Origin of the sequence: Micromonospora alfalfae (assembly GCF_022230925.1) — a bacterium.
Lineage (GTDB): Bacteria > Actinomycetota > Actinomycetes > Mycobacteriales > Micromonosporaceae > Micromonospora > Micromonospora alfalfae.
In genome coordinates, this window is sequence record NZ_JAKKFH010000011.1 from 1 (window position 1) to 54,580 (window position 54,580).

Here is a 54,580-nt window from a genome sequence, read left to right on the forward strand (position 1 = left end):
CGCGCCATCCACGCCCGGCGACCCGCCATCCGGTTCCGACGGCACCCGCCGGCATCGCGGCATCCGCCCCAGGCATCCGCCCCCAGCGGGCACCCGACGCCACGGCACCCGCCCCCAGCGGCCACCCGACGCCACGGCACCCGCCCCCAGCGGCCACCCGACGCCACGGCACCCGCCCCCGGCCGGCGACGAGACGTCCGCGACCAGCGACCATGTGCCTGCCGTACAGAAACGGAAATGCCGCTGGCCGGCACCCCGGGTTGGGGTGCCGGCCAGCGGTCGGTGTCGTGCGGTGGTGCTGTTGTGCGGTGGTGCTGTCGTGCGTGGTGTTGCTGCTTGTCCTGCTGTGGTGCGGGTCAGCTGTTCCAGTACTGGCCGACCAGGTCGGTGGCCTGCTGCTCCCACTGGGCGTAGGCGTCCGGGTACGCCGACACCTGCACCGTCTGCGCGGCGTCGGTCAGGGGCATGTCCTGCCACCCGTCGACCTGCTTCAAACCCTTGAGGAACGCCGTCGTGGAGTACTCAGGGTCGGTGATCTGCTCCGGGGTACCCCAACCACTGGACGGGCGCTGCTGGAACAGGCCCAGCGAATCGTGGTCGTTCATGTCGCCGAGGTGGCCCAGGTTCTCCAGCTTCGACTCCTGCAGGCTCGTCGCGATCGAGATCACCGCGGCCCGCTCCGGCAGGCCCGCCTTCTTCGTCGCGGCGATGATCGCCTTCACATTCGCGGTCTGCTCATCGTTCAGGGTGATGTGCGACTGGTCGCCCTGCGGCTTCGACGCCGACTGCACGGCCACGGCGACCGGCTTGGCATCCACGGCCGGGGTGGCGGCGTGGGCGGCGATCGGACCGGCGAAGACACCACCGGCGAACGCGAGACCAGCAACGGACAGCATGCTCTTACGGAAGATCGTGTTCATGAGGGATAGCTCCTTCGGGGGCAGGACACCCAACCACCACAAGGGGGACGGCGGCAGGGTGTGAGCACCTCGTCCGGCGCTGCACAAACAAAGGGGAAAAGTCTTTGGGGGGTGACGCCCATCAGGGCGTCGGGGTCGGCGACCTGCGAGCGGGGGGGGCTCGTGGCGCCGGGACCCTGTGTAACGACCGGGGGGGCCGGGGTCATTCCGGGTTGGCCCACCGTCGGCACCCTCATCGAGGCGGTGCCCGCTGGTCGTCGTGGGGACTGTAACGACCGGGCGTTGGCCGGCATTCCAACCTGCGCGACCTGCCCCGAGGGGGCGGGCGGCGGGCCGGTGGTACTGCGACCGTCAGGGTATGTAACGACCCCGCCCCGGCCACGATTCCGACCCACGAGTGCGCCCGGTCACCACCCAGAAACCCCCGCTCACGGACAAACCACCCACCCAGCGCCGCGTCCAGGGCGTCGAATCGCCCCTCACCGGCGTGATCCACTCGGGTTCACGGAAGTCGGGGCATCCCGGACTCCCGGACACCCCGACATCATGAAACCCGAGTCGATCAAGCCGGCCGGCCCGGTTTTGCGCCCCCCGAAGGGCGCGGCCGGTCGTAGGCCCCGATCAGGTATCGAGGTAGCGCAGGATTGCGAGGATTCGTCGGCTGTAGCCCGTTGTGTGCGCCAGGTCGAGTTTGTCGAAGATGGCGTTCACATGCTTCTCGACCGCGCTCTGCGATACGTGCAGCCGCTGGGCGATGGCGAGGTTCGTGTGCCCCTGCGCCATCTCGTGCAGTACGTCGCGTTCCCGCGGCGTGAGCCGACCGAACGGGTCGGGCCGGTCGGAGCCGGCCACCACCTGACGGACCACTTCCGGGTCGAGGGCGGTGCCTCCGGCGGCGACCCGGTCGAGTGCGTCGAGGAAGTCGTCCACCTGGGCGACCCGGTCCTTGAGCAGGTAGCCGACCCCCTCGGGACGGTCCGCTAGCAGCCGCCCGGCGTAACGCCGCTCCACGTACTGGGAGAGCACGAGGACGCCGGTGTCGGGCCACCGGCGACGGATCTCCAGGGCGGCCCGTAGCCCGTCATCGGTGTGGTTGGGTGGCATCCGGACGTCGGTGACGACCACGTCGGGACGGGACCGTTCGACCGCCTCGACAAGCTGGTCTGCGGTCGCTACCGCCGCGAGCACCTCGTGCTCCTCGTCGGCGAGCAGCCGCGTCAGGCCCTCCCGGAGCAGCGTCGAGTCTTCGGCGAGGACTAGTCGCACGGCAACTCCGCCAGCACGGTCGTCGGACCGCCGGCCGGGCTGGTCACCAGCAGCCGACCGTCCAGCGCGGCGACCCGTCGCGCGAGCCCGGACAAGCCGCGTCCGGTCGGTTCCGCCCCGCCGACGCCGTCGTCGTGTACGCGCATCCGGATCCACCCATCCCGTACTCCGATGTCGACCGTGACCAGGGTAGCGGCGGCGTGTTTGGTGGCGTTGGTGAGCGCCTCGCAGGCCACGAAGTACAACACCGTCTCGACCTGCCGCTCGGGGCGGACGGGCAGCGCGCAGCGGATCCGCACCGGCACCTCGGATCCGCGGGCGACGATGGCCAGGACCTCGCCCAGATCGCTGTCGTCCAGTGCTGACGGGTAGACCCGCCACGCCACCTCGCGTAACTCCTCGATGGCCCGCTGCACGTCCTCGTGTGCCTGGGTGAGCAGCGCGTGGGTGCGGTCGGCGTCGCGGGCGCGTCGGGCCCGGCCGAGCAGCATGCCGAGGGCGACCAGCCGTTGTTGGAGGCCGTCGTGCAAGTCGCGTTCGATGCGCTGCCGTTCGGCGTCGACAGCGGCGATGACCCCGGCCCGACTGGTGGTCAGCTCGTGGACCCGCCGGGTCAGCTCTGCCCGGCTTCCCGCGCCGAGCAGTCGTCGCGCCAGCCGGATGTCCAGCGCGGCGATGCTGGCTACGGCCTGAACGTTGAGCAGTAACAGCACTGCCCCGACGGCGGTCTGGGACAGGGCGTCGAGAACTGTCAGCTCTCCGCGTACCGCCGCGCTCAGCACGATCCCGGCCAGCACCACGCCCACGCCGAGCACTGCGTACGCCAGCAGGCCGAGCGTGCCGGGTAACAGTCGGACGGCCAGGTAGCCGAGCTGACGGCGGGTCGCCGCGGTGTTCGGCGCGGGCAGATCCTCCGCGCCGAGCAGCCCGACGAGGCGGCGATGTTCCATCCGCACCAGCCAACCCCCGTACCTGCTGGTCAGGCCGGCGACCCGACGGCTGGCGGCAGGCGCGAACGCGCACACGCTGAACGCGACGGCCGCGACCGCGAGGAAGGCGAACTCGACGGCGGCCGTCGCGATGCCGACGGCGACGCCGACCGGCGGCCGGAGCCGGACCCACCACCTGCCGATTCGCCGTTCCCCTGCCACCTCGTCCACCTTCCGCACCGAGCCTGCTCCCCCTTGCCCTGCGTCAGGTGACGCGCCCACAGGCGACCTCGGGTGACGCCTGGGGTGAAGCAGAGCAAAGGAAACCAGAGAGGGGTCGGCTAGCGCTCGTCCGAGGCCCACGATCCGCTTCGGTAGAGGGTGCCGCGACCACCCGGGTCGGGCATCGCGTTCAGTGCGCTCTGCTCAGGTTCGGTCGGCTCCGGGTTCCGCGCGGCGCGGCGGGCTTTCAGCACGCGCGACCCGACGAACCAGGCGGCCGCCGCCACGCAGACCACGATCACCACTTTCTGGAGCGTGCCGACGTAGCCCTCGACGAGGTGCCAGTTGTCGCCCAGCAGGTAACCGGCGAGCACGAAGGTGGTGTTCCAGATCAGGCTGCCCAGCGTGGTGTAGAGCAGGAACGTGGTCACCGGCATCCGCTCCACGCCCGCCGGGATGGAGATCAGGCTCCGGAAGATCGGGATCATCCGGCCGAAGAAGACCGCCTTCACGCCGTGCCGCAGGAACCACGCCTCGGTCCGGTCCACGTCGCTGAGCTTGACCAGTGGGAGCCGGGAAACGATGGCACGCATCCGGTCGCGTCCCAGCGCCGCGCCGATCAGGTAGAGCGCCAGCGCGCCCAGCACCGAACCCAGCGTGGTCCAGAAGATCGCACCGACCAGACTCATCCGTCCCTGCGCGGCGACGAACCCGGCCAGCGGCAGGATCACCTCACTGGGGATCGGCGGGAAGAGATTCTCCAACGCCACTGCCAGGCCGGCACCCGGCCCGCCGAGTCGTTCCACCAGGTCAGTGACGTAGCCGACGATCCCGTCCTGTGGTGGCTCCGCTGCGGCGGCGGGGGTTCCGGTGGCGAACACGGCGTGGGACGTTCGAATCATGCGCCCACGTTACGAAGTAATCCTGAGAGCCGACCATGAGGCCGACCGCCCGACCACGCGGGTCGACCACACCGGCGGGGGTGCGGAAACCCGCACCCCGCTTCGGCTCGCCGTGGCGCAGCCGCCGTGCGTACCCCTGGATGTCGCGGAGAACGCGCGGGCGCACGCCGCCGCGGTCCGCGCGGCGCGCGCCCGGGTGGTGGTCTTTCCGGAGCTGTCGCTGACCGGGTACGAGTTGGACGCGCCGGTCGTGTCGGTCGACGACCGGCGGTTGACGCCGCTGGTCGAGGCGTGCGCCGAGACGGACGCGCTGGCCCTGGCCGGTGCGCCGGTCGCGGGTGACCACATCGCGATGCTGGCGGTGACCGGTGGCGGTGCGACGGTGGCGTACCGGAAGATGTGGCTGGGGGACGCGGAGGCCCGCCGGTTCCGGCCGGGCGACGCCCCGGTCGTGCTCGATGTGGACGGTTGGCGGGTGGGGCTGGCGATCTGCAAGGACACCGGCGTGGCCGCGCACGCGGCGCGGACCGCGGCGCTCGGGATCGACGTGTACGCGGCCAGCGTCCTGGAGTCGGCCCGCGACGCCGCGGTGATAGACCAGCGGGCGCACCGGATCTCCACCGCGCACCGGGTCTGGGTGGCGGTGGCGAGCTTCGCCGGGTCGACCGGCGGTGGCTACACCGAGGCGGCGGGGCTCTCGGGCGTCTGGACGCCAAACGGCGAGGTGTACGCCCGTGCGGGCACCGAACCGGACGAGTCGGTCAGCGTCAGCCTCCACTGACCGCGCCTGAACCTGTCGTACGTCTGCGGCAGGATCGGTCCATGAGCACTGTGCCCTCCCGGCTGTCCGTGGTCACCGTGGGAGCCCGCGACGTCGCCGCGCTGCGGTCGTTCTACCGGTCGTTGGGGTGGCCCGAGTTGCCGGCGAGTGACGACGGCTGGTCGGCCTTCCTGCTCGGCGGTGTGCTGTTCGCGCTCTACCCCCTGCCGGAGTTGGCCGCCGAGGCTGCGCCGGGCGTGCCCGCGCCGGCCGCAGGTTGGTCCGGGGTCACCCTGGCCTGCAATGTCGACAGCCGCGACGAGGTCGACACGGCGTTCGCCGCTGCCGTCGCGGCGGGCGCGACGGTGGTGGCGGAGCCGACCGACCGGTCCTGGGGTGGGCGCTCCGGCTACATCGCTGACCCGGAGGGCAACCGCTGGGAGATCGCCTGGGCGGGCACGGCCCGCTTCGACGAGCGTGGCGCTCTCCTCTCCTTCGGCTGAGCATCGTGTTTGCGCGCTGACGATGATCTTTGGAATGCTTCGGGAATGACGTCCTTCCCGGGAACCTTCGCCGATGATGTCGTCGGCCAGTCAGCCCAGACGCAGTTCGAGGCGTTCATCGACGAGCACCGCAGAGCGCTCAACGGCTACCTGGACGGGCTGACCGAGGAGCAGGCGCGCCGGTCGTTGGTGCCGTCCCGGACGACGCTGCTGGGTCTGGTGAAGCACGCCGCGTTCGTGGAGAAGGTCTGGTTCGACGAAGCCGTCACGTGTCGGTCCCGGACCGAGATCGGCATCCCGGCCACGCCGGACGAGTCGTTCATCCTCGACGACGGCGACACGATCGCCACCATCCAGCGCACGCATCGGGAAGCCTGCGAAGCCTCCCGCCGCGCCACGTCCACGCTGGGCCTCGACGACCTGCTCCGCGGCAACCGGCGCGGCCCGCTGCCGCTGCGCTGGGTCTACCTGCACGTGCTGCGCGAGCTTGCCCAGCATTGCGGGCACGCGGAGATCCTGCGCGAGCAGATCCTGGCGGCCGACTAGCGCCGCCGAAGGCCCGAGCCGGTCGGACGTCGCGTGGGCTGGATCAGCCTCTGACCCACCCGCCGGTGTCGGCGAAGCGACGCAGCGTCCAGCGGGCCGGCGGCCAACCGCCGGGGTCGTGGTCGGTGGTCCATTCGGTGATCGAGGCCGGCGGCACGTCCAGGTCGAACGCCCGGAACACCGGCTGCGCGCCGAGCGCGTGGAAGGCGCCCTCGACGGTCTCGCTGTGGCCGACCAGGACCACTGTGGAGCCCCGATGCCGGTGGGCGATCTCCATGATCGCGCGGCTGACGCGGACCACCAGTTCGGCCCAGGTCTCGTTGCCCTCCTCGAACGGTCGGAACACGCCGCCACCGGCCACCGCGTGGTCGGTACGGAAGAGGGCGGTCGGCAGGCCGTCGGCGTACGGGGGTGTGTGCCAGGTGCAGAGACCGCAGTCGGCAACGGGCCGGACGCCGAACGCTGCGCCGATCGGTTGCGCGGTCTCGACGGCCCTGCGCAGCACGGACGAGTAGACCGCCACCGGACCGTCGGGGGCGACCTCGCCGGTGAGCCGGTTGGCCAGGTCGTGTGCCTGCTCGTGGCCGAGGGCAGTGAGGCCCCGACAGCCACGTGGCCCACCGACGATTCCTTCGAGCTGGTGGACCGACTCGCCGTGTCGTACGAAGATCAGACGTGTCCGCATCGGGACATCATGCCAGCGGTATCGACCGGGGTATCAGTCGTCCGTACGGCTGGTGGAGAAGCTGCCGGCCCGGGCGAGGAGAGCGTCCAGTTTCGCGCCCGTCTGCGCTGGTAGACGGTCCCGCCGCACCAGCTCGGCGATGTGCTTCCGTAGGTCGGCGGTGCGCTCGGCGCGGTCCCTGTTGCGGCGGTTGAGGTCGGCGAGGTCGTCACGCAGGTCTTCCGCGGTCTTCGGGTCGACGTCACCGCGGGCGACAGCGGTGGCGAGGACGGCAGCGAACTCGCTGCTCACCTCCCGGAAGCTGACCGGTAGCTGCTGCCCGACGGTCGGGGGCGCGGTGCTGGCGGCGGGGGGTGGTGAGGACGGTGCGGCAGGTGTCGGCGAGTGTGTGGTGGGCGCCGGGGCCGGGGCGGAGGTCGACGGCGCGGCGGCGATCTCGGCAGGGTCGGGTGTGCCCGGGTTGCCCAGCGGATTCTGCGCGAGCAGGACGCCGACGCCGGTCAGCACGGCGAGCACGGCCGCGACGAGCGCGGCGAGCGGCCGACGCGAGCGGCGGCGGGCCGGTGCGGCGGTTGCCGGGGCGGGTCGGGCCACCACCGACCGGTCGATCAGGGTGGGCGGGTGGGCGGCCGGCCGGATGCGCAGCAGCTCGGTGGGTGGCTCGACCGGCTGACCGGCGCCGAAGCGGCGGGCCAGATGCGCGGCGCTCGGCCGGTCGGCCGGGTTGGCGGCCAGGCAGGCGACGGTCAGCTCGGCGATGTCGGCGGGAAGGCCGGGCACCCGCAGCGGCGGCACCGGAGTGCCCCGCCGGTGCACCTCCAGGGCGTCCTCCCAGCTCTGCACGGGCAGTGGCGCCCGCCCGGTGAGGGTGCGGTAGAGCAGCGCGCCGAGGGCGTACACGTCGCTCGCCGGGTCGGGCGGGCCGGCGGTCAGCCGTTCCGGGGCGAAGTAGGCGGGGGTGCCCATCAGCGGTTCGCCGGACTGACTGTCGAGGCCGCCGAGCGCGGCGATGCCGAAGTCGAGCACCTTGGCGCCGGTGTCGGTGAGCATGACGTTCCCGGGCTTGACGTCGCGATGCACGACGCCGATGCGGTGCGCGGCGGCCAGCGCGGCGGCGATCTGCCCGGCCACCCGGACCGCCTCCGGCCAGGGCAGCGGCCCGGTCCGCAGCCGGTCGGCCAGGTTGTGACCGTCGACGAGCTCCATCACCAGGTACGGGACCACGACGCCGCCGGCCAGGCTCGCCTCGGCGTAGTCGTACACCTGGGTCACGTGTGGGTGGGTCAGCCGGGCGGCGGCGCGGGCCTCGCGTTGGATGGTGGCCCGCAGCTGTGGGTCGGTGGCGAACTGCCCGGCGAGCACCTTGATCGCGACCGGCCGCCCGAGCACCTCGTCGTCGCCTCGCCACACCTCGGACATGCCACCGAGACCGATCCGCTCGTGCAGTACGTAGCGGTCGTGGAGGCGGAGAGTGGGCGTGAGCGGCGACATGGCTTCACCAGTCTGCCTGGTAACACCGCCTCCGACCACTCTGCGTGCCCGGCCCCACACTGTTCGTCCCGTCCGTGCCGGAATGGGATTGGTGCGGGTCAGGAGCAGCGCGGGGTGCCGGGCAGCGGTCGTGGTTGGATGCGGTCGGCGAGCCGGCGCAGGGCGAGGGCGGTGGCCTGCCGGGTCGGGGCGAGCAGGGCCCGGCGGGGGTGCTCGACCTGGACCGGAGCGTCCGGTCGGGCCGAGTTGACGTGCCGGCTCATGGCGTCGAGCGCGGTGATGTATCCGGTGGGAAGTTCCATGGTCAACTCCTTGGGACAGGTCCGGTGGAAGCCCGGACGACGAGTGCGGTGGGCAGCAGCACGTGACCGGCCGCGGCGTCCGCGGGCGGGTCGAGCAGCAGTTCGGCGGCGATCCGGCCCTTCTCCTCGGCCGGTTGCCGGACGGTGGTGAGTCCGGCTGCGGCGGCCTCGGGGACGTCGTCGAAGCCGGTCACCGAGACGGCCGGACGATCATGGGCCGGCCGTGCGGCCAGGGCGTCCAGCACACCGAACGCGAGGACGTCGGAGCAGGCCAGGACGGCGGTCGGCGGTGCGGGTCCGTCGAACAGCCCGGCGATGGCCGCGGCTGCCGCCGGGCGGCTGTTGCCGGGGACGTTGACCAGTGTCAGCTCCGCCCAGCCGACGCCGACCTCGGCGAAGGCCTCGGCGAACCCGCTGAGCCGACCTCGGGTGGTCGGATGCGGCACCTGGTCGACCCCGGCCAGCGTGAGCGGGCCGGCCGGCGCGTCGGGCAGCACGGAGTCGGCGAGCAGCGCCACCCGACGGTGCCCGAGCCCCGCGACGTGCGTGGCGACACCGCGGGCGGCGGCCCGCTCGTCGATGCCGACGAACCGTTCGTCGGCGCCGGCGTCGTCGCGGGCGGCCGTGCTGACGAACGGCAGCCCGCGTTGGCGGATGACGTCCAGCGCCCATTCCTCGTCGGCGACGCAGTAGACACAGAACCCGTCGACGGCGGCGTTCTCCACCGCCTGCCGGGCGTCGGTCACCGCCGGAGGTAGCGGCACCAGCAGCATGCTGGTGCCGTGCCGCTCGGCCGCCGCGCCGACACCGGCGAGGAAGCGGACCGCGAACGGGTCGGTGAAGGCGTACGACAGTCGCGAGGTGAACAGCACCCCGATCGACCCGACGAAACCTCGGCGCAGGGAGCGCGCCGTGGGGTTGGGGCCGGGGTACCCGAGTTGCCGGGCGGCGTCCAGGATCCGCTCGCGCAGGGCGGTGGAGAGCTGGTCGGGGCGGCTGTAGGCGTTGGACACCGTGCTGCGGGAGACGCCCACGGCGTCGGCCACGGCTTGCAGTGTTGGCTTCACCGGCACCCCTCTGTATCGATCCAGTCTGTATCGATACAGAGACTAGCCCGACCGGTTGGCGTCGGTCAATACGTGAGCTGAGAGTCCCGTCTGCGGGGGCCTGCGACCGAGGGGTCAGGCGGGGTAGGTGTCGTCCAGCAGGCGGCCGAGGATCTCCGCCGTACGCTCGGGCGGCTCGGCCTCGACGCAGAGCCGCTCCATGGCCACCGCGTAGTAATCCAGATCGTCGCGCTTGTCCAGGTAGATGGCGCTGGTGAGCTGTTCGATGTAGACGATGTCCGGAAGCTCCTGGTCGCCGAAGCGCAGGATGGTGAACGCGCCCCCGGCGGCGGCGTGGCCACCGGCGGCGAACGGAATGACCTGCAACCGGATGTGGGGCGACTTGGTCGCCTCGATGAGCGCGGTGAGCTGACCGCGCATGACCTCTGTGCCACCGATGGGCCGGCGCAGCGCGGCCTCGTCCACCACGGCCCAGAGCTGCGGCGGATTCTCCCGGTGCAGCAGCTGCTGGCGTTGCATCCGCAACGCGACGCGCCTGTCGATCTCACCCGGACCGGCCGTCCCGTGCCCCAGCAGCACTACCGCCCGGGCGTACTCCGGGGTCTGCAACAGGCCGGGCACGAACTGCACCTCGTAGCTGCGGATCAGCGCGGCGGCGGCCTCCAGGCCCAGGTACGACTGGAACCAGGACGGCAACACGTCGCCGTAGCGGTGCCACCAGCCGGGACTGTTCGCGTCCCGCGCGAGTTTGAGCAGCGCGTCACGCTCGTGGTCCTCGGTGACGCCGTAGAGGGTCAACAGGTCGGCGACGTCGCGCTCCTTGAAGCCGACCCGGCCGAGCTCCATTCGACTGATCTTGGATTCGGAGGAGCGGATCTCCCAGCCGGCACCCTCCCGGGTCACCCCGCTGGACTCCCGCAGACGGCGCAGTTGGGCACCGAGCAGCATGCGCAGCACTGTCGGCCCCGTTGTCGGGCCACCCTCGGCGGGAACCATCGTCACGTGCGGACCTCCGGACACCGACCCACGACGGCCGGGCGCCCCGGCCCGGCCGACGTGTAAGCATGCCATGGACCGACAGTGAGGTGAACTCCTCCGCACCGGTGAATCGGTCCCGTCGCCGGGACGACCCACCACCGGCCGGTCAGTTGATCAGATGGTCGAAATCTCCGTCTCGCGCACCGAGAACGAAGGCGGCGATCTCATCCACCGTGTAGATCAGGGCCGGCCCTTCCGGGTGTCGTGAGTTGCGGACCGCGATGCCCGCTCCCTCGGGCAGTTCGGCCAGTTCGACGCAGTTGCCGCTGGGGTTGCTGCGGCGACTCTTCTGCCAGCTCAGCGGAGGCAACTGGTGGATCGGTACGCCATTGGGTGGCTGCTGCATGGGGGCGTCTTTCTGTTACGAGCCCGCCGGTGGCCGTGGGAGGAGCGGTAACGGCGAGGGGGTGCGGTATCGACATTGGACGGTTCTGCACGTGCATCTGCTATTGCATCTGCATCCGACGGCGAGCATGATAACGCACATGATCGGTGCCCATCCGTTCACTTTGTGTTACCCCCGCACGGGCAACGATCAGGCAAAACTGGGCTCGACGCGGCGTGCCGCGTCAACCGAAGGCTGGAGGCGGTCGCGGCGATGGGAGGGTTCGTGCCGGATCCGATGAGTGTCGCCTCCGGCGTCTGCGCGGCGGGCGCGCTGCTCTCCTCCTGGCAACTACGCCGACGGGCTGTGCGCGCCGAGGCCGAGATCGGTCACCTCCAGGCAGAGCTGGCCGCCGAACGGCACGCCGCCAGTCACGACCCGCTCACCGGGCTGCCCAATCGACGCGCCTTCTACCGCCTGGCAGCCGCCCTGCTCACCGACGCCGCCGGCCAGCCGCTGATCGCCGTGGTGCTCGATCTGGACGACTTCAAGCAGATCAACGACCGGTACGGGCACGCCGCCGGCGACCAGGTGCTGATCAGTGTCGCCGAACGACTCGCCGGCTTCGCCGGGGACAACCTCGTGGCGCGCCTCGGCGGCGACGAGTTCGCCGGGCTGCTCTCCAGCCCCACGGTCGACCGGCGCTGGATCGAGCACTCGACCCGCCGGCTCAGCGAGACCGTCGCCGCGCCGATCCGGCTGAGCGGGTGCAGCGTCCGGGTCACCGCGTCCGTCGGGCTCGCCCCGGTGACCGGCCCGGCCCAGCTCACCGACGCGCTCAGCCGCGCCGACGCGGCCATGTACCAGGCGAAGAGCCTCGGCGGCGCCCGATCGCCCCGCCAACTTGTCGACAGCGCGTTCCTCGGCGAGCGCTGACCGTTTCAGCTGACCGGCGCGCCGAACCACCTGGGCAGCTGGCTGAGCAGGTCGCTCTGATCGTCGCCCACCCACGCCACGTGACCGTCGGGCCGTAGCAGCACGGCGGGCACCTCCAACTCCTCACTGACGTCGACGACGTGGTCGACCCGCTCCGCCCAGCCGGCGACCGAGAGCTGGCCGGTCTGATCGAGCAGCAGGCCGCGGCCGCCGTGCATCAGCTCGTAGAGGCGCCCCCGCGCCAGCCGTACGTCACGCAGGTGGCGCCCGAGCAGGTCGTGGCCCGCGCCGAAGTCGTAGCGGACCCCGATCGCGGTGATCTTCTCGATCAGGTACCTGTTGACGTCCTCGAAGTCCAACAGCTCGGACAACAGTTGGCGCACCGACCGCGGCCCCGGCTCGGGTGAGAGCAGCAGCATCTGCGCCCGGGTGTTGTTCAGCACGTCTGCGGCCACCGGATGCCGTTCGCTGTGGTAGCTGTCCAGCAGCCCCTCCGGCGCCCAGCCGTTGAGCTCGGCGGCCAGTTTCCAGCCGAGGTTGAAGGCGTCCTGGATGCCGAGGTTGAGCCCCTGCCCGCCGGTCGGCGGGTGGATGTGCGCCGCGTCGCCGGCCAGCAGCACCCGGCCGACCCGGTAACGCTCGGCCAGTCGGGTGGCGTCACCGAAGCGGGAGAGCCAGCGCGGTGAGTGCACACCGAAGTCGGTGCCCGCGTACACCCGCAGTTGGTGTTTGAAGTCGTCGATGGTCGGCGGGACCGTGCGGTCCTCGACCACCCCCTCGGCCGGGACGACGACGCGGTACACCCCGCCCCCGAGCGGCCCGAGACCGAATCGGAGATGGGTCCTGCGGACCTCGGCCACCACGTCGGCCACCGTCTCCGGCGGCACGCCCACCTCCATCTCGCCCAGCAACGTCTCGACGCTGCTGGGCTCGCCGGGAAAGCCGACACCGAGCAGCCCGCGTACGGTGCTGCGACCGCCGTCGCAGCCGACGAGGTAGCGCGAACGCAACTGTGTCCCATCGGCCAGCCGCACTGTCACCCCGTTGTCGTCGTCCTGGCTCAGCCCGACGAGTTCGCTGCCGCGCCGGATCTCGACGCCGACCTCGTCGGCGTGCTCGCTCAGGAGACGGTCGGTGGTGGTCTGCGGAATGCCGAGGACGTACGCGTGCGCGGTGTCCAGCCCGCCCGGCGACGGCTTGGGAATCGCGGCGAAGAAGCCCCCGACCGGGTGCTGCTGTCCGAGGGCGAGGAACCGCTCCAGCAGACCTCGCTGGTCCAGCACCTCGATGCTGCGTGCGTGCAGGCCGAGCGCGCGGACGTAGCTGGTCGGCTCGGTCTCCTTTTCGAGCACGAGCGCGTGCAGCCCGTGCAGCCGCAACTCGCTGGCCAGCATCAAGCCGGTCGGCCCACCGCCAGCAATGATCACATCGATCATGGAATCCCCCGATTTTCCCAGATTTGGGCGTCGGCTGGAGATTCTGCTGCACCACCCGGGTCTTGCCGCAAGGCCCCGGGTGCGATATATGTTGGAAGTGGCAGGGAGCGGGTTCGCTCTTTGCCTTACTTTTTTGTCAGGTGCAGACGAGCCGCTCGCCGCTCAGAACCGCCGGTCACGCCTCGCGCAACGCCGCGTGGGCCAGAGTGACCAGACCCACCTGTGACACCAGCCCGCGCACGATCCGCGCCGCCCGGTCCCGGTCGGCCGCCTCGGCGTCGAGGTCCAACGCCTGCCGGGTCCAGTCGCTGAGGTCGTCGAGCGCGCGGACCGCGAGGAACCAGGCCAGGCGCGCCCTGTCGACCTCGGCCGTGCCGTAGCCGTCGAGCACGGCCCGCTGCTGGTCGGGAGTGATCGGCGCGAAGGCGAGCACCCCGCCGCGCACGAACATGAGGTCGCACTCGGGCGGGGCGAGCACCGCGTCGTCCCAGTCGATCAGCCAGACCTGTCCGTCCGCGCCGAGCAGCAGGTTGCCCAGGTGCGGGTCACCGTGGCAGACGACGTGCGAGCCGGGCCGGTCGCGCTGCTCGGCCGCGCGGCGCTCGACCTCGCGGGTCAGGAACCGCAGCCGGTCCGCCACCGCTGACCACACCCCCGCCAGCTCCGTGACCAGCGGATCCGCGAGGTCGGCCGGGTCCGGGTCGCGCAGACACTCGGCCACCGCCCGGGTCGCGGTCACGATCGTGGGGTACGCCGCCCCGCCCGCCGGCAGCAACCGGCCGAGCTCCTCGGTCACCGGCACCGCGTGCACGGCGGCCAGCACCTCGCCGTACGCCCGCCAGTGCGCGCCGGTCATCGGGCCGTCGAGTGCCCGCTGGTCGGAGACCCACGGCACCACCGACAGGCGGCGGCCGTCGTGGTCGATCGAGAGCCGTCCGTCGACGGACCGCAGCGGCGCGGCGATGCCCGGCACGCCCTGTCCGGCCAGGTACGCCGACACGACCAGACCGGCCGGGGTGCCGCCACCGCTCAGCTTGACCGCGTACCGCGAGCCGTCGGCGGCCTGAGCGAGCCACAGTCGGGCGTGCTGGTCCGCACCGGAGGTGACAAGCTCCATTGCGGACAGTTGCAGGCTGAAGCCCGTCCGTACCTGTTCGGCCACCTGCCGTGTGACGTCCTGCACCATGCGGACACCATGCCAGCGCTCCGGCCACCGACCCAGCGGTTTTGTCGGTCGCCGGGGTGTTCTGAGACGTCCTATTCGGGTATGGGAACCCAGTACTCGAATCACGACCGCCGAGAGGACCCGACGTGGCGACCATCCGCGCCCTCGTACTCAACTGCACCCTCAAGCCGTCGCCTGGGCCGTCGAGCGCCGAGCAGCTCGGTAGGGAAGTGCTCGCCGAGTTGGCCGCGCAGGGCGTGGAGGGCGAAATGATCCGGGTCGTCGATCACGATGTGCGTTTCGGGGTGTCCACGGACGAGGGCGACGGCGACGGTTGGCCGGCGATCCGCGCCAAGTTGATGGCAGCCCAGGTGCTGATCATCGCCACGCCGATCTGGCTCGGTCAGCCCTCCAGCGTCTGCAAGATGGTCCTCGAACGCCTCGACGCCGAGCTGTCCGAGACCGACGCCGAGGGCAGGCTCCGCACCTACGGCAAGGTGGCCGGCGTCGCCGTGGTCGGCAACGAGGACGGCGCCCACCACACCATCGGCGAGGTGCAGCAGGCACTCAACGAAGTCGGGTTCACCATCGCCGCCGCCGCCGCGACCTACTGGGTCGGCGAGGCGCTGCACACAGTGGACTACCGTGACGCCGGCCCCAAGCCCGACACCACCGGCCGCACCACGAAGGCTTTGGCGCTCAACACCGCACACCTGGCCCGACTCCTCGCCGACCAGCCCTACCCGCCGCCGGACGCGAAGGGTGCCGGGGTCGGCCCGAGCCGCGAATAGACCTCACCCGCAAGGTGCCCCACCGCTGGGGCAGCCCTGCGCGCGGTCCGCTACCGATCCGCGCCAGCCGCACCCGGCGCGGTCAGCGCCAGCCGTAGCCGGCGCGCAACGCCTGCCCGACCCGGTCGAACCGGGGCCGGTCCAACACGGCGCCCTCCCGGCGGATGCTGTCCTCGCGCATGGTGAGCACCCGGTCCAGCCGGACCCAGCTCGGCCGGTTGTCCCGGTCCCACTCCCCCGGCCCGAGCGCGAACCAGTGCCGCTGCCCGTCCCGATCGCTCTGGCTGGACAGCATCAGCCCGAACAGGGTCCGGCTGTGCCGCCCGACGACCAGCACCGGCCGATCCTTGCCCTGGCGGGGGTCGTCCTCGTACGGCACCCACGTCCAGACGATCTCACCCGGGTCGGCCTGACCGTCCCGCTCCGGAGCGTAGGTCAGCTCCCGACGCTGCAACGCGCTCACCTGACGGCGGCGGGCCACCTGCGCGGGCGCCGGCCCGGTACGCCGGGGCGACGGGATCACCGCACCGACCCGGGAGATACGCGCCGCGACATTCCTCAACAGACCAGCCACGGCGGGCAGCCTACCCGCCGCCGCGGCGGGCGGGTGCGACAGACTGGCCCGATGGACGAGCTGCCCCGTGACCTGCCGATCCTGGAGCGACGCGCGGTGCGGGTCGTGGTCATCGACGGCACCGACCGGGTGTTGCTGTTCCACACCCGGGACCCGGACCACCCCCGGCTGGGCACCTGGTGGGAGCTGCCGGGCGGTGGCATGGATCCCGGTGAGACCTACCGCGACACGGCGGTGCGGGAGCTGCGGGAAGAGACCGGCATCGTGATCACCGCCGACCAAGTCGGTGCGCCGAACTGGCGGCGGCGGGCCAGCTTTCTGCACCGCCAGGTGCGGCACGTCCAGGACGAGGTTGTCGTCGCCGTACGGCTGGCCGGCCCCGGCCCCGACGTGGACGAGACGCACCGGCTCGACTACGAGCGGGAGGACTACTTCGGCTTCCGCTGGTGGCCGTTGCCCGAGGTGGTGGCCAGCCGGGAACGCTTCTATCCCGGGCAGCTCCCCCGGCTGATCACCCCCTTTCTCGCCGGCACGCGGATCGACGAGCCGTTCGAACTGTGGTCGTGAGCCGGGTCGGCGGGCAGAGTGTGGGCATGAGGAGCGATCTGCACGGCCCGTTGTCCGCGTACGCCGCGCGACTTCACGCGACGGTCGGCGACGGGCACCACGTCGCCTCCCCGCTCGGCGCCTGGCTGCTGCTCGCGGTCACCGCCACGACGGCCGACCCTGATCCGGCCGTAGCGGACGGAGCCGCCGTGAAGCTGGCGCAGGCGCTGGGCACCGACCTGCCGAGCGCGGCCGAGGTGGCCCGAACACTGTTGGACGCGCCGCACCCGCTGGTCGGGTCCGCCACCGCGCTCTGGCACACAGCGGGGCAGGGCGACGACGGATCGGCGGCATGGCGGGCCGCGCTGCCCCGCGCGACCGAGGTCGGCGCACTGCCCGATCAGGCCGGGTTGAACGCCTGGGCGCGCGAGCACACCCTCGGCCTGATCGAGACGTTTCCCCTGAAGGTCGAATCGGAGGTGGTGTTCATCCTGGCCAGCGCGTTGGCGACCCGGGTGTCCTGGGCGACCCCGTTCGACGTCGCCGATGCACGCGCGCTCGGCGCCGGCAGCCCGTGGGCCGGCCAACTACGGCGGGCGCTGCGCAGCCCGAGCCAGGGCCACCGCTGCGCCATCGTGTCCACCGCGCAAGCCGGTGACGTGATCGTGCACGCCGCACCGGCCCGGACGACCGACGGCGCGGGGCTGGTGGTCCTCTCGGTGGCCGCCGCGCCGCAGGTGCCACCGGCCGAGGTGCTGGCCATCGCGTACGACCTGAGTGCCGACGCGGCCGACGGCGCGCAACCAGCGGGCAGCCGCTCGCTGTTCGACCTGCCGCTCGGCGAGACTCCGCTCTGGACGCTGACCGAGGAGCGGGTACACACCTGGGACCGTGACGGCCGCGAAGAACGGCACAACGCCGTCCTCCCCTGCTGGTCCGCTCGGAACGACCATGACCTGACCGCTTCGGCGCTCGGCTTCCCCGCTGCGGCCACCACGCTCGCGGCGGCGCTGGCGCTACGGATAGACGACTTCACGGCACGGCAGACGGCGGTGGCCCGGTTCGACAGGTACGGCTTCGAGGCGGCGGCGGTGACCGGCATGGCCGGAATTACCAGCATGCCGCCGGAGGGTGTGGCCCGCACCGCCGAGCTGCGCTTCGGCAACCCGTACGCGGTGGTGGCCGTCGCCACCGACAGCCGGGCCGACGGCGTCACCGGCCCGTGGCACGGGGTGCCGGTCTTCTCCGCCTGGGTCGCCGAGCCCGAGGAGGTGCCCGCGGCATGAGTTGACTCGCGGACCAGCCGGCGGCCGGGGTGCTCCGGCAGACACCAGGTCAGCTTAGAAGCCGCCATCGCGCGGCAGTCGCGCCACCATCTCCCGAAACTCCCGCACCGTCATCGCCGTGCGCAACGTCGCGAAGACGGCACCGGTCCCGGCCCGGGCGGTGGCCGGGTCCACCCCGGCACGCTGTTCCACCCGACGAAGGAACTCCGTCGGGCCGGCCTCCATCGGGGTCGCGCCGGCACCGCCGACCCCCAGGCCCACCCCGCTGGTCAACCCATCGGCCCCAGCATCCGGGCCGAGGACCCCTGCCGGATCCGTGGCCGGAAGGGCCGTACCGGCCGGATCCGGGGCCGGACCGGAGGCCCCGGCCGCATCGGGGGCCGGGCCGCTCAGGTAGCCGTCGACCTCGTTCGGAAGGTGCCCGACGAGGTCCCCGGGCGCGTCGCCGGTAACCCGCTCGGCCAACGTCTGGAGCACGGCGCGGGCGAGCACGCCGGCCTCCTCGGCCGGCAGGCCGGACCGTTGGGACACCGCGTCGATGAAGTACGGGAACCCGTCGCCGTCGGTCACGCTCGGCCGGTTACCCCTGGCCGGCCGCGACAAACTGCTGCTAGGTCAGCAGCCCTTCCGCCAGCAGGTGGTCGAAGATGATCTGGTCGACCGGCGAGGTGCGGTGTCGGTCCGCGTACCCGAGCCAGGCCATCTCGGCGATCTCGCTGGCCGGTCGCAGTTGTCCCCGATAGTCGGCCCGGTAGCAGGTCATCCGCACTGTGATGCCGGTCGTGTGGCCGTGCGCCTGTGCGGTGAAGGTGCCCAGGTGCACGGCACCTGGCACGTCGACCTCGACGCTCAACTCCTCGTCGATCTCCCGACGCAGGGTCTCCAGGTCGGTTTCGCCCGGCTCGCGCTTTCCGCCCGGCAGGTACCAGACGTCCTTGCCCACCGACCGGGTGCTCAGCACCCGACCGTCCTCGACGAGGATCCAGGCCACCTTGTCGATCTCGCGCACAATGCTCCTTACGGCCGCCGGGATCGGGGACGCTACCACCCAGCGGCGCGCTCAGTCGGCGAGCAGGTCGAGCAGCAGCGCGGCGGTCCAGCTGAACGCCGGTGAGCCCAGCCCGGCGCCGGTGTCCGGGTGGAAGTACTCGTGGCAGCCGGCCCCGGCGACCAGACCGATCATCGAGCGGCGCAGCCCGGCGGCCAACTCCGGGTGCCCGTGGCCGAGCAGCCCACGCCGGACCAGCCAGCCGATGTTCAGCCAGCTCGGCCCACGCCAGTAACGAAGCGGCTCGAAGTCGGGTGCGGTGCGGTCGTAGGTGGGCAGCGGCCGGTCCATCCGACGGGCCACCCCGAAGCGCGCCGACCGGGCCTCGACGACCAGCGCGTCGACATTCCGGGTCGGCAGGTCGGGCAGGATCAGCGGGGTCAGCCCGAGCACGGTACGGGCGCTCACCAGCCGGTCGGTGCGCAGGTCACGGGGCTGGAACGTGCCGGTGTCAGGGTCGTACAGCCGGCGTACCAGTGCTTCGGTGATGCGGGCCGCGCGGACCCGGTGCGGTCCGGGGTCCCCACCGACGAGCGCGGCGATCTCGGCGAGGGCGTGTTCGGCGGCCCCGAACGCCGCGTTGAACAGCGGGCACTCCACCAGGAACGGGTGCCCGCCGGCCAGGTCCCGGTCGGAGTAATAGTGGTCGCGGTAGGCGGCGACGATCGCCAGGTAGCGCGCGTAGTCCAGGTCCGTGGGGCGGTGCGCGGCGTCGGCGTGCGTGGTGTCGTGCCGACGGTACGCCCGCATCACTGCCGCCTCGGCCGGCACCGCGGCCATCGGCTCGTCCCACGCCGGGCTGTTGTCCAACCCCGACTCCCACGGGTGCACGATGCAGACCAGTCCGTCACCGGCCACGTCCCGCCGGTCGGCCAGGTAGCGCTGTTGGGCGACCAACGCGGGGTAGAGCACGCGCAGCGCGGCCAGGGCGGTCGGGTCGGGCGTCCGCCGGTACGCCAACAACGCGGCGAGCGCGTGCACCGGCGGCTGGACCAGGCCGGAGGTGGCCACCGTCGGCGCTCCCGGCACGTCGGCCGATCGCCACATCTCCGGCCCCGGGAAGTACGCGCCGACCCGCAACGCCGGGTTGAACACGATGTGCGGCACCCGTCCGTCGGCCCACTGCGCCCCGAACAGGCTTGCCAGCTCCCGCCAGGCACGGTCGGGGCGGACCTGGGCCAACCCGATCGCGATGAACGCGGAGTCCCAGCTCCACTGGTGCGGGTAGAGCGTGCGTGAGGGCACCGTGTGGTCGTGCTCCCAGTTGGCGTCGAGCGTGTCGATCGCGAGCCGACGCAGCCCGCCCGCGTCGGCCGGGCCACCCTTACCGGCGGTGTCGGTGCGCGTCGGCCCGGCGTCGGCGGGCAGGCCGACACCGGCGGTCGCGTCGACGCTTGTCGGCCCGGCGTCGGCGCTCACGCGGCGGCCCGCCGAGGCAGCGCGTGTCGCAGCACCGTGGCCGCCTGTTGCAGGGCGCGGACCGGGTCGCCGCGCAGCCGGCACTCCAGGGACAGCCACCCCCGGTAGTCCAGCTCCAGCAGGGTACGCACCAGCGCCGTCCAGTCCAGGTGCCCGGCGCCGGGCTGGTACCGGTTGGAGTCGCTGACCTGGACGTGCCCGAGGTACGGCGCGGCGGCGCGCAGCGCGCGGTGCACGTCGTCCTCCTCGATGTTCATGTGGAAGGTGTCGGCGACCACCCGGACCGACGGCAGCCCGAGCGCGGCGCAGAGCGCCACCGCCTCGTCGAGACGGTTGACCATGTGGTCCTCGTACCGGTTGAGGGGTTCCAGGAAGAGGGTGACGCCCTCGGCCCGGGCGTGTTCGCCCAGCTCGCCGAGGGCGTCGAGGAGCACCTGCCGGTCGCCGTCCGGCGGGCGGGGTGGCTCGAACGGCGGGAGTCGTCGGGAGAACATCCCCCAGGCGGCCGGGGTCATCACCCCGACGCCACCCAGCTCGGCGATCACCGAGAGTTGGGAGCGCAGGTTGTGGACGGCGTCGGCGGACCGCGCGCTGTCGAAGTCGCCGATGAAATGGTCCATCTCGACGCAGACGGTGGGCATCACCACCCCGGCGGCGCGGGCCCGGCGCAGCTCGGGCAGCCGGCGGGCGAACGCCAGGTCGCCACGGCCGCGTAGTTCGATGCCCTGGTAGCCGAGGGCGGCCGCGAGGGCGTACTTCTGGATCAGGTTGGTGCCCGGCAGGAGTTGTTCCTGGCAGGCCAGCGCGATGGTGGTCATGAGAACCTCAGCACGACTTGGAGGACGTCACCGGCGCCGCGGTCGAGCAGCGCGAGGGCGTCGGCGACCGCGCTGGCGTCGACGATGTGGCTGACCAGCGGCAGCGGGTCGACGCTGCGGTCGGCCACCAGGTCCATGAAGGTCTGCGCGACCCGGTCTCCGGTCCACCGGCCGGCCATGCTCGGCGCGGGGGTGGGCCCGGAGACCTGGGCGGCCACCAACTGGATGCGGTTGTGGTGGAACTCCTCGCCGAGGCCGAGCGCGTCGGCCTGGCCCTGGTAGAAGCCGGCGGCCACGACCCGGCCGGCGTGGGCGGTGGAGCGGATCGCCTCGTGCAGCGCCGGGTACGCGCCGGACAACTCCAGGCAGACGTCGGCTCCCCGGCCGGCGGTGGCCTGGCGCAACACGGCGGCGGCGGAGGTGACGGTGGCGTCCACAGTGGATTGTGCGCCGTATCTGGCGGCGTGCTCCAGCCGGTCGGGAACCGGGTCGACGGCCACCACCCGGGCCCCGGAGAGCACGGCGAGCCGGGTGGCGAGCAGCCCGATGACGCCCTGGCCGAAGACGCCGACCCAGTCACCGAGGTGCAGGTCACCGGCGAGCACGGCGGTCAGCGCGATGGCGCCGGGGCGGGCGAAGACAGCGGCGAGCGGATCCAGCCCGGCGGGGAGCGCACGGACCGCGTCGGCGGCGAGCACGGCCTCGGCCCGGTGCCCCCAGATGCCCCAGACGAGCTGCCCCGGGTGTCGGTCGGTGACGTCCGGCGCGACCTCGACGACCTCGCCGACCTCTTCGTAGCCGAAGCCGATCAACGGGTAGGGAACCGGGCTCTGTCGGGGGACGAACATCCGGGCGGCGTCGTCCCAGTCTTTGCTGAGCCGGGGATTGCTGCCCCGGTAGAGGGTCAGCTCGGTGCCGGCGGAGATGCCCGAGTAGCAGGTGCGGACTCGGACCTGGCCGGGGCCGAGCGGATCCGGCGGGCAGGGCTCGAGGCTGATGCGTCGAGGCCCGGCGAGAGAGACCACCCAGTTGCCCATGTGTCACATCCCGGTAGCACTGGGCTCCAGGATAGACACAAAATCGCGATATGTCTTGTTATTGATCAATCGAAGGTGTTGAATCCGGCATGTACCCTTCGAGAGGAGTGCCACCGATGTCAGCACCTCCGAGGCGGATACTCGCCACCACAGTGATCCTGGCACTGACCGCGTCCACCCTGCTGGCCTGCGGCGACGACGAACCCGACAGCAACAGCAAGAAGATCACCGTCTGGAGCCTGGAGGACGTGGCCGACCGGGTCACCGCCACCAAGGCGATCATCGCCGACTTCACCGCCAAGACCGGGATCCAGGTCGATCTCGTGACCGTCAACGAGGACCAGTTCCCCTCCTTGATCGCCGCAAACGCCGCCGCCGGCGACCTGCCCGACGTGGTCGGGTCGGTCTCCCTCGCCGGCATCCGTACGCTCGCCGGCAACGAGCTGCTGCACACCTCGGCGAACGCGGAGGTCGTCGACAAGCTGGGCAAGCAGACGTTCTCCCCCCGAGCGCTGGAGCTCACCTCCGACGACGGCAAACAGCTCTCCGTGCCCAGCGACGGTTGGGGGCAACTGCTCGTCTACCGCAAGGACCTGTTCGCCGCGGCCGGCCTGCCCGCCCCCGACACGTACGAGCGGATCACCGCCGCCGCGGCCCGACTGAACACCGGCGGCGTCGCCGGCATCACCGCGGCGACCGCCCCCAGTGACGTGTTCACCCAGCAGACCTTCGAGCACCTGGCGTTGGCCAACGGCTGCCAGCTCACCGACGACTCGGGGAAGGTGACACTGGATTCGCCCCAGTGCGTCGAGGCGTTCCGCTTCTACGGTGACCTGATCCGCACCAGCTCGGTGAAGGGCGCGCAGGACGTGGACACCACCCGGGCCACCTACTTCGCGGGCAAGGCCGCCATGGTGATCTGGTCACCGTTCATCCTCGACGAGCTGGCCGGGCTGCGCAACGACGCCAAGCCGACCTGCCCCCAGTGCCAGGCGGACCCGGCCTTCCTCGCGAAGAACAGCGGGTTCGTCACCGCGATCAAGGGGCCGAACGGCACCGAACCGGCCCAGTACGGCGAGATCAGCTCGTGGGCGGTTCTCGACGGCGCGGTGACCGATCCGGCGAAGTCCTTCGTGGAGTACATGCTCAGTGACGGCTACCCGCGCTGGTTCGGCATGTCCCCCGAGGGCCGCTTCCCGGTGCGCAAGGGCACCCCGGCCGAGCCGGAGGCGTACCTGACCGCCTGGAACACCAGCCAGGCGGGCGTGGACGCGAAGAAGCCCCTCACCGACGTGTACGGCGACGAGGTGCTGGCCACGCTGCGCCGCAGCCCGGACACCTTCGGGCGCTGGGGGCTCAGCCAGGGGCAGGGCAAACTCGTCGGCGCCATGCTCGGCGAGTTGCCGGTGCCCAAGGCCCTGGGCGACCTCGTCTCCGGCAAGTCCGACGCGGCGGCCACCGCCAACCGCGCCACGAAGGACGTGGACGCCATCAAGGCCGGCGTCAATTGACCACCACCGCGCCCGGCCCCGGCCGCTCCCCCACCAGGGAGCGGTCGGCGCCACCCCGGCGCCGACAGTTGACCCTGCGCCGCCGCGAATCCCGGGCCGGGCTCGCGCTGGTCGCACCGACACTGCTCGTCACCATCGCTGTCATCGGCATTCCGATCGTCTGGACGGTGGTGCTCGCCTTCCAGCGGGTCCGGCTGGCCACTCTGCGCAAGACCGGTCTGTTCGGCGAGTTCACGATGGACAACATCGACCGGGTGCTGCACACCCCCGGCTTCGCCGAGACGCTGTGGGTCACGCTGATCTACAGCATCGGCGGCACCGTCGGGTCGATAGTGCTCGGCCTGGTGGCCGCACTGGTCGTCCGCCGGCCGTTCCGTGGTCGCACCCTGGTCCGGGCGTCCATGCTGCTGCCGTACGTGGCGCCGGTGGTCGCCGTGACGTTCGTCTGGCAGGTGATGCTCGACCCACAGCTCGGCATCGTCAACGCGTGGGGTCAACGCCTGCTCGGCTGGGACGCCCCGGTGCCGTTCCTCACCCAGGAGTCGACAGCGTTGGCCACGGTGATCGCCTTCGAGGCGTGGCGGTACTTCCCGTTCGCGTTCCTGTTCCTGCTGGCCCGGCTCCAGGCGGTGCCCGGCGAGTTGGAGGAGGCCGCCCGGGTCGACGGCGCCACCCCCACCCAGCGGTTCCGACACATCCTGCTGCCGCAACTGCTGCCGGTGATCGCCCTGCTGGGCGTGCTGCGCTTCATCATGACGTTCAACAAGTTCGACGACGTCTACCTGCTCACCGGCGGTGCGGCCGGCACCGAGGTGGTCAGCGTGCGGGTGTACGAGTTCCTCACCGCCCGTACCGACATCGGGGCCGCGGCCGCGCAGGCGGTCGTGCTGGCCGTGGTGCTCATCGTGTTCGTGCTGATCTATCTGCGCTTCTTCGGACGGAGGGTGAGCTGATGGACCGGGACGTGGTCGAGACGGTGAGCCTGCGTTGGCTGCGCCGCCTGGTGATCGCCGTGTTCCTGGTGATCACGGTCTTCCCCTTCTACTACATGCTGGTGCTCTCGGTGCGCCCCATCGAGCGGCTGCTGCTCGACCCCGGGGCGCTGGTGGTCGGCTTCGGTGAGCTGACCGTCGCCACGTACGCCGAGGTGTTGAAGGCCACCGACGACGGTGGCCAGGGTTTCCTGACCTTCATCCGCAACAGCGGAATGGTCGCCGTCGCGGCGACAGTGCTCACTCTCCTGGTCGCGATCCCCGGCGCGTACGCGGTGGCCCGGCTGCGGTTCTTCGGCCGGCGACAGGTGGACTTCCTGTTCCTGGCGGTCTACCTGTTCCCGTCGATCGTCATCGCGATCCCGTTGTTCGTGGTCTTCACCCGGGCCGGGCTGCGCGGCTCGCTGTTCGGTCTGGTGCTCGTCTACATCTCGCAGACGTTGCCGGTGTCGGTCTACATGCTGAAGAACTACTTCGAGACCATTCCGGTCAGCCTGGAGGAGTCCGCCGCCATCGACGGCGCCGGCCGGCTCGGCATCATCCGCCGGGTCAGCCTGCCCCTGGCGATGCCGTCGATCATGGCGGTCGCGCTCTACGACTTCATGATCGCCTGGAACGAGTTCCTCTTCGCCCTGCTGTTCCTGGTCGACAAACCGAACAGGTGGACGGTGTCACTCGGGTTGTCACTGCTCGCCGACGGGGTGGAGGTCCCCAAGACCGTGCTGATGGCCGGGTCGGTAGTGCTCACGCTGCCCATCGTGATCCTCTTCTTCGCCAGCGAGCGGCTGCTCACCGAGGGGCTGACCAGCGGCGCGGAGAAGGGATGATCGTCTCGTCCGGGTCGCCCGCCCGGCCGCCACCGGCCCGGATACGGTGGCCTCATGGCCAACCCGACCCGCTGGGCGACCGACACCGGTCCCGAGCACTCACAGTGGTATATCGACCGGTTCCGGAAGCTCGCGGCCGAGGGCGCTGACCTGGCCGGCGAGGCCCGGCTGGTGGACGCCCTCGTCGCGCCCGGCTCCCGCATTCTCGACGCCGGCAGTGGCACCGGCCGCGTCGGCGCCGCGCTGGCCGAGCGGGGTCACACGGTGGTCGGGGTGGACGCCGACCCCGCGCTGGTGGATGCCGCCCGCGCCGACTATCCCGGCCCGACGTGGCTGGTCGCCGACCTCGCCGAACTGGATCTACCGGCGCTGGGTGAGGCCGAGCCGTTCGACGCGGCGGTGCTGGCCGGCAACGTACTCGCCTTCGTCGCCGTCGGCACCGAACCGGAGGTGCTGCGCCGGGTCGCGATGCACCTGCGGCCCGACGGGGTGCTCACCGTGGGCTTCGGCACCGAGCGTGGTTACCCGCTGACCGCGTTCGACGCCGACGCGGTGGCCGCCGGCCTGCGGGTGGAGCAGCGCTTCGCCACCTGGGACCTGCGCCCGTGGCGTGACGACGCGCCGTTCGCGGTCACCGTCCTGCGCCGCCCGGCCGACTGAGCACCGTCTGCCGCGCGCTGCTCCGCCACGCCGCAGGGCCGGGTCGCCCTCAGTCCCCGGCGGCGACGGCGCGGGCGGCGGCCGGGTCGAGGGTGGCGCCGGCAGGCACCAGGCTGACCAGCCCAGCCGGTAGCCGCACCGGCCGCACGTCGCGGTAGCCGAGCATCGGGAGCACCTCGCGGTCGGCCAGCACGTAGCGTCGGCCCAGGTCGGTGACCACGGAGACCGCGCCGCCGGTCGCGCCGGGCGCTGCGGCGGCCTCGACCACAGCGCCGCGGCCTGGCTCCACCACCACATGGTCGGCCAGCACCGCGCCGCCGGTCGTCGCGGTGCGAGGCACGGCCGTCAGGTCCCGCAGCGGTACGCCCCAGCGCACCTCACCAACGCCGCCATCGTCGCCGATGCGGGTGCAGAGCGCCCCGCCGTCGCCGGCCGCGAGCCGGGGCGGAGCCGGTGGTGGGGCGTTCGGACCGGTTGGGGCGAGATCAGGCACCGTGGGCAGCGCCGCGAACCGACCCAACGTCATCGGCACCGGCTCGACCTGCCCGGTGCGGGCCAGCAACAACCCCGCCTGCAACTCGGTGATGCCGGCCAGACCGGCGTCGAGCGCCACCGCGTACTGCCGGCCGCCACCGGAGTTGCTCACCAGGTAGACCGTGCCGATCGCCGCACCCGGCACCCGGGTGGCGGGCCGACCCAGCGCGGGCAGATCGAGCGGGGCGAGGTCGGTGCCGGCGGGCAGCGAGTTGAGCAGTGCCGGCGCCACCCGGACCGCCTGGGCGCGGGTGGTGGCGAGCGCCGCCAGCACTCGGCTGGGATCACGGACGAGGTAGCGGCGCTGGTGCCAGACCAGGTGCAGCCCACCGTCGGGGTGACGCAGGAGCAGCGCGTCGTCGCCCAACTGCCGACCGCCGTCGGGCTCGGTGCCGATCAGCAACGCCGAGCGGGGCGCCTCGCCGCCCGCACCGGCCGGGACCGTTGAGCAGACCGTCCACGCCGTGGCGGCCAGCCGGCCCGGGGCGGGCAGCGAGTCGGGTGCGTCGGCGATGCCCAACGGCAGCCCGCGCGGCACTCCGTCGATCGTGCGTCGGGACACCAGGACCGTCTTCGAGCGGTCCGCACCGACGATGAGCAGCGCCGAGGCGTAGTTGAGCACCGGGTGCAGCTTCTGCTCGCGGTAGACGAACCGGGCGCCGGACTCCTTCTCCACGATCACCGCGCCCGGGTCGCGCCACCCCTTGCCGCCGCCGGCGAACAGGCCGTAGAGGGCGAAACCACCGAGCCCGATCGCCGCGACCAGGACGCTGGCCAGGCCGGCGCCGGCCAGCCGCCGAAACGGCGACTGCGCGGGGTCGGTCTCCCGCATGACCAGGGCGGCGACCGCCCGCTGGACGCTGAACTGGTAGGAGTGCAGCTGGTCCTGCCGCGACGGCATGAGTCCGTTACCTTTCGGTGCGCTCTAGTGAGCGCGTGATTGGTTGCCCCGCCTTGCGGTGGGGGCGGTCCCGGTCTTGCCGGCGGATGCCGTGCCGGGTTCACGTTTCACAGCCACCTGCCCTTGTGTGTGGGTCTTCTGGTCGGCTCCGCGTGCTGCCACCGAGCCACTCCCGGCGGTGTTGAGCTCGGCCGCGAGGGCGGCCAGGTTGAGTGCGGCGTTGCGGTCACGGTCGATGACCAGACCGCACGCCTCACAGTCGTACTCACGCTCGTGCAGGGCGAGCTTGGCTTTTACCGCGCCGCAACCCGAGCAGGTTTTCGAGGACGGATACCAGCGGTCGGCCACGAGCAACCGGCCGCCGTTCCACCTGGTTTTGTATGCCAGCTGACGGCGGATCTCGGCGAACCCGGCGTCAGCGATGTGCCGGGCCAGCCGCTGGTTGCGCAGCATGCCCGCGACGTTCAGGTCTTCGACAACGATGGTGCCGTGTTCGCGTGTCAGCCTCGTGGTGAGCTTGTGCAGCCCGTCGCGGCGCAGGTTCGCGACTCGCGCATGGGCGCGACCAAGTCGGTCCGAGGCGCGTTGCCAGCGGTTCGAGGGGCGACAGCCGGTGCGCCGGTCGGGGCCGGACTTCCGCGACGACGCCCGACCGAGCGCCCGCAGTCGGGCCTGCGCGGCGACGAGGTGGCGCGGGTTGTCGACCCGCTCGCCGGTGGACAACACCGCAAGATGTTTGATCCCGACATCCACCCCCACCACCGAGCCGCGCCGGGCCGGTTGCCGTTCGGTCCGCTGCACCTCGACGGTGAACGAGACGTGCCACCGTCCGCCGTCGCGGCGCACGGTGGCGGACATGATCCGCGCGGTGCCGCCCTCGATACGGCGGGCGAGCTTGCGGGCGGATTCGTGCAGCTTCAACCGTCCCAGCCTCGGCAGCACCACGTGCCGGCGGTCGGGCTCGACGCGGATCGCGCCGGTGGTGAACCGCACCGACGGTGTGCCACGGCGGCGGGACTTGAAGCGGGGGAAACCGACCGGCCTGCCGGCCCGCCCGCCCTGACGGGAGTCAGCCCAGTTCTTCAAGCCGCGGGCGAGAGCGTCCAGGCCGGTGTTGAACGCCTCTTTCGACACCTCACCCCACCACGGCGCCGCTTTGGCCTTCGCTTCGTTCCACGCCTTGCGCAGCCCGGCGAGCGACCACGGCAGTGACGGCGTCAGGAACTCATCCGGCACCCCATAGGAGCGCTCCGCAGCGCGCTGGTCCATGACCGCCTTGACCCGGGCGAGCGCCCAGTTGTGCGCCACTCGCGCGGCCCCCACATGCGCCCTCACGGCGCGTTCCTGGCCTGGGGTGAGGTCGAGGGCGAACCGGTAAGCCTGGATCGTCTTCACGTCGGATCCTCGATGACCACCTCGGCCGCGCGGCGAGCCGGTACGCGGGAACAGGCAACGTCCCGGACTCGTACCGCCGTCGCGTACGAGACGCCGGTAGCCGCCGCCCACTCCTTCAAGTTCACACCGCCCCTCTAGACGACCACTGAACACTCCTGACCGTCAGAACGCCAGCAGTTACTTCCCCTCCAGTGGATCGGCCGGGCACAGGATATGCGCTGCGTCAATGTCCCGTGGACCCTGCGTGGCCGCCCGTCGCGGGGCAACCGGTACCATCCGTGGACGAATCCGGCGGCGAGAGGGCATCCGTGGGCGCGCGTTTCGAAGAGCTGGCCTGGCGAGAGACCCCGATCGGCGCGATCAGCCTGCGCCGACGCCGGGACCCGGCACTCCAGGTCGAGGTCTACGAGGTCAAGCTCGACGACGAGTACCTGATGTCCAGCCTCTTCCCGGTCGCGGAGATCGAGCTGGCCCGGCTCGGTCTCGCCGAGGTGGCCGGTGAATCGCTCGACGTGGTGGTGGGCGGTCTCGGGCTGGGTTACACCGCCTGCGCGGCGCTGGGCGACCCCCGGGTGCGCTCACTGTTCGTGGTGGAGGCGATCGAGGACGTGATCGACTGGCACCAACGAGGGCTGTTGCCGTTCGCGGCAGGGCTCGCCGAGGACCCGCGGACCCGCTTCGTGCAGGCCGACTTCTTCGCGGCGGTGGCCGGTGACATTGGCTTCGACACAGAGGTGCCCGGCCGGCGGTTCGACGCGGTGCTGCTCGACGTCGACCACTCCCCGCGCAACGTCCTGCACCCGAGCCACGCGGCGTTCTACCCGCCGGCCGGGTTGCGTCGCCTGGCCGCCCTGCTGCGCCCCGAGGGCGTCTTCGCGCTCTGGTCGGACGACCCGCCGGACGCCGAGTTCACCGCCGCGCTCACCGAGGTGTTCGCGAGCGTACGCGCGCATGTCGTGCCGTTCGCCAATCCGCTGACCGGCGGGGAGTCGGCAAACACCGTCTACGTGGCGCGTACCGGCTCCTGATCGACTTCGGTGTGCCGCGCGCGCATGGTGTCGGCCGGACGGGGAACGAGAAGCCGGGGCCGGCCGCACCAGGCGCGGCCGGTTACGGGAGGTCGACATGCGTGCACTGCTCTGGGTTGTCGGCGTGGTCGCCGGCGTGCTGATCCTGCTCGGGTTGGTTCTCGAGGCGGTCCGCTGGCTGATCATCATCGGTGTGATCGCGCTGGTGATCGTGATCGTCTGGGGCTTCGTCAAGGGGCGGCAGGCCATGAGTCACCAGTCCCGCCGACGGTGACCGGCGGCGGGGCCGGTCAGAACCAGTCCGGGCGCATGTCGAGCGTGGTTCGGTCCATGTTCGCCAGCAGGTCGAACTGCGGGCCGGTGCGGGGCAACTCGACTGCGAAGAAGTAGCGGGCGGCCTGCCGCTTGCCGGCGTGGAACGCGTCGCCGGCGCCCTCCGCCGGCAGCGCCAGCACCTGCTCCAACCACATCCACGCGATCACCACGTGCCCGACGGCCTCCAGGTAGGCGCTGGCGTTGGCCAGTGCGAGCACCGGGTCACCGTCGGCCCACAGTCGGCGGGTGACAGCGGTGACCCGGTCCACCGCGGCGGCCAGCCGGTCCGCCAGCTCGGACGCCTCTCCCCCGACCTTCCGGGCCCGCTCGACCGTGTCACCGATCGTCGTGGTCAACAGGGCGAGACCAGCGCCGCCCTGCATGATCATTTTGCGTCCCAGCAGGTCCAGTGCCTGGATGCCGTGGGTGCCCTCGTGGATCGGGTTGAGCCGGTTGTCCCGGTAGTGCTGCTCCACATCGTGGTCGCGGGTGTAGCCGGCACCGCCGAGCACCTGGATCGCGAGGTCGTTGGCGGCGAGGCACCACTGCGACGGCCAACTCTTGGTGATGGGGGTGAGCACGTCCAGCAGCAGGTGCGCGCGCTCGCGGTCGGCCTCGGCCGGTGCGGTCTTCTGCTCGTCGAGCAACCGCGCGCAGTAGAGCACCAGCGCCAGCGCCCCCTCCACGTAGCTCTTCTGGGCCAGCAGCATCCGTCGGACGTCAGGGTGGTCGATGATCGGCACCTGTGCGGCGGCCGGGTCCTTCGCGCCGACCGGCCGGCCCTGCGGCCTTTCCTTCGCGTACGCCAGGCTCTTGAGGTAGCCGGTGTAACCCAGCGCGGTGGCGCCCGCCCCGACCCCGATCCGGGCCTCGTTCATCATATGGAACATCTGCGCCAGACCCTGATGCGGCGCACCGACCAGGTGACCGACGGCTCCGGCGCGGCCGGCCGGGGCGTGCGCGCCGTCACCGAAGCTGAGCAGGGTGTTTGTGGTGCCCCGGAATCCCATCTTGTGGTTGAGCCCGGCCAACGCCACGTCGTTGCGCTCGCCGAGCGACCCGTCCGGTCCGACCAGCACCTTCGGCACGATGAACAGCGAGATGCCCTTGACGCCGGGCGGCGCGCCCGGGATGCGCGCCAGCACCAGGTGGACGATGTTCTCGGCCAACTCGTGGTCACCGCCGGAGATCCACATTTTGGTGCCGAAGAGCCGGTACGTGCCGTCCGCCTGCGGCTCGGCGCGGGTGGTGATGTCGGCCAGCGAACTGCCGGCGTGCGGCTCGGACAGGCACATGGTGCCGAAGAACCGGCCGTCCAGCATGGGCCGGACGTAGGTGTCCACCTGCTCGGGGCTGCCGTGGGCCAGCAGCAGGTTGGCGTTGCCCAGGGTCAGGAACGGGTACGCCGAGGTGGCCACGTTTGCGGCCTGGAACCAGGTGAAGCACGCCGCCGCGACGGCGTGCGGCAGTTGCAGGCCACCGACAGCGGCGTCCAGCCCGGCAGTGAGCAGGCCCGTCTCGGCGAAGCTGTCCAACGCCGCACGGACCTGCGGGATCAGCCGCACCCGCTGCCCGTCGAAGGTGGGCTCGGCCAGGTCGGCGGCACGGTTGTGCGGGGCGAACTGCTCGGTGGCCACCCGCTCGGCGAGATCGAGGGCGTCGTCGAAGGTCTCCCGGGAGTGCTCGGCGTAGCGGGGCCGCTCGACGAGCTCGGACACCCGCAGCCACTCGTGCAGCAGGAAGTCGAGGTCACGGCGGGAGAGCAGGGTGGACGGCACGGCACTCCTCAGCGGGCACGGGGGCGGGTCGGGCCGGGGCGACGGCCCACTGTCGCCCCGCCCATCCTGGCGGATCCACAGGACGCGCACCACCGGCCCGGGCCGGCTTCGACGAGCGGAACTTGTCACACCGACCGCCTAGCGTCGTTGCCCGTGAGCGCACCTGGAGACGTCCCGCCCGAGGTCCTCGACCGGCTGCGGCCGATCTGCCTCGGGCTGCCGGAGACCTACGAGGAGCCCGCCTGGGTCGGCACCCGCTGGCGGATTCGCAAGCGGACCATCGCCCACGTGCTCACCGTCGACCCCGATCGCCAGCCGGTGCACGCACGGGCCGCCGCACTCGACCAGCCCGCCTGCCTGCTGACCTTCCGGTCGCCACTCGACGAGATCGCCGGGCTCCTCGCCACCGGGCACCCCTTCTACAAACCGGACTGGAGTGCGAACGTGATGGGCATGGTCCTGGACGAGAACACCGACTGGGAGGAGGTGGGTGAGTTGCTCACCGAGAGCTACGTCGTCATGGCCCCGAAGCGGCTCGCCGCCCGGATCGGCCCCCCGGCACCGCCGACAGGCTGAGCGCCGTTGGCACCCTCTCGCCGGATCAGCGCCGGCGGTGTCCTGCGGCCGGCGGTTTCGGCCGGCGCGCTCCGGGGATACCGCGCCGGATGGCAGTAGCCGTCGGTCACCGGCCGAAACCGAGGCGCCGCCGGGCGGGTGAGGAGCAGGTCCATGTCGTCGCTGCCCACCGAGGAGGATCACCGGTTGACGCCGGTGTTCCAGGAAGACCGGGTGTGCACGGGCGTGACCACAGTGCGCGGGCGGGTGTTCCTGAGCTACCCGTCGGCGGATCGGCCCGGCGTGCAGGTGGTGGAGGCGCTGCCGGACGGCCGTCGTGTCCCCTACCCCGACGCCGAGTGGAACAGTGCCAACCAATCGCCGAGTGGGGCGTTCGTGCACGTCAACGGGTTGCGCGTCGGCCCGGATGGCCGGTTGTGGATCGTCGACTCGGGTTCGCCGCAGATCGGCGGCGCGCAGGTGCCGGGCGGTGCTCGGCTGATTGCTGTCGACCCGGACGACGACAACGTGGAGCGGGTCTACCACCTCGATGAGGCGGTGCACCCGGGCAGCTACGTCGACGACGTCCGATTCAACGGCCGGATGGCGTACTGCAGCGACGCCGGGGCGGCCGGCCTCATCGTGCTCGACCTCGACTCGGGTCGGTCGAGACGGGTGCTGGACGGGCATCCGAGCACGGCGGGCGGCCCGGTGGTCGCCGACGGTCGCGTGCTGCGCGACCCGGACGGCGCCGAGGTACACCTGCACGTGGACCAGTTGGAGGTGTCGCCGGACGGTCGCTGGCTCTACTACCAGCCGGCCTCGGGCGGAATGTCCCGGATCGCCACCCGCTGGTTGGACGACCCGTCGGTGTCCGCCGACGAGCTGGCCCGGACTGTCGAACGCTGGTGTGACACACCCAGCACCGGTGGCACTGCCATCGACGCCAACGGCACCATCTACCTCAGCGATCTGGAACGGCGGCGCGTCCTCGTCCTCGCACCCGACCGCAGCGTGCGGACGCTCGTCGCCGACCCCCGGCTGGCCTGGGTGGACGCGATGTGGCTCGACGCCGACGCGCGGCTCTGGATGCCGGCGGCCCAGCTGCACCTGACCGCCGGGCTCAACGGCGGGGTCTCGGCCGTCGACTACCCCGTGCAGATCTACCGGATACCGGTCGAGGCCGGGCCACCCGCCCGGGACCACCCCTGAGTGCCCAGTCCGGCAGCCGCCGGTTCGCACCGGGCAACCCCGGCCTGAGTACGAAAATGCCGGTGGAGAGAGTGGGGTCCGACGGGTGAAGATCAGGGTGTGTCCGTTCCCGCGCGTCAGATCCGTGCTCGTTACTCGACAGACACGATCACCGTGTACCAGGCGTACCCACCGGAGATCGCGCTGCCGGCGGTGGCCGCCGGTCGCTTCGTGGCTCCCTTCAAGCGTGACCGGATGACCTGGATCAAGCCGTCCTTCCTGTGGATGATGTACCGCTGCGGTTGGGCCACAAAGCCCGGGCAGGAGCGCGTCCTGTCCATCGACATCACACGGGAGGGCTTCGAGTGGGCGCTGACGCGAGCCTGCCTGAGTCATTACGACCGGAGCCTGCACGGTGACCGGGTCACGTGGTCACGGCACCTCAAGGCCAGCCCGGTACGGGTGCAGTGGGACCCGGAACGGACACTGCACCTGAGCGCGTTGCCCTACCGGTCGTTGCAGGTCGGGCTGTCCGGCGAAGCTGTCGCCCGCTACGTCGACGACTGGACGGTCAGCATCACGGACATCACCCCCACTGTCCACCGTGTACGGGAACTGGTGCGGGCACGGGACGTGCGAGCGGCCACCGACCACCTGCCGGCCGAACGAAGCTATCCGCTGCCGAGGCGGATCGCGGCCCACCTCGATGCCACCGGGTGAGCCAGCGCGGTCGCCGTCGCGCAGGTGCCACGCATCGCGTCGCGCAACACATCGACATTCTCGATATCCTGGCCGGCATGCACCGAAGCCGTGTGTACGCGCTGCTGATCGACGCTCCCGAGGCGGAGGCCGCCCAGGCTGCGGAGTTCTGGTCGGCGGCGCTCGGTGTCGGCACCCGGCCCGTTCCGGCCGAGCCGCAGTTCGTCGGCCTGCACGAGGCGCTGCCGGGGCTGGTCACCGCGGTCCAGGCGGTCGACGACGCGCCGCGCTTCCACCTCGACATCGAGACCGACGATGTGCCGGCCGAGACCGGGCGGTTGATGGCTCTGGGTGCCACCGAGGTGTCGCGGTGGCTGGAGTGCCGGATCCTGCGGGCGCCCGGTGGCCACCTGCTCTGTGTGCTTCCGGTGGCGAGTCCGCCGGAGGTGTTCGCGGCCGAGGCCCGCACCTGGTCGTGACCCGCCGACCTGTCGCAGGTCGGGGTTACGCTCCCGGCCATGGCTGATTTCGTGTTGGTGGCAGGGGCGTGGCTGGGATCCTCGGCATGGGACGAGGTGGTGGCACCACTTCGGGCGGCCGGCCACGGCACCCACGCGTTGACCCTCTCCGGCCTCGCCGAGAAGCAGGGCGTGCCCGCCGGGCAGCAGACCCATGTGCAGGACATCGTCGACGAGATCGAGCGCGGCGACCTGCACGACGTGGTGCTGGTCGGGCACAGCTACTCGGGCATTCCGGTGGGTCAGGCCGCCGAGCGGATCGGCGACCGGTTGAGCCGGGTGGTCTTCGTGGACGCCGAGGTGCCTGTCGACGGTGGGTCGTTCGCCTCCGGCTGGTGGCAGGGCCAGGCGGCCTTCGAGGCGCAGATCGCCTCCAACAACGGCTACTGGGCTCCGCTCGGCGCGGCCGACGCGGACGGTCAGGGTCTCACCGACGAGCAGGTCGCCCGGCTGATCGAGGGCTGCACGCCGCATCCGGGGGCCACCCTGACCGAGCCGGCCGTGCTGGCCCGGCCGTTGGGTGAGCTGCCGGCGACGTACGTCAAGTGCCTGCTCGACGGGCCTGAGCCCAACGACACTGTGGCGAAACTGCTGACCAGCGACCAGTGGCGACTGGTCACCATGGCCACTGGCCACTGGCCGATGTTCTCCCAGCCCACCGAGCTGGCCCGGATTCTGTTGGCGCAGGCCGGCTGACCTTCGCTGGCCTGCGCCCGCGGCCCAGGCCAGGGCGAGCCGAGCCGCTGACGACGGCACCATCGAGCGCCGCCGCAGCCCTCAGACCGGATCCAGGGTCTGGATGTGGCGCACCGGCGACGCGAGCAACCACAGCACGGCGAGCACGCCACCCAGGCCGGCGATGGCCAGGGTGGGCCGCAGCCCGATGGTGGTGCCCAACGCCCCGCCGACCAGCGCGCCGAGTGGTCGGATGCCGTAGTTGACGGCGCTGTAGGCACCGGCCCGCCGTCCCAACGCGTCGTCGGGGGTCACGGCGATGAGGAGGGCGTTGAGGTTCACGTCCATCAGCATCACCCCGACGCTGGAGACCAGCTCGATGGCCGCCAGCATGGCCACCTTCGTCCAGGTGGGTCCGGACACCAGCGCGGTCAGCGCCAGCGGCGCGGGGAAGAACATCGCGCCGATCATTGCGGTACGGCCCAGACCGATGGCGCGTGAGACCCTCGGTGCGAGCGCCGCGCCGGCAAATCCGCCGATCGCTCCGAAGCCGAGGGCGATGCCGATCGCGCCCGCCGACAGGTGGAGTTCGCGGCTGGCGTAGAGCACCAGCAGCGCGCCGGCGATGAAGGTGAAGAAGTTGACGGTGCTGGTGCAGCCGAGGGCGGCCCGTAGCACCGGGTGCCGCAGTACCAGCACGAGCCCTTCGCGGACCATGCCGAGGGTGGAGGTCCGACGCGGTGCCGGCGGTGGCTCGGTCACCGGGATGCGGCTGAGCAGCAGCGCGGAGCCGAGGAAGCTGACCGCGTCGGTGACGATCGCGACCGGCGCGCTGAGCGCCTGGACCAGCCCACCGCCGACGGCCGGACCGGCGATGAAGGAGAGCGACCGGCTCATGCTCATCTTGCTGTTCGCGTCCACGTACGCCGATTTCGGCACCAGGCCGACGAAGAACGCCTGGCGTGCCATGGCGAAGAGCACCGCTCCGAAGCCGGTGAGCAGTGCCACCAGGTAGAGCTGGGTGAGGGTGATCGCGTCGAACAGATAGGCCACCGGCAGGCTGAGCAGCACCGCGGCGCGGAGCAGATCCGCGATGATCAGCAGTCGTCGCTTGTGGGTGCGCTGGTCCACCCAGGTGCCCAGGAACAGGCCCAGCAGGTTGGGCAGCCAGATCAGCGCGGTGAGAACGCTGACCTGCACGGGTGTGGCGGTGAGCAGGGTGACGGCGATCAGCGGTAGGGCCAGTTCGCTGATCCGATCGCCGAAGTTGGAGATCGTCTCGCTGATCCAGAAGGTGCGGAACCGCCGGTCACGGTGCAGGGCCGGCGGGGGCGCGGTGTCAGCGGGGGCGTCGGTGGCGGTCATGACGCGGCCGGGCCGTCGGCGGGCTCGGCCGGGGCTTCGTCTCCCGGCTCGGGCAGCAGGTAGCGCAGCATCCGGACGATCCGCGCGTCGGGCGGGGCCGACTCGTCCTTGCGCCGTACGTACGGGGCGATCAGCTCTTCAATGGACTCCTCCAGTTGCCGCAGTTCGTCGGCGGTGGCCACGAACCGGGTGTCGGCCATGCCGGCCAGCGCGCGCCACTCGGGGTCCAGTCGGGGCTCCTCATGCAGCAGCCACTGCTGGGGTGCGTCGGCGTTGCGGGCGAACATCTCGCCGCGTAGCTGCTGGCCGGCGGACTGCCCCTCGGTGCCCTCCGGCACCGTGAAGCGGAAGCCGCGGGCTGCCGCCTGCCACCAGCGTTCCCGCTTGCTGGTGGCACCGTCCCAGTCGAGGACCAGGCCGAACGTCGCGAGGTGCCGCAGGTGCCAGCTGACCACCGATGGTGTGGCGCCGACGTGCGGCGAGAGGCCGGTGGCCGTGGCCGGGCCGTGCCGCTGGAGGTGCTCCAGGATCGCCAGCCGGACCGGGTGGGCCAACGCCCGCAGCGCCTGCGGCTCGCTGATCTCGAAATCCCCGTACGGATTCTTGAGAGACATGTCTCGAGAGTATTCTCTCAGATGGGATCGGGGCAACCCCGAGCCGAGTTGATCAGGCGATGCCCAACCGCGCCAACGGCTCGACCAGTTCCCGCTCCTCGTAGCTGAGGTGCGACAGGAGGGCGTCGGTCAGCAGGTCCACCGCGGCCCGCAGCTCGGCGAGGCCGTCCGGAGACCCGACGTACGCGACCAGGGCCCGGTCGACACCCTCCAGCACGTCGTGGATGACGTGGTGCTCCTGCTCCAGCCGGTCGACCACCGGACCGAGTCGGGGGTCACGTGCCCGCAACCTGGGGAAGAACGACTGGTCCTCGATCGTGTGGTGGGTGGTGACGATGCGGCAGTACGACTCGCAGTAGACCCCGAGGGTCCACCGGTTCTGCCTCATGGTCATCGTGTTGATGTGGGACCGGGCCGCGCCGGCGTCGATCTCGCCGGCCGCCACCTGCTCGATCAGGTCGTGAATCTGGGCCAGTTCGGCACGCAGGCCGTCGTGGATCTGCACAAGATGAGCGCCGGTGGCCTGCTCCTGCGGGGTGTAGGTGCGCTGCGGGTCGGGCGCGGGCCCGGTCGGCCGGGTCGACTCGTCCCACACCTGCTGCTCGCTTCGCCGTACACCGTCGTCAGGGGTGGGCACCACGGCGAACGCGCCACCGGACGCGGTGGCGCGGCTCGCCCGGACCGGCGGCGCAGCGACCGGCTCCGGCTCCGGTTCCGGCGTACGCTGCGGAGTCGCGCCCCGGTCACGTTCTGCCGCGACCAGCTCGCGGACGGCGGGGGCCACCTCGCCGGCGAAGCGGCGCAGGTCGTCGGGGTCGTCGCTGCCCAGGATGAAGGTGCCGACGCCCTCCTCCAGTGCCAGCTCCGCCAGTTCCTCGGCCCACTGCTCGGCGGGCCCGTTCAGCGGACTGCGCCCGACGCGCGAGAACTCCCCGGCGATGTTGAGCAGCCGACGCACGTCCCGCGGGGACCGGCCGGCCTGCTGCGCCGCGTCGTCGATGATCGCGTTGCCCCTGGTCAGGTCGCCGGGCTGGAGGTAGCCCAGCGTGGGCAGCCAACCGTCGCCCCGACGACCGGTGAGCTTGAGCATCCGGGGCTTGTACGCACCCAGCCAGATCGGCACCGCGTGGGCGGGAGCGGGACCACGCTTGGCGCCCACCACCCGGTGGAACTCACCGTCGACCCGCACTCCGCCGCGCGTCTCGACGTCCCAGAGCTGACGGACGACCTCGATGGCCTCCTCCAGCGCTCGTACGCCCTGGCCGGGAGTCAGCTTCCGGCCACCCATCGCCTCGATGGCATCCCAGAAGGCCCCCGCCCCGAGGCCGAGGCCGACCCGGCCACCGCTGAGCAGGTCCAGGCTGGCCACACTGCGGGCGAGCACCGCCGGCGGGCGCAGTGGCAGGTTCGTCACGTTCGCCGACAGGTGCACCCGGCTGGTGCGGGCCGCCACGAAGCTCAGCAGCGTCCAGGTGTCGAGGAACGCCGGCTGGTACGGGTGGTCCTGAAAGGTGACCAGGTCCAACCCGACCTGCTCGGCCAGGACGGCGACACCGACCGTACGGTCCGCATTGTCAGCGCTGGGCGTGACGAAGGAGCCGAAGACCAGGTCGTGGCCGTAGTCGCTCATCTGCGAGCCTCCCGATTTTCCGACGCCTCGGACGATGCGTCGCGGCCTTAACCTTATGTCACACAGAACATCTTCTGCCAACAAGGTCTGCGCCGCTGCGGTATTGTCGGGGGATGACGGGTGCCTCTCACCGGCCGGACCGGCCCGATCCGCTCGACGACGACCTGGGCTGGATGCTGGGCATCGTCTTCCGCGGCTACGTCCGGGCGGCCGAGCACACGCTCGCCGACTTCCCCGGTGGCCCGCGCGGCTACCAACTGCTCACCGCGGCCAGCAACGGGCCGGCCCGAAACCAGGGCGCGATCGCCGAGGAGATCGGCATCGACCGCACCGTCCTCACGTACCTGATCGACGACCTGGAGCGGCCCGGGTTCGTCGCCCGGCGCGCGGACCCGGCTGACCGGCGCAACCGGCTGATCGAGGTCACCGACGCCGGCCGTGCCGCCTGGGAGCAGCGGCGGTTGGCGCTGCGGCAGGTCGAGGCGCACCTGCTGGGGGCGCTCACCTCGACCGAGTCGGCGACGCTGCGGTCACTGCTTCAGAAGGTCGCCTGCTCGGCCCAGGCGGTGGACCCGTTGCGCGACCTCTGCGAGGTGGTGACACAGGCACAGGCGGACGCGGCGACGGCACCGGCCGCCGCGCGCCGGACCGGTGCCGCGACGGCGCGCAGCGGACGAACCGCCACCCCCCGAGCCCGCCGCGGCACGCCCGACTGACCTGCGGATACTGCGGGCCCGCCCGCCACGGCCCGACGTCGTCAGTCGAGCGGTGCCGGACAGGCCCGCGATGTCGCTACCGCGCCGGGTCAGCGCATGTGCACGAACACCGGGTTCGAGTAGAACCACAGGTCTTCCCACGGGCTCTCCAGCCCGTCGGCGAGCGGCTCGGCCTCGTCGGTGCTGGTGCCGCGCACCCGCGCGTAGGTGTCCGCCTCGACATTGCGCAGTGTGTGCCGGATGACGTAGCTGTCGCCCTGCCGACGCCAGTCCCGCGGGCCGAACCGCGCCGCCACCTTCGTGGTGGGGTTGGTGTCGGCGTCCAGGCTGGCGCTCGGGCCGGTGATCTGACCGACGATCAGGTCGACCCGGCGGACCTCGGGCCGGTCGCCGTTCGCGTTCACCCCACCCAGCGGGCGGAACGTGATCTCGATGTCGACATCGGTACGGTTCCGACGGCTCACCGTGATCGTCTCGCCCACCTCGGCGGTCCTGCCCTGCGACGTGGCGGTGACGTCGAGGCTGCGGATCAGGTCACCGGTGGTGACCCAGATCCGGCCGTTGCGCAGGCCGTCCATGATGTCGCCGTAGTCCTGGCGGGCGTGCACGTAGGTCTTGCTGTACTCGCCCGGCCAGAAGTCGGAGCCGCCGCGGGTCCAGTGCACGTGCGAGTCCGAGGTCGCGGTGATCCACCAGCGCCGGCCCTCGCCGAGCAGTGAGTCCCACAGGCCGCCGACCCGGGCGGTCATCTGGTCGAAGCCGCCGTAGGTGGGATGGTTGCCGTAGCCGCCCCGCTTGCCACCGTTGAGCGGGCCGGCCTGGTGACCGGGCGCGCCCTCGAAGCCGATGTAGACGTCCGGCGCGGCGTTGTTGCCGTTGCGGAACTCGCGCGGGGTGTCCTGACCGTAGACGCCGAGACCGGGCGCCGAGCGGGACGCGTGGTGGGCGATCACCAGCGGCTTGTGCGGCATGCCCCGGGCGACCTTGAGGAACTCCACCATCTTGGCCTCGGTGTCGCGGGCCGGGTCGGTGGGGAACGCGTCGTACTTGGCGAACCGGCTCTCCAGCTCGAAGAGCTGCTTCGCCTCGTCCTCGTGGCGCGGGATCATCAGCGTGTGGTGGTCCAGCGAGGGCGCGTCGAACTCCATGCCCCAGAACTGGAGCACCTCGGGAACCAGTTTGCGGGACCGCAGCAGGTCGGGGTACGCCTGCTCGATGTTCACCTTCGAGTGGGTCGGTCCACCGTGGTCGGTGCACATCGCCCAGGTCAGGCCGAAGTTCTTGGCCATGATGGCGTTGGTGACGATCGGGTAGACCGCATCCGCGCCCTTGTGGAAGACGATCGGGGACTTCGTGGTGTCGAACTCACCGCTGTACTCGGAGTGGATGTGGTGGTCGCCCGCACGCCACGCCCGGTTCCTGGAGTTACCCCGGTCGGTCTTGTCGTCGTCACCCGGCCGGCGGTCCTCGCCGGCCCACGCCGCGCCGGCGCCGACGAGTGGGCTGGCCGCGGCCAGCGTCGCGCCGACGCCCGCGTACTTGACCAGCTTGCGCCGGGACAGCTGCGCGTGCTCGGTCTCTTCGGGATGCTTGTCTCTCACGTGAGAGCCTCTCCTCGATCAAGCGAATGCTCTTTCGATCAAGGAGCTTCGGAGAGGTCGGTGAACGCCCGCCGTACGCAGCGGGTGCGCACGATGAACAGCCTGCCCCGACCTGTCGGAGTGCCGGGCCGGGACGGCGGCGGGTCACACCGCGACCGCGCGGAGTGCCGATCAGGACTGAGGCCGCACCGCCACCCAGTCAGATCCGGGCGCGGGGCAGCCAGCCCAGGAATCGGAGCCGGACCCGGGGCAACGGCATCGTGGGCAGATCCTGAGCGGCGGCGACGAGACAGGAGCCGAGATAGACCGCGAGGGAGGCGCGCGCTCCACCGAACTCGGCGAGCAGTTGGCTCTGCTTGGTGGCGCAGGGCCACTCGCGGCCGCATCCGGTGCAGGTCCAGCTCGGCGGGTTGGGGAGGTGCTCCGGCAGCTTGGCGCGGCGGTACCGACCGACGACGCTGTTGTCCGAGCGCACGTCGCGTCGCCGTGCCGCGGGCCCTTCGTTGCGGTGGGCCACCGGGCGGGCACCGGGCAGGTAGCGCCCGACGGTGCCGAAGAGCACCCCGACGCGGATCAGGGCGTCCGGTCCGACGTGCTGGGTCAGCAACGCGGTCATCAGGTAGTGCCCCAGCAGGTCGAAGGCGTCACGGTGCAGACCCAGGTCGCGGCAGAGGTCCACGAACTCCGGCGTGGTCAGTGGCACCCGATCGTCGAGGGCACGGCGCAGCACCTCACGGAGCCCACGTCCGAGCCTCTCCAGCGCGTCCCCCTCGCCCAGACCCAGGCTGTCCTCGTCCGCCACCCGGGCCAGCGCCTCGGCGACGGCCAGCCGAACGACGCGGTCAGGATCGGTACTGTCCAACGCTTCCCCCTCCGTGGATCGGCTCCCGGCAGTGACCCGGTCATCCTCCGACGAATCATGAACAAGATTTCGCTGTCGGACGCGAGGGCGGCTAGGACAGCAGACGTAGAACCATTCGGCGCGCTAGCCAGAAAACGAAGTCGACCTGCCGACACATCACAGTGATTCGGAGGACGCCACGTCGGTGATTGTCGTATGGTGACATTCCCATCTACGGATATTGCACCTCAGCGTCAGTGAATGGTCAGACCAGATCCGACACCCTCAACCGGTCGCTGCCGTCCCGCTCGCGACGTTCCATCCCACCGCACCGCCGGCCAACGATGTGCCGGGTCACCGCCGAGCACCCCGGCACGTCCCGAACCTGCCGTCGGCACCCGTTCCAGCACCCGGCGGCACCTCCACCGGACGGAGACAGCGGATGACGTCATCGCCAGTGCAGACCCACCAGTTCGACAGCCGCGACCCGGCGGCCATCCAGGAATTCCTGTCCGCCACGTACGACCCGAAACTGCGCATCCAGAGCAGGAACGGATACCGGCTCACCCACCACCGCGCGGACACCGGCCCCTTTGCCATCGCGACCACCCGCCAGACCGGGCACCTCGAGATCGATGCCAGCACCCTCGGCGGGCTGGTCATCGGTCACACCCGCACCGCACACGTCGATCGCTCCTGCGCCGGATCGGCCCACCGGTTCGGCCCCGGCGAGGTCTTCCTCGTCACCAGGCCGGAGGAGCCATGCACCGTCCACTGGCATCCCGGTGAGGTGGAGCTCTGCGTACTGGACCTGTCGGTGCTGGCGCAGGTGGCCACCACCGCACCGGCCCGCCGGCCCGGCCGGATCGAGTTCACCGAGCTGGGTGCCGCCAGCGCAGCCCTCGCCCGGCAGTGGCGCAACACCACCAGCTTCGTCCGCGACGTCGTGTTGAACAGCCCGGCCGCCGGGGCACAGTCGCTGGTGATTGGCAACGCCGCCCGGATGCTGGCCGCGGCGGCGCTCGCGGTCTTCCCCAACACCGCGTTCACCGAACCGACCGCCGCGGACCGGAACGACGCCACCACCGCCACGCTGCGACGGGCGATCACGTTTCTGGAGGAGCACGCTGAACGGGACATCAGCGCGGCCGACATCGCCGGCGCGGCCGGCGTCTCCCTCCGGGCGGTGCAACTCGCCTTCCGCCGTCACCTCGGCACCACCCCGATGGCCTACCTGCGTCGGGTCCGGCTCGTCCGGGCACACCACGACCTGCTGCACGCCGACCCACGCCAGGAGACGGTCTCGGCGATCGCCAGTCGGTGGGGATTCGCCAGCCACAGCAGGTTCACCGCGCGATACCACGCCAGCTTCGGTGTGCCGCCGCGCGAGACGCTGAACACCTGAGACCCCCGACCAGGACGCCAACCAACCAGGCGCCCGGTGTTCAACTGAGGACGCGGGCGAGACGCCGAACGGCCTCGTCCATGAGTTCGGGTGCGGCTGCCGCGTAGGTGAGGCGAAGGTGCGGGGCCGGGGGTTCGGCCGCGTACCAGGGCCGACCCGGGAAGACGGCGACGCCCTCGGCCGCCGCGGCAGCGGCCAGCGCCGCGTCGTCGGTGCCGGCGGCGAGGGGCACCCAGAGGTGCATGCCGCCACGTGGGACCGACTGCGGGGCAAGGCCTGGCAGATGCCGGCGTAGCGCGGTCAGCAACGCGTCCCGGCGTGTCCGCAGAGCGGCGCGCAGTGCCCGGCGATGCCGCGACCACGCCGGAGAGGTGAGGAAGTCGATCGCCGCCTGTTGCAGTGGACCGGCGACGAAGAAGTCGTCGAGCAGCCGGGCGGCGCGCAGTCGCGCCCCGGCCGGGCCCCGGGCTCCGATGGCGGCGACGCGCAGCCCGGGGGCTGTCGACTTGGTCAGCGAGCGCAGGTAGATGACGTGGCCGTCGGGATCGTCGCTGGCCAGTGGTGGCGGCACCGGATCGTCGATGGTGAGGTCACGGGCGTAGTCGTCCTCGATCAGGAACGCACCCGCGTCGCGTACCGCCTCGGCGACCTGCGCCCGGCGGTGCTGCGCCAGTGTCGCGCCGTGCGGGTTGGCGTACAGAGGCTGGCAGTAGAAGAGCCGGGCGCCGGTGCGGGCGAACGCGGCGGCGAGCTGGTCGGGCCGCACCCCGTCGGCGTCGGCCGGCACGGGCACCACCCGCAGCCCGGCCGCGCGGGCCGCGGCCAACGCACCCAGGTAGGTCGGCGACTCGACGAGCAGGGCGTCGCCGGGCGCGGTGAGCGCCCGCAACGCGGACGACAGAGCCGCCTGCCCGCCGGGGCAGATCAGCATGTCCTCGGCGTGCAGCCCCGCACCGGCCTCGCGGGCGAACCAGGCGCGCAGGTCCGTGCGACCCTCGACCGGCCCGCGCTGCCAGCTCGCCGGCTGGCGGGCGGCCCGGGTGAGGGCGGCGCCGAGCGCAGCGGCGGGCTGGAGGTCAGCGTGGAGGTAGCCACCGGACAGCGGGATCGTTCCGGCGGGCGTCAGCGCCAACAGCGCCTGCATCTCGTCCTGACCGAACCGGCGGGGCCCGAGCGCGACGGTCTGCCAGGACAGGTCGGGCACCTCCGGCTCGTCCGGTGAAGTGGCCACAAAGGTGCCTCGGCCGGGTCGCGCCTCGATCAGCCCTTCGGCCGCCAACTGACGGATCGCCTCGGCGACGGTGACCGGCGAGGCCTGATGTCGGGCGGTCAACTCGCGTACCGAGGGCAGCCGGGCACCGGGACCGGCGGCGACCACGAGACCCCGCAGATCTTGGATAACGCGTTGGGCTGCGTTACCGTTTTCCATGAGGGACAAGAGTAGCGCTACTGCCCGAAACACGGTAACAGCGGATCGGGTCCTCGGGCTCGGCCTCGGCGCCCTGGGCGTGCTCGGCTTCAGCCTGTCGCTTCCGGCCACCCGCATCGTCGTGCAGCAGCTCGACCCGTGGTTCGTCGCCTTCGGCCGGGCTGTCGGCGCGGGGCTGCTGGCGTTGGCGTACCTGCGTCTCACCGGCGCACCGCGGCCCACTCGCGGTCAGTGGCAACGGCTGCCGATCGTCGCCCTCGGCGTCATCGTCGGCTTTCCGTTGTTCACCTCGATGGCGCTTCTCACCCAGACCTCCGCGCACAGCGCTGTCGTCATCGCCGCGCTGCCCGCGATGACGGCCGTGTTCGCGGTGCTGCGGGCCGGCGAACGCCCACCGCCGCTGTTCTGGATCGTGAGCGCGGGCGGACTGCTGGCGGTCCTCGCCTTCCTCGGCGTCAGCGGCGCGGTACGCGGAGCCCTCACAGTGCCCGACCTGTTCCTGCTCGCGGCGGTGGTGCTCTGCGGCCTCGGCTACGCCGAGGGCGGCGCGCTCGCCCGCGAGTTGGGCGGCGCTCGGACGATCTGCTGGGCGTTGCTGCTCTCGCTGCCCATCACCGTTCCCGTCACGGCATTCGCCGCCGCCACCAGCCCGATGCGGGCCGACGCTCTCGCCTGGTCGGCGTTCGGCTATCTCACCGCGGTCTCGATGTTCCTGGGCTTCTTCGCCTGGTACGCGGGCCTGGCCCGGGGCGGTATAGCGCAGGTGGGCCAGGTCCAACTCGCCCAGCCGGTGCTGACCCTGCTGTGGTCGGCGCTGCTGCTCGGCGAGGCGGTCTCCCCCGCCTCGATCGCGGCGGCGCTGGTGGTGCTGGGATGTGTCGTGGCGACCCAGCGCATCCGCCAGAGCCCGAGGACGATCGTGGCGCGACGCGAAGTCGGCGCGGGATCGTCCTAGCCCCGGTCGCGCTCGCGGCTGTCGCGGGCGGTCTGCAACTCGAGCACCGAGGCCTCCAGCAGATCGGCGAGGCCACGCAGTTGCTCGGCGACCTGGGCCCCGAGTGGGGTCAGCGAGTATTCGACGCGCGGTGGGATCGCTGTGAGCACCTCGCGGGTGAGCATCCCGTCGCGTTCGAGGGTCTGCAGGGTCTGGGAGAGCATCCGCTCGCTGACCCCGTCGATGCGGCGACGCAGCGCGTTGAACCGGTAGCTGCCCTCGCCGAGCGCCAACAGGGCCAGCGAGGCCCACTTCGAGGTGACGTCCTCGAAGGCCGCCCGGGAGGTGCAACCCCTGGCGAAGACATCGCTGACGAAATCCTGGGTAGGCCCCGCCGGGTCCTGGGCCGGCATGTCGCTCACCTCACCAGCCTATCTCATGCCTCCCATCGGTTAGTGCTGTAGATTCGTAAGTGCTTACTGATCTGTCCCCACCCTCCGGAGGTTCCCATGCCCACCTATGCCGTCACCGGCGCCACCGGCCGGTTGGGCCGCCTGGTGATCGAGCAACTGCTCGACAGCGGCGTACCCGCCGCCGAGATCGCCGCCATCGTCCGCAGCCCGGAGAAGGCCGCCGACCTGGCCGCGCGCGGGGTCGAGATCCGCAAGGCCAACTACGACGACCCGTCGACGCTGCCCGGCGCCGTGGCCGGCGTACGCCGCCTGCTGCTCATCTCCGGCGACTCTCCCGGCCAGCGCGTCGCGCAGCACACCGCGGTCATCGACGCCGCCAAGCTCGCCGGGGTGGAGCGTCTCGTCTACACCAGCATCCTGAAGGCCGACACCACAGCGAACCCGCTCGCCCCGGAGCACAAGGCCACCGAGGAGGTCCTCGCCGCGTCCGGTCTGACCTACACGGTGCTGCGCAACGGTTGGTACACCGAGAACTACACCGACCAGCTCCCGCAGTACCTGGGATCCGGCACGATCCTCGGTGCCACCGGCGGCAGCAAGATCTCCACCGCGACCCGGGCCGACTACGCGGGGGCGGCCGTGGCCGCGCTGACCCGCGACGAGGACGGCAACGCCGTCCACGAACTGGGCGGCACCGCGTTCACCTTCGACGAGCTGGCCGAGGCCGTCACAGAGGTGACCGGCACCAGAGTCGTCCACCAGGACATGTCCGCCGCCGAGCTGGCCTCGGCCCTGGAGAACGTCGGCCTGGACGCGGGCACCGCCGGTTTCGTCGCCGCGCTCGACCACTCGATCGCCAACGGCGAGCTGGCAACCGACAGCGACGACCTCAGCCGTCTGCTCGGCCGGCCGAGCACCCCGCTGCGCGACGCCATCCGGGCCGCGCGGGTCTGAACCGAATCCATCACCGAAGCGGGCGGCGGGGCCTCCGTCCCCCGTCGCCCGTCACCCGGTGAAACCGCACACGTATCCTCGACGGCATGGTGAGGCACGTCGATGAGCTGCTCCCCCGGCCCGTCGAGCCGCCATGTCGACACGCCGTGCGGTCCGACCTGGACACTCCGGCGGCGACCCGGTGAGCGGCGACGACTTCGTCGTCCGGGCCGCCGTAGCGCAGGACGACCCCGAACTGGTCTTCGACGTGCTGAGGCAACTCGCTCCCGACGACGCGCGGCCGGACCCCGCCCGGCTCGCCGCCGCCTGGCGTGACCTGCACGCCCAAGCCGGCCGCCGGCTCCTGCTGGCCGTCGCCGGGGACACCTTCGTGGGCACCCTCGACACCCTGGTCGCCCCCAACCTCACCCACGGCGCGCGACCGTACATGGTGGTGGAGAACGTGGTGATCGCGCCCGACTGGCGCCGCCGTGGGGTTGCCCGGGCCCTCATGCTGGCGGCGCTCGACGAGGCGACGGCAGCCGGCTGCTACAAGGTCCAACTGGTGTCGAACGCCGCGCGGACCGATGCCCACCGGTTCTACGCGTCCGTCGGGTTCACGCAGTCCGCGCTCGGCTACCGCAGGTACCTCACCCACCGCGACGTGACACCGGGCGCTCCCGCGTCCCGGCCGGCTACTCCGCCTCGTCCTGTTCTTCGGTGAGCTCGGCCAGGACGTCGGCCGCGTCCCGGTTCCCACCGTCGGCGAGCCGGCGAAGCTCGCCGACGTCCGCCCGCTCCGCGGCCAACTCGACGAGTTGGTCAGCGGCGTCCTTGTCGCCCCGGTCGGTGAGACGCCGCAGCTCGTTCATGTCGCCGAGTTCGGTGGCGAGTTCGACAAGTTGAGCCGCAGCGTCGGCGCTGCCGTCCTCGGCCAGCTGACGTAACTCCGTGAGGTCACCCCGCTCCCCCGCGAGCTCGACAAGCTGGTCGACAGCGTCCCGGTCACCGTCCTTGGCCCGTTGGCGCAGGTCGGCAAGATCAGGGTCGGACATCGCGCACCTCTTCGCAGTTGGCGTGGGCCGGCCTGGTCCCGCTCACCATCGAGAACCTAGACCAGGGGATGTCGTGGTGGCGCAGGAACAACGGACACGGCCTGCGCGCCGATCCGCTCAGCCCACCTCGGTCGACTCCGTGATCAGCAGGCCGCTGAGCAGACTGCGCAGGGTCCGCTCGACGAGGTTCGCGCGGGGGGCAGGTCCGGAGGGCTGACTGAACGCCGCGACCAGGTGCGGGTGTGCCGCGAGATCCAGCCCGGCGAAGCTGAACGCCCCAGCGGCGGATTCACGGCGGGCGAAGAGGCTCACCACGCCTGTCATCATCGCGATGGCCTCGAACTTGGCGGCGACCGGGCAGCGCACGGGTTCCAGCACCCGGATGCAGTTGTCGAACCAGGCCAGGCCCTCCGGGCCGATGCCGGAGGGCCGGTGGATCACGTCGAGCAACCACGGGTGGGTGCCGAACAGCGCCAACTGCCGTCGCCCCAGCAGCACCATCGTCTCCAACCAGTCGCCCTCCACCTGCGGGTACGGGCGCAGCTCCCCCACCGCCCGGTCGGTCATCAGGTCCAGCAGGTCGTCACGGGACGTCAGGTAGCGGTAGAGGGACCCGGCGCCGGTGCCGAGCGCGGCGGCCACGGCGCGCATCGACACCGCCGCCAGTCCTTCGGCGTCGGCCAGGGCGATGGCGGCCGCGACGATGGCGTCCCGACTGTGCGCCGGCGCGGGGCCGCGGCTGCCGCGTTCGGGTCTGCTCCAGATCGGTTGCCGGTCCGGGTCGGCGTGACCGGTACTCGCGGGTGCGTCACTCACTGATCTACTGTAAACTGCGAACGTCGTTTGCAGTTATTGTCGGCGCGGGAAGGGTGGACCGGACATGGAGCAGGTCAGGGCACGGGACGGCGCGACGATCGTGCTGCACTCGACGGGGGCGGGGCCGGGGATCGTCGTGGTGCACGGTGGCGGCGTGACGATCGACGTCTACCGGCGGCTGGCCAGGGCGCTCGCCGACCGGTTCACGGTGCACCTCTACAACCGACGGGGACGGGCCGACGCACCACCGAGGTCGATGCCCTACACCGTCGAGCAGGAGGTCGACGACCTCGGCGCGGTGCTGGAGCGCACCGGGTCCGGCAACGTCATCGGCCACAGCGGCGGCGGTTTCCTGGCGCTCGAAGCCGCGCCCCGACTGCCGATCGAACGGCTCGCCCTCTACGACGCCGCGGTCTCGATCGACGGCAGCTTCCCATCGGCGTGGCTCGCGCCCGCCCGGGCGGCACTACAAGCCGGCGACACCGCCCGAAGCCTCGCCATCACGACTGCGGGAATCAACTCGCAGATGACGGCGGCGAGACTCCCACTCGCCGTCCGGGTGGCGATCATCCGCGCGTTCCTGCGTACGCCGATCGGCCGGACGATGGGCGAACTGCTGCCGACGACGTTGGACGAGGCGGCGCTGATCCTGGCGCACGACGGCCCGGCCACCCGGTGGGCCGAAGTGAGCGCCGAGGTGCTGCTGGCCTGCGGAGCCGACGGCCCGCCCTACTACGTGCAACAGAACGCGGCGCTGGCCCGTGCGTTACCGCGCGCCCGGACACTGATGATCCCGCGCAGTGGCCACGACGCCATCAACCGGGCGCACCCGAGGATCGTCGAACCGCTCGCCGACTTCTTCGCGGCGCCCGTGACGACGCGGCGGACGCCGCACTCCTGAGCGGTCGCGCGATCGCACACCGTCATTGATCTTGGCTAGGCTGGTGGGCATGCCCGCACACCACCCGCGCCGTCACACGATCGAGCCGGTCGACTGGTGAGCGACGCAGCAGTGCCCGCCCCGCGGGGTGGGCCGTCCACACCGGGCAACCGCTCGGGTTGGACCGACCGATGCGACCAGCTCGCCCGGTCACGGCCCTTCGAGATCGCCATCGTCGTGGTCATCCTTGCCAACGGCATCGTTCTCGGCCTGGAGACGTACGACGATCTGAGCCCGGCGGGCACCGCGCTGCACGGGCTGGAACTGCTCTTCCGGGCCGTCTTCGTCGTCGAGATCGCCATCCGGCTGGCCGCCTACGGCAGACGCCCACAGGACTTCTTCCGGCACGGCTGGAACGTCTTCGACTTCGTGGTGATCGCGGCGATCTTCATCCCGGGTCTGCACGGCGATCCGGCGCTGCTGCGGGTCGTCCGGGTCGCCCGCATGGTCCGCCTGGTGCGGTTCTCGCCGGGTCTGCGGACCATCGTCTCCGCGCTGTGGCGCAGTCTGCCGGGCGTGACCGGGTTCCTCGCCCTGGCCGTCGTGACGCTCTACGTGTACGGCATGGCCGGCTGGCTGATCTTCGGCAACAGGTATCCGCAGGAGTACGGCGACATCGGCCGGTCGCTGCTGACGTTGTTCGTGCTGTTGTCGCTGGAGACGCTGCCGGACCTCATCGAACAGGGCCTGGCGATCTCACCATGGACGCTGCTCTACTACGTCAGCTACGTGGTCATCACCGTCAACCTGCTGCTCAACATCCTCATCGCGGTCATCGTGAACTCCATGGAGGAGGCTCGCCGGTTGGAGATGACCGAGCGACTGGCCCCCGGATACGACGAGGACGGCGACGGCGTACCGGACGAGGTGGACCGGATCGCGCTCACCCAACGGCTTGACGACCTGCGGGCGGTCATCACCGAGTTGGAGCGCGAGCTGCGCATCGACCGGGACGACGGGCACGGCCGACCCCATCGGGACAACGCCCGCGCCGGACGGTGATCCGACGCTCGCGCTCCGTCTACGGGTTCGGATAGTGTCGACGGCGGTCCCATCGGCCTCCCTGAAGGGGCAACCGAGCATGACGACCAGTGTCGACAATGTCCAGACCGCCACCGATCCCACTGACACGCTCGGCACGGTGATCGACGACGTGATCCGCCCGCAGGCGCCGATCGTCGACCGGGACGGGGCCTTCCCCCGTCCGGGTGTCGACGCTCTCGCCGCAGCCGGCCTGCTCGGCCTGGCCTCCTCGACCGAGGTCGGTGGCGCCGGCCACGGCATGCGGACGGTCGCCGAGGTGATCGAGCGGCTGGCCGCCGAGTGCGGGTCCACAGCGATGGTGGTGCTCATGCACTACGCGGCGACCGCCGTCGTCGAGGCCCACGCCCCGCGCGACGTCCGCGCCGCCATCGCCGCCGGGGATCACCTCACCACGTTGGCCTTCTCCGAGTACGGATCGCGCAGCCACTTCTGGTCGCCGACCGGCACCGCGACAGCCGCAGACGACGACACAGTCCGCCTCGACGCCCGTAAGAGCTGGGTCACCTCGGCCGGCGAGGCCAACAGCTACGTCTGGTCGAGCCTTCCGCTGACCCTCGACGCCGGTCCGATGACCTTGTGGCTGGTGCCGGCCGACAGCGCCGGCCTGAGCGTGGCCGGCGACTTCGATGGGCTGGGCCTGCGGGGCAACGGCTCCCGGCCGATGACCGCCGACGGGCTCCGGGTTCCGGCGACGGCGAGGATGGCCGCCGACGGGGCCGGGCTCGACACCGCTCTCGGCGCGGTCCTGCCCTGGTTCCTGGTGCTCAACGCCGCTTTCTGCCTCGGTCTCGCCGACAGCGCCGTGGCCGAGGCGAGCCGTCATCTGACCAGGACCACGCTCGCGCACACCGGCGCCGCCCTGCGCGACGCGCCAGTCACCCGACGCGACCTCGCCCGGCTGATGATCCGCACCGACGCGCTGCGTGCCTTCCTGGGAGACACGCTCACCGCTCTGGAGACGGGCCGGGACGACGCGATGCTGCGGGTGCTCCAGGTCAAGGCGCTCGCCGGCGAGACAGTCGCCGACGTGACCGATGGCGCGATGCAGCTCTGCGGGGGCAGCGCCTTCCGCAAGGAGTTGGGCCTTGAGCGTCGTTTCCGGGACGCCCGCGCGGCCCGGGTGATGGCGCCGACCACCGACGCGCTGCACGATTTCGTCGGTCGGCTCGCCACCGGGCTGCCGCTGCTCGACGAGGCCAACCGCTGATGCCCGCGCCTACCGTCCTGATGGGCGCCGTCGCGTACGACCCGAAGGTGGTGACCATCTGGGAGGGCTTCCGCACCTGGCTGCGCGGGCGGGGCCTGGACTTCGACTTCGTCCTCTACTCGCACTACGAACGACAGGTGGAGGACCTCGTCGCCGGGCGGATCGACGCGGCCTGGAACTCTCCCCTGGCCTGGCTGCGGGCCGAGCGACTGGCGGCCGCCGACGGCACTGCCGTGCGCGCGCTCACCATGCGCGACACCGACCAGGACCTCACCTCGATCGTCGTGGTTCGCGCGGACTCGCCGGTGCGCCAGCTCACCGACCTCGCCGGACGGGTGGTCGCCGTCGGGGCGATCGACAGTCCACAGGCGACGCTCATTCCGCTGGGCCACCTGGCGGCGGCCGGGGTCACTGTCGACGTACGCCGTTTCGACGTGGGTGTCGGCCTGCACGGCGACCACATCGGCGGCGAGCGCGACGCGGCGCGCGCCCTGGTGGCCGGGGAGGTCGACGCCGCCTGCATGATCGACGCCAACCACCTGGCGTTCGTCCAGGAGGGCACGCTACCGCCCGAGGGCACCCGGATCGTGGCCCAGACCGCACGCTACGACCACTGCAACATGACTGTCCGCGCGCCGGAGTCCGAAGGCGTCCGGCTCTTCGGCACGCTCCTGCTCGGCATGTCGTACGCCGATCCGCAGGTGCGTCCACTGCTCGACCTAGAGGGGCTGACGGCCTGGCGGGAGGGCCGCACCACCGGGTATGACGCCCTCGCCGCCGCTGTCGACGCCAGCGGTTTCTACTCCCTCGACGGGCGGGTGACGGCCCCGCACTACCGGCCGTGAGTTGGACACCTGTCGCCGCTGTCGACCTGGGTGACCTGGGTTTCGGCAGTGGCGCGCACCTGCTGGTGCAGCGCGCCCTGGCCGGGTTGCCGCCCGGCGGCCGGTTGGCGGTCTCCGGTCGCGACCCGGCGCTGCGCGTCCACCTGCCGGCCTGGTGTCGTGGCCGGGGTCATCGGGTCGAATGGCCTGATCGGAGCGAGGCGAACGAGCTGGTGGCGGTGGTGGTCCGGGGGTCGGCGGATGACGACCGCTGGTTCGGCGCTGAGCGGGCCGGGTCGGCCCTGCCGTCGGCGCTGAGCAGCCGTCCGCCCGCAAGGTGGGGGCTCGGCGCCCGGGGCGCGCTCCTGGAAGCCGGTGGTCCGGAGGCCCGGTTCGACCTGGACGACCGCGACCTGGTCTGGGCCGACATCGCCCCACACCTGTACGCGCAGGCCGCCGCCCGACAGTGGGACCCGCAGACCGCGGTGCCGTGGGACGACCCGTTCGCGCTGCCGGCCGACGTCGAGGCCGCTGTGGTGCAGGTGATGACCTATCTGGTCGAGAACGAGCAGGCCGCCCTCGTCGTGCCGGCCCGGTTCGTGGGGCGCATCCATCCGCACTTTCGGGAGGTGGTGCAGCTGCTCGCCGTGCAGATGGCCGACGAGGCCCGGCACATGGAGGTCTTCAGCCGGCGGGCCCTGCTGCGGGGCGCCGAGATGGGCACGTCATCCGCTGGCGGTCGCCAGTCGCTGTTCACCCTCGTCGCGGAGTCGGACTTCGCGTTGGCGTCGTTCCTGCTCTCCGTGCTCGGCGAGGGCAGCTTCGTCGATCTGCTCTCGTTCCTGCACGAGGTCGCCCCGGACCCGGTGACCCGCCGGATCTGTTGGCTCGCGATGCAGGACGAGCGCCGGCACGTGGTGTTCGGCATGGCACACCTGGAGCATCAGGCGCAGCTGGATCCGCTGCTGCGGGACCGGCTGCGGGCGGCTATCCACCGCCGCCACGACGCGCTGGTCGACACGGCTGGGCTCAACGCTGATGTCTTCGACGCGCTGGTGGTGCTCGCGGCGGGTGGCTGGCAGCCGAATGACGTGTCCGCCGGCTTCGACCGGGTGCGGGCTCTGCAGCACGCGATGGATCAGGGCCGTCAGCGCCGCCTCGTCCGGCTGGGTTTCCGGGTCGACGAGGCGGCGGCGCTCTCCGCCCTGCACACCCGCAACTT

General features: G+C 71.6%; 59 protein-coding genes (1 of these 59 cut by a window edge). 28 read left to right on the forward strand and 31 right to left on the reverse strand.

The genetic code is table 11. From position 1 onward, the window contains the following. Window positions 1–356: 356 nt before the first annotated feature. From MED01_RS10765 to MED01_RS10780, 4 genes are all read right to left on the reverse strand, one after another. On the reverse strand, window positions 357–920 hold the full coding sequence (locus MED01_RS10765; protein ID WP_238668370.1) for a hypothetical protein: 564 nt from the start codon (window positions 918–920) through the stop codon (window positions 357–359). A gap of 621 nt (window positions 921–1,541) precedes the next feature. Then, window positions 1,542–2,186 (reverse strand): response regulator, encoded by a 645-nt coding sequence (locus MED01_RS10770; protein WP_238668371.1) that lies wholly within the window; start codon window positions 2,184–2,186, stop codon window positions 1,542–1,544. Next, the gene (locus MED01_RS10775) at window positions 2,177–3,355 is read right to left on the reverse strand and encodes a sensor histidine kinase (protein WP_238668372.1); all 1,179 of its coding nucleotides are present in this window, start codon (window positions 3,353–3,355) and stop codon (window positions 2,177–2,179) included. Before MED01_RS10775 ends, MED01_RS10770 begins: the two co-directional genes overlap by 10 nt. A gap of 101 nt (window positions 3,356–3,456) precedes the next feature. Beyond that, window positions 3,457–4,239, reverse strand: coding sequence for a DedA family protein (locus tag MED01_RS10780; RefSeq protein WP_196922654.1), 783 nt, complete (start codon window positions 4,237–4,239; stop codon window positions 3,457–3,459). Between MED01_RS10780 and MED01_RS10785 the strand changes: the two genes are divergently transcribed. From MED01_RS10785 to MED01_RS10795, 3 genes are read left to right on the forward strand one after another with little or no spacing between them, the layout of a single operon-like run. Further along, entirely contained in the window at window positions 4,238–5,020 is a 783-nt protein-coding gene (locus MED01_RS10785; protein ID WP_238668373.1) for a carbon-nitrogen hydrolase family protein, read from the forward strand. The two genes, MED01_RS10780 and MED01_RS10785, sit on opposite strands and share 2 nt — an antisense overlap. 41 nt (window positions 5,021–5,061) lie before the next feature. Next, window positions 5,062–5,502 carry a VOC family protein gene (locus MED01_RS10790; protein ID WP_124770561.1) on the forward strand — a complete coding sequence of 147 codons (441 nt, stop codon included), beginning with the start codon at window positions 5,062–5,064 and terminating at the stop codon, window positions 5,500–5,502. Window positions 5,503–5,547: 45 nt separating this feature from the next. After that, the gene (locus tag MED01_RS10795; protein ID WP_238668374.1) at window positions 5,548–6,048 is read left to right on the forward strand and encodes a DinB family protein; all 501 of its coding nucleotides are present in this window, start codon (window positions 5,548–5,550) and stop codon (window positions 6,046–6,048) included. A gap of 43 nt (window positions 6,049–6,091) precedes the next feature. Here the strand turns inward: MED01_RS10795 and MED01_RS10800 are convergent, their stop codons facing one another. The 6 genes from MED01_RS10800 to MED01_RS10825 form a co-directional block, all read right to left on the reverse strand. Next, complete coding sequence (locus MED01_RS10800) at window positions 6,092–6,733, reverse strand: histidine phosphatase family protein (RefSeq protein ID WP_238668375.1); 642 nt, start codon at window positions 6,731–6,733, stop codon at window positions 6,092–6,094. Between the two features lie 33 nt (window positions 6,734–6,766). Next, the gene (locus MED01_RS10805) at window positions 6,767–8,224 is read right to left on the reverse strand and encodes a serine/threonine-protein kinase (RefSeq protein WP_238668376.1); all 1,458 of its coding nucleotides are present in this window, start codon (window positions 8,222–8,224) and stop codon (window positions 6,767–6,769) included. Window positions 8,225–8,322: 98 nt separating this feature from the next. Next, entirely contained in the window at window positions 8,323–8,526 is a 204-nt protein-coding gene (locus tag MED01_RS10810) for a hypothetical protein (protein WP_238668377.1), read from the reverse strand. 2 nt (window positions 8,527–8,528) lie between these two features. Continuing rightward, complete coding sequence (locus MED01_RS10815; protein WP_238668378.1) at window positions 8,529–9,572, reverse strand: LacI family DNA-binding transcriptional regulator; 1,044 nt, start codon at window positions 9,570–9,572, stop codon at window positions 8,529–8,531. Between the two features lie 135 nt (window positions 9,573–9,707). Then, window positions 9,708–10,595, reverse strand: a complete 888-nt coding sequence (locus tag MED01_RS10820) for a Sco1979 family transcriptional regulator (protein ID WP_238668379.1) — start codon at window positions 10,593–10,595, stop codon at window positions 9,708–9,710. 142 nt (window positions 10,596–10,737) lie between these two features. After that, window positions 10,738–10,977 carry a DUF397 domain-containing protein gene (locus MED01_RS10825; RefSeq protein ID WP_091406718.1) on the reverse strand — a complete coding sequence of 80 codons (240 nt, stop codon included), beginning with the start codon at window positions 10,975–10,977 and terminating at the stop codon, window positions 10,738–10,740. 264 nt (window positions 10,978–11,241) lie between these two features. On the opposite strand from MED01_RS10825, the gene MED01_RS10830 reads away from it, so the two are divergent. Then, window positions 11,242–11,892: a GGDEF domain-containing protein gene (locus MED01_RS10830; RefSeq protein WP_091407349.1), complete on the forward strand. Its 651-nt coding sequence runs from the start codon at window positions 11,242–11,244 to the stop codon at window positions 11,890–11,892. Window positions 11,893–11,897: 5 nt separating this feature from the next. Here the strand turns inward: MED01_RS10830 and rox are convergent, their stop codons facing one another. After that, complete coding sequence (rox, locus tag MED01_RS10835) at window positions 11,898–13,328, reverse strand: rifampin monooxygenase (RefSeq protein ID WP_238668380.1); 1,431 nt, start codon at window positions 13,326–13,328, stop codon at window positions 11,898–11,900. A 175-nt stretch (window positions 13,329–13,503) separates the two neighbouring features. Next, window positions 13,504–14,514 carry a phosphotransferase enzyme family protein gene (locus MED01_RS10840; RefSeq protein WP_238668381.1) on the reverse strand — a complete coding sequence of 337 codons (1,011 nt, stop codon included), beginning with the start codon at window positions 14,512–14,514 and terminating at the stop codon, window positions 13,504–13,506. 125 nt (window positions 14,515–14,639) lie between these two features. On the opposite strand from MED01_RS10840, the gene MED01_RS10845 reads away from it, so the two are divergent. Then, window positions 14,640–15,284 (forward strand): flavodoxin family protein, encoded by a 645-nt coding sequence (locus MED01_RS10845; RefSeq protein WP_238668382.1) that lies wholly within the window; start codon window positions 14,640–14,642, stop codon window positions 15,282–15,284. Window positions 15,285–15,366: 82 nt separating this feature from the next. On the opposite strand, the gene MED01_RS10850 is transcribed toward MED01_RS10845, so the two are convergent. Next, complete coding sequence (locus MED01_RS10850; protein ID WP_124778425.1) at window positions 15,367–15,858, reverse strand: type II toxin-antitoxin system PemK/MazF family toxin; 492 nt, start codon at window positions 15,856–15,858, stop codon at window positions 15,367–15,369. 51 nt (window positions 15,859–15,909) lie between these two features. On the opposite strand from MED01_RS10850, the gene MED01_RS10855 reads away from it, so the two are divergent. Then, window positions 15,910–16,425: an NUDIX hydrolase gene (locus MED01_RS10855; RefSeq protein WP_238668383.1), complete on the forward strand. Its 516-nt coding sequence runs from the start codon at window positions 15,910–15,912 to the stop codon at window positions 16,423–16,425. Between the two features lie 26 nt (window positions 16,426–16,451). Next, entirely contained in the window at window positions 16,452–17,690 is a 1,239-nt protein-coding gene (locus MED01_RS10860; protein WP_238668384.1) for a hypothetical protein, read from the forward strand. A gap of 54 nt (window positions 17,691–17,744) precedes the next feature. Here the strand turns inward: MED01_RS10860 and MED01_RS10865 are convergent, their stop codons facing one another. The 5 genes from MED01_RS10865 to MED01_RS10885 are packed head-to-tail and all read right to left on the reverse strand — an operon-like array spanning window position 17,745 to window position 22,012. Continuing rightward, the gene (locus MED01_RS10865; RefSeq protein ID WP_238668385.1) at window positions 17,745–18,260 is read right to left on the reverse strand and encodes a DUF2267 domain-containing protein; all 516 of its coding nucleotides are present in this window, start codon (window positions 18,258–18,260) and stop codon (window positions 17,745–17,747) included. Between the two features lie 40 nt (window positions 18,261–18,300). Next, window positions 18,301–18,699 carry an NUDIX hydrolase gene (locus MED01_RS10870; RefSeq protein ID WP_238668386.1) on the reverse strand — a complete coding sequence of 133 codons (399 nt, stop codon included), beginning with the start codon at window positions 18,697–18,699 and terminating at the stop codon, window positions 18,301–18,303. A 51-nt stretch (window positions 18,700–18,750) separates the two neighbouring features. Next, window positions 18,751–20,106 (reverse strand): MGH1-like glycoside hydrolase domain-containing protein, encoded by a 1,356-nt coding sequence (locus MED01_RS10875; protein ID WP_372493651.1) that lies wholly within the window; start codon window positions 20,104–20,106, stop codon window positions 18,751–18,753. A gap of 47 nt (window positions 20,107–20,153) precedes the next feature. Beyond that, the gene (locus MED01_RS10880; RefSeq protein ID WP_238668387.1) at window positions 20,154–20,975 is read right to left on the reverse strand and encodes a sugar phosphate isomerase/epimerase family protein; all 822 of its coding nucleotides are present in this window, start codon (window positions 20,973–20,975) and stop codon (window positions 20,154–20,156) included. After that, window positions 20,972–22,012, reverse strand: a complete 1,041-nt coding sequence (locus MED01_RS10885; protein WP_238668388.1) for a zinc-dependent alcohol dehydrogenase — start codon at window positions 22,010–22,012, stop codon at window positions 20,972–20,974. Before MED01_RS10885 ends, MED01_RS10880 begins: the two co-directional genes overlap by 4 nt. Window positions 22,013–22,128: 116 nt before the next feature. Here MED01_RS10885 and MED01_RS10890 point away from each other — a divergent pair, with 116 nt between their 5' ends. Genes MED01_RS10890 through MED01_RS10905 form a run of 4 tightly spaced genes read left to right on the forward strand, consistent with a single transcriptional unit; the run spans window position 22,129 to window position 26,002 of the window. Further along, window positions 22,129–23,523: an ABC transporter substrate-binding protein gene (locus MED01_RS10890; protein WP_238668389.1), complete on the forward strand. Its 1,395-nt coding sequence runs from the start codon at window positions 22,129–22,131 to the stop codon at window positions 23,521–23,523. Beyond that, on the forward strand, window positions 23,520–24,476 hold the full coding sequence (locus MED01_RS10895) for a carbohydrate ABC transporter permease (protein WP_238668390.1): 957 nt from the start codon (window positions 23,520–23,522) through the stop codon (window positions 24,474–24,476). The genes MED01_RS10890 and MED01_RS10895 overlap by 4 nt, the downstream gene beginning before the upstream one ends. Further along, window positions 24,476–25,342 carry a carbohydrate ABC transporter permease gene (locus MED01_RS10900; RefSeq protein WP_196927015.1) on the forward strand — a complete coding sequence of 289 codons (867 nt, stop codon included), beginning with the start codon at window positions 24,476–24,478 and terminating at the stop codon, window positions 25,340–25,342. The genes MED01_RS10895 and MED01_RS10900 overlap by 1 nt, the downstream gene beginning before the upstream one ends. A 54-nt stretch (window positions 25,343–25,396) precedes the next feature. Next, window positions 25,397–26,002: a class I SAM-dependent methyltransferase gene (locus MED01_RS10905; protein WP_238668391.1), complete on the forward strand. Its 606-nt coding sequence runs from the start codon at window positions 25,397–25,399 to the stop codon at window positions 26,000–26,002. Between the two features lie 49 nt (window positions 26,003–26,051). Here the strand turns inward: MED01_RS10905 and eccB are convergent, their stop codons facing one another. Genes eccB through MED01_RS35685 form a run of 3 tightly spaced genes read right to left on the reverse strand, consistent with a single transcriptional unit; the run spans window position 26,052 to window position 28,957 of the window. After that, window positions 26,052–27,437 carry a type VII secretion protein EccB gene (gene eccB, locus MED01_RS10910; protein ID WP_238668392.1) on the reverse strand — a complete coding sequence of 462 codons (1,386 nt, stop codon included), beginning with the start codon at window positions 27,435–27,437 and terminating at the stop codon, window positions 26,052–26,054. A 24-nt stretch (window positions 27,438–27,461) separates the two neighbouring features. Continuing rightward, window positions 27,462–28,832, reverse strand: a complete 1,371-nt coding sequence (gene tnpB, locus MED01_RS10915; protein ID WP_238668393.1) for an IS607 family element RNA-guided endonuclease TnpB — start codon at window positions 28,830–28,832, stop codon at window positions 27,462–27,464. After that, window positions 28,829–28,957, reverse strand: coding sequence for a hypothetical protein (locus MED01_RS35685; RefSeq protein WP_266302799.1), 129 nt, complete (start codon window positions 28,955–28,957; stop codon window positions 28,829–28,831). Before MED01_RS35685 ends, tnpB begins: the two co-directional genes overlap by 4 nt. 183 nt (window positions 28,958–29,140) lie before the next feature. On the opposite strand from MED01_RS35685, the gene MED01_RS10920 reads away from it, so the two are divergent. Together MED01_RS10920 and MED01_RS10925 are read left to right on the forward strand one after the other, a co-directional pair. Further along, window positions 29,141–29,860, forward strand: coding sequence for a polyamine aminopropyltransferase (locus MED01_RS10920; protein WP_238668394.1), 720 nt, complete (start codon window positions 29,141–29,143; stop codon window positions 29,858–29,860). A 97-nt stretch (window positions 29,861–29,957) separates the two neighbouring features. Next, a complete protein-coding gene (locus MED01_RS10925) occupies window positions 29,958–30,134 on the forward strand; it encodes a hypothetical protein (RefSeq protein ID WP_238668395.1) in 177 nt (58 codons plus the stop codon). Window positions 30,135–30,150: 16 nt separating this feature from the next. Here the strand turns inward: MED01_RS10925 and MED01_RS10930 are convergent, their stop codons facing one another. Then, entirely contained in the window at window positions 30,151–31,953 is a 1,803-nt protein-coding gene (locus tag MED01_RS10930) for an acyl-CoA dehydrogenase (RefSeq protein ID WP_238668396.1), read from the reverse strand. A 153-nt stretch (window positions 31,954–32,106) separates the two neighbouring features. Here MED01_RS10930 and MED01_RS10935 point away from each other — a divergent pair, with 153 nt between their 5' ends. The 5 genes from MED01_RS10935 (at window position 32,107) to MED01_RS10955 (ending at window position 35,612) form a co-directional block, all read left to right on the forward strand. Then, window positions 32,107–32,529, forward strand: coding sequence for an MmcQ/YjbR family DNA-binding protein (locus tag MED01_RS10935; protein ID WP_238668397.1), 423 nt, complete (start codon window positions 32,107–32,109; stop codon window positions 32,527–32,529). Window positions 32,530–32,682: 153 nt separating this feature from the next. Next, window positions 32,683–33,720, forward strand: a complete 1,038-nt coding sequence (locus MED01_RS10940) for an SMP-30/gluconolactonase/LRE family protein (protein WP_238668398.1) — start codon at window positions 32,683–32,685, stop codon at window positions 33,718–33,720. A gap of 99 nt (window positions 33,721–33,819) precedes the next feature. After that, entirely contained in the window at window positions 33,820–34,419 is a 600-nt protein-coding gene (locus MED01_RS10945) for a DUF4291 domain-containing protein (protein WP_238668399.1), read from the forward strand. A gap of 77 nt (window positions 34,420–34,496) precedes the next feature. Further along, window positions 34,497–34,877, forward strand: a complete 381-nt coding sequence (locus tag MED01_RS10950) for a VOC family protein (RefSeq protein WP_238668400.1) — start codon at window positions 34,497–34,499, stop codon at window positions 34,875–34,877. Between the two features lie 39 nt (window positions 34,878–34,916). Next, on the forward strand, window positions 34,917–35,612 hold the full coding sequence (locus tag MED01_RS10955) for an alpha/beta fold hydrolase (protein WP_238668401.1): 696 nt from the start codon (window positions 34,917–34,919) through the stop codon (window positions 35,610–35,612). A gap of 81 nt (window positions 35,613–35,693) precedes the next feature. On the opposite strand, the gene MED01_RS10960 is transcribed toward MED01_RS10955, so the two are convergent. Genes MED01_RS10960 through MED01_RS10970 form a run of 3 tightly spaced genes read right to left on the reverse strand, consistent with a single transcriptional unit; the run spans window position 35,694 to window position 39,200 of the window. Continuing rightward, window positions 35,694–36,956 carry an MFS transporter gene (locus tag MED01_RS10960; protein ID WP_238668402.1) on the reverse strand — a complete coding sequence of 421 codons (1,263 nt, stop codon included), beginning with the start codon at window positions 36,954–36,956 and terminating at the stop codon, window positions 35,694–35,696. Beyond that, window positions 36,953–37,570: an ArsR/SmtB family transcription factor gene (locus MED01_RS10965; RefSeq protein WP_238668403.1), complete on the reverse strand. Its 618-nt coding sequence runs from the start codon at window positions 37,568–37,570 to the stop codon at window positions 36,953–36,955. Before MED01_RS10965 ends, MED01_RS10960 begins: the two co-directional genes overlap by 4 nt. 52 nt (window positions 37,571–37,622) lie before the next feature. Then, entirely contained in the window at window positions 37,623–39,200 is a 1,578-nt protein-coding gene (locus MED01_RS10970) for an LLM class flavin-dependent oxidoreductase (RefSeq protein ID WP_238668404.1), read from the reverse strand. A 113-nt stretch (window positions 39,201–39,313) separates the two neighbouring features. Here MED01_RS10970 and MED01_RS10975 point away from each other — a divergent pair, with 113 nt between their 5' ends. Continuing rightward, on the forward strand, window positions 39,314–39,916 hold the full coding sequence (locus MED01_RS10975; RefSeq protein ID WP_238668405.1) for a MarR family winged helix-turn-helix transcriptional regulator: 603 nt from the start codon (window positions 39,314–39,316) through the stop codon (window positions 39,914–39,916). A gap of 89 nt (window positions 39,917–40,005) precedes the next feature. Here the strand turns inward: MED01_RS10975 and MED01_RS10980 are convergent, their stop codons facing one another. Beyond that, window positions 40,006–41,517, reverse strand: a complete 1,512-nt coding sequence (locus MED01_RS10980) for a CehA/McbA family metallohydrolase domain-containing protein (protein WP_238668406.1) — start codon at window positions 41,515–41,517, stop codon at window positions 40,006–40,008. A gap of 199 nt (window positions 41,518–41,716) precedes the next feature. Continuing rightward, the gene (locus MED01_RS10985) at window positions 41,717–42,379 is read right to left on the reverse strand and encodes a hypothetical protein (RefSeq protein ID WP_238668407.1); all 663 of its coding nucleotides are present in this window, start codon (window positions 42,377–42,379) and stop codon (window positions 41,717–41,719) included. Window positions 42,380–42,800: 421 nt separating this feature from the next. On the opposite strand from MED01_RS10985, the gene MED01_RS10990 reads away from it, so the two are divergent. After that, window positions 42,801–43,763, forward strand: a complete 963-nt coding sequence (locus MED01_RS10990) for a helix-turn-helix transcriptional regulator (RefSeq protein ID WP_238668408.1) — start codon at window positions 42,801–42,803, stop codon at window positions 43,761–43,763. A 40-nt stretch (window positions 43,764–43,803) separates the two neighbouring features. Here MED01_RS10990 and MED01_RS10995 read toward each other — a convergent pair whose 3' ends face one another. Further along, window positions 43,804–45,192: an aminotransferase-like domain-containing protein gene (locus MED01_RS10995; protein ID WP_238668409.1), complete on the reverse strand. Its 1,389-nt coding sequence runs from the start codon at window positions 45,190–45,192 to the stop codon at window positions 43,804–43,806. Between MED01_RS10995 and MED01_RS11000 the strand changes: the two genes are divergently transcribed. Further along, window positions 45,191–46,147, forward strand: coding sequence for a DMT family transporter (locus MED01_RS11000; protein ID WP_238668410.1), 957 nt, complete (start codon window positions 45,191–45,193; stop codon window positions 46,145–46,147). The two genes, MED01_RS10995 and MED01_RS11000, sit on opposite strands and share 2 nt — an antisense overlap. Here the strand turns inward: MED01_RS11000 and MED01_RS11005 are convergent. Then, on the reverse strand, window positions 46,144–46,539 hold the full coding sequence (locus MED01_RS11005; RefSeq protein ID WP_238668657.1) for a winged helix-turn-helix transcriptional regulator: 396 nt from the start codon (window positions 46,537–46,539) through the stop codon (window positions 46,144–46,146). The two genes, MED01_RS11000 and MED01_RS11005, sit on opposite strands and share 4 nt — an antisense overlap. A gap of 96 nt (window positions 46,540–46,635) precedes the next feature. Here MED01_RS11005 and MED01_RS11010 point away from each other — a divergent pair, with 96 nt between their 5' ends. After that, window positions 46,636–47,493: an SDR family oxidoreductase gene (locus MED01_RS11010; protein WP_238668411.1), complete on the forward strand. Its 858-nt coding sequence runs from the start codon at window positions 46,636–46,638 to the stop codon at window positions 47,491–47,493. 133 nt (window positions 47,494–47,626) lie between these two features. Continuing rightward, window positions 47,627–48,196, forward strand: coding sequence for a GNAT family N-acetyltransferase (locus MED01_RS11015; RefSeq protein ID WP_238668412.1), 570 nt, complete (start codon window positions 47,627–47,629; stop codon window positions 48,194–48,196). Here MED01_RS11015 and MED01_RS11020 read toward each other — a convergent pair. Both MED01_RS11020 and MED01_RS11025 read right to left on the reverse strand, forming a co-directional pair. Beyond that, complete coding sequence (locus tag MED01_RS11020) at window positions 48,168–48,527, reverse strand: hypothetical protein (protein ID WP_238668413.1); 360 nt, start codon at window positions 48,525–48,527, stop codon at window positions 48,168–48,170. The two genes, MED01_RS11015 and MED01_RS11020, sit on opposite strands and share 29 nt — an antisense overlap. A gap of 117 nt (window positions 48,528–48,644) precedes the next feature. Further along, complete coding sequence (locus MED01_RS11025) at window positions 48,645–49,343, reverse strand: TetR/AcrR family transcriptional regulator (RefSeq protein ID WP_238668414.1); 699 nt, start codon at window positions 49,341–49,343, stop codon at window positions 48,645–48,647. A 64-nt stretch (window positions 49,344–49,407) separates the two neighbouring features. Here MED01_RS11025 and MED01_RS11030 point away from each other — a divergent pair, with 64 nt between their 5' ends. The 5 genes from MED01_RS11030 to MED01_RS11050 all read left to right on the forward strand — a co-directional run. Beyond that, window positions 49,408–50,244, forward strand: a complete 837-nt coding sequence (locus MED01_RS11030; RefSeq protein WP_238668415.1) for an alpha/beta fold hydrolase — start codon at window positions 49,408–49,410, stop codon at window positions 50,242–50,244. A 96-nt stretch (window positions 50,245–50,340) separates the two neighbouring features. Next, a complete protein-coding gene (locus MED01_RS11035) occupies window positions 50,341–51,285 on the forward strand; it encodes an ion transporter (RefSeq protein WP_238668416.1) in 945 nt (314 codons plus the stop codon). Window positions 51,286–51,364: 79 nt separating this feature from the next. Beyond that, window positions 51,365–52,534, forward strand: coding sequence for an acyl-CoA dehydrogenase family protein (locus MED01_RS11040; RefSeq protein ID WP_238668417.1), 1,170 nt, complete (start codon window positions 51,365–51,367; stop codon window positions 52,532–52,534). Continuing rightward, window positions 52,534–53,379: a phosphate/phosphite/phosphonate ABC transporter substrate-binding protein gene (locus MED01_RS11045; protein WP_238668418.1), complete on the forward strand. Its 846-nt coding sequence runs from the start codon at window positions 52,534–52,536 to the stop codon at window positions 53,377–53,379. Before MED01_RS11040 ends, MED01_RS11045 begins: the two co-directional genes overlap by 1 nt. Continuing rightward, window positions 53,376–54,580 carry the 5' portion of a ferritin-like domain-containing protein gene (locus tag MED01_RS11050; RefSeq protein ID WP_238668419.1) on the forward strand. It continues 7 nt past the right edge of the window, so the window shows 1,205 of its 1,212 coding nt (coding positions 1–1,205); its start codon is at window positions 53,376–53,378; its stop codon lies off the right edge, out of view. Before MED01_RS11045 ends, MED01_RS11050 begins: the two co-directional genes overlap by 4 nt.

What these genes read in the sequence shown, in the direction of transcription:
- MED01_RS10765 (WP_238668370.1), bottom strand. Translation starts at nt 920, where the DNA reads ATGAACACGATCTTCCGTAAGAGCATGCTGTCCGTTGCTGGTCTCGCG.
- MED01_RS10785 (WP_238668373.1), top strand. Translation starts at nt 4,238, where the DNA reads ATGCGCCCACGTTACGAAGTAATCCTGAGAGCCGACCATGAGGCCGAC.
- MED01_RS10780 (WP_196922654.1), bottom strand. Translation starts at nt 4,239, where the DNA reads ATGATTCGAACGTCCCACGCCGTGTTCGCCACCGGAACCCCCGCCGCC.
- MED01_RS10790 (WP_124770561.1), top strand. Translation starts at nt 5,062, where the DNA reads ATGAGCACTGTGCCCTCCCGGCTGTCCGTGGTCACCGTGGGAGCCCGC.
- MED01_RS10795 (WP_238668374.1), top strand. Translation starts at nt 5,548, where the DNA reads ATGACGTCCTTCCCGGGAACCTTCGCCGATGATGTCGTCGGCCAGTCA.
- MED01_RS10800 (WP_238668375.1), bottom strand. Translation starts at nt 6,733, where the DNA reads ATGCGGACACGTCTGATCTTCGTACGACACGGCGAGTCGGTCCACCAG.
- MED01_RS10805 (WP_238668376.1), bottom strand. Translation starts at nt 8,224, where the DNA reads ATGTCGCCGCTCACGCCCACTCTCCGCCTCCACGACCGCTACGTACTG.
- MED01_RS10810 (WP_238668377.1), bottom strand. Translation starts at nt 8,526, where the DNA reads ATGGAACTTCCCACCGGATACATCACCGCGCTCGACGCCATGAGCCGG.
- MED01_RS10825 (WP_091406718.1), bottom strand. Translation starts at nt 10,977, where the DNA reads ATGCAGCAGCCACCCAATGGCGTACCGATCCACCAGTTGCCTCCGCTG.
- rox (WP_238668380.1), bottom strand. Translation starts at nt 13,328, where the DNA reads ATGATCGATGTGATCATTGCTGGCGGTGGGCCGACCGGCTTGATGCTG.
- MED01_RS10840 (WP_238668381.1), bottom strand. Translation starts at nt 14,514, where the DNA reads ATGGTGCAGGACGTCACACGGCAGGTGGCCGAACAGGTACGGACGGGC.
- MED01_RS10855 (WP_238668383.1), top strand. Translation starts at nt 15,910, where the DNA reads ATGGACGAGCTGCCCCGTGACCTGCCGATCCTGGAGCGACGCGCGGTG.
- MED01_RS10860 (WP_238668384.1), top strand. Translation starts at nt 16,452, where the DNA reads ATGAGGAGCGATCTGCACGGCCCGTTGTCCGCGTACGCCGCGCGACTT.
- MED01_RS10880 (WP_238668387.1), bottom strand. Translation starts at nt 20,975, where the DNA reads ATGACCACCATCGCGCTGGCCTGCCAGGAACAACTCCTGCCGGGCACC.
- MED01_RS10885 (WP_238668388.1), bottom strand. Translation starts at nt 22,012, where the DNA reads ATGGGCAACTGGGTGGTCTCTCTCGCCGGGCCTCGACGCATCAGCCTC.
- MED01_RS10890 (WP_238668389.1), top strand. Translation starts at nt 22,129, where the DNA reads ATGTCAGCACCTCCGAGGCGGATACTCGCCACCACAGTGATCCTGGCA.
- MED01_RS10900 (WP_196927015.1), top strand. Translation starts at nt 24,476, where the DNA reads ATGGACCGGGACGTGGTCGAGACGGTGAGCCTGCGTTGGCTGCGCCGC.
- MED01_RS10905 (WP_238668391.1), top strand. Translation starts at nt 25,397, where the DNA reads ATGGCCAACCCGACCCGCTGGGCGACCGACACCGGTCCCGAGCACTCA.
- eccB (WP_238668392.1), bottom strand. Translation starts at nt 27,437, where the DNA reads ATGCCGTCGCGGCAGGACCAGCTGCACTCCTACCAGTTCAGCGTCCAG.
- MED01_RS10925 (WP_238668395.1), top strand. Translation starts at nt 29,958, where the DNA reads ATGCGTGCACTGCTCTGGGTTGTCGGCGTGGTCGCCGGCGTGCTGATC.
- MED01_RS10940 (WP_238668398.1), top strand. Translation starts at nt 32,683, where the DNA reads ATGTCGTCGCTGCCCACCGAGGAGGATCACCGGTTGACGCCGGTGTTC.
- MED01_RS10950 (WP_238668400.1), top strand. Translation starts at nt 34,497, where the DNA reads ATGCACCGAAGCCGTGTGTACGCGCTGCTGATCGACGCTCCCGAGGCG.
- MED01_RS10955 (WP_238668401.1), top strand. Translation starts at nt 34,917, where the DNA reads ATGGCTGATTTCGTGTTGGTGGCAGGGGCGTGGCTGGGATCCTCGGCA.
- MED01_RS10960 (WP_238668402.1), bottom strand. Translation starts at nt 36,956, where the DNA reads ATGACCGCCACCGACGCCCCCGCTGACACCGCGCCCCCGCCGGCCCTG.
- MED01_RS10965 (WP_238668403.1), bottom strand. Translation starts at nt 37,570, where the DNA reads ATGTCTCTCAAGAATCCGTACGGGGATTTCGAGATCAGCGAGCCGCAG.
- MED01_RS10970 (WP_238668404.1), bottom strand. Translation starts at nt 39,200, where the DNA reads ATGAGCGACTACGGCCACGACCTGGTCTTCGGCTCCTTCGTCACGCCC.
- MED01_RS10975 (WP_238668405.1), top strand. Translation starts at nt 39,314, where the DNA reads ATGACGGGTGCCTCTCACCGGCCGGACCGGCCCGATCCGCTCGACGAC.
- MED01_RS10990 (WP_238668408.1), top strand. Translation starts at nt 42,801, where the DNA reads ATGACGTCATCGCCAGTGCAGACCCACCAGTTCGACAGCCGCGACCCG.
- MED01_RS11000 (WP_238668410.1), top strand. Translation starts at nt 45,191, where the DNA reads ATGAGGGACAAGAGTAGCGCTACTGCCCGAAACACGGTAACAGCGGAT.
- MED01_RS10995 (WP_238668409.1), bottom strand. Translation starts at nt 45,192, where the DNA reads ATGGAAAACGGTAACGCAGCCCAACGCGTTATCCAAGATCTGCGGGGT.
- MED01_RS11005 (WP_238668657.1), bottom strand. Translation starts at nt 46,539, where the DNA reads ATGCCGGCCCAGGACCCGGCGGGGCCTACCCAGGATTTCGTCAGCGAT.
- MED01_RS11010 (WP_238668411.1), top strand. Translation starts at nt 46,636, where the DNA reads ATGCCCACCTATGCCGTCACCGGCGCCACCGGCCGGTTGGGCCGCCTG.
- MED01_RS11015 (WP_238668412.1), top strand. Translation starts at nt 47,627, where the DNA reads ATGTCGACACGCCGTGCGGTCCGACCTGGACACTCCGGCGGCGACCCG.
- MED01_RS11020 (WP_238668413.1), bottom strand. Translation starts at nt 48,527, where the DNA reads ATGTCCGACCCTGATCTTGCCGACCTGCGCCAACGGGCCAAGGACGGT.
- MED01_RS11030 (WP_238668415.1), top strand. Translation starts at nt 49,408, where the DNA reads ATGGAGCAGGTCAGGGCACGGGACGGCGCGACGATCGTGCTGCACTCG.
- MED01_RS11040 (WP_238668417.1), top strand. Translation starts at nt 51,365, where the DNA reads ATGACGACCAGTGTCGACAATGTCCAGACCGCCACCGATCCCACTGAC.
- MED01_RS11045 (WP_238668418.1), top strand. Translation starts at nt 52,534, where the DNA reads ATGCCCGCGCCTACCGTCCTGATGGGCGCCGTCGCGTACGACCCGAAG.